The sequence below is a fragment of the Microbacterium sp. I2 genome (genome assembly GCF_051364985.1).
GTDB lineage: Bacteria > Actinomycetota > Actinomycetes > Actinomycetales > Microbacteriaceae > Microbacterium.
Window position 1 is genome coordinate 679843 of the sequence record NZ_JBLWIH010000001.1, and the last position, 56505, is coordinate 736347.

Below are 56505 nucleotides of genomic sequence, written 5' to 3' on the forward strand. Positions count from 1 at the left end.
GATGTCGTCGATCCCGACGATGGACAGCTGCTCGGGGACGTCGACGCCGACCTCGCGCAATCGCGACAGCAGGCCCAGCGCGACGAGGTCGTTGAAGGCGATCGCCGCGGTGGCCCCGGTCTCGAGCACCGCGTCCGCGGCGTCGTAGCCGGCCTCCATGCTCGAGCCCGCCGAGATGGTGAGGAACTCGAGATCCGGATGCTCGCGGGCGAGCTCGCCGAGCCCTTGAGCGCGCTGCTCGTTGGCGTAGCTGAGCGCGGGTCCCGCGACATAGGCGATCCGGCGGTGGCCGAAACCGCGCAGGTGAACGCCCAGCTCTTTGACGGCCGACACGTAGTCGACCGAGAGCTGCGCGGCCGGGCTGTCGTCGACGCGCCGGTTGACGACGACCACGGGCGTGGTCCGCTGGATGAGATCGCGGAGCTCAGGATCCGGCATCCGGGGTGACACCAGCACGAGCGCATCGCACTTGCTGCGCGCCTCGGTCGCGATCTCGGCCTCCACACCGACCGCCTCGGCGCTGTCGGCGACCAGGACGCGATAGCCGTCGCGTGCCGCGGCGACGGTCAGTCCTTTGAGGACGCCCTGGAAGAGGGGGTTCTCGAGGTCGGGCACCAGCAGCGCGATCGTGTGGCTGCTCCCGCGCACCAGGCTGCGGGCCGCCTCGCTCGGCGAGTAGTTCAGCGCCGCGACCGCGCGATTGACCTTCGCCACGATCGCGGGGTCCACCGTCGCGACGCCATTGAGGACGCGCGACACCGACGCCTGCGACACTCCGGCGTACTGCGCGACCTGCGCCATCGTGATCGGGCGCGAAGTGACCTCGCTCAACGCGACCTCCTCCTGGTCTCCATCATGGGCGTGCGGGGGCGCCATGCGGCGCATTCGCGTCGCATTGCGGGGCGCGCGGGGCCGGATCCCTCATCACTTCGATCCGGCCCCGCGCGGGTGTGAAAGGCCGCGCCTCGGGCGGGCGCGGCCGGGCATCGTCAGATCGCTGCGTCGTCCAGGGCGCGCTGCAGCTCCTCGATGAAGCTCGCCGCCGCATCCTCCGGAGTCAGCTCGCCGAACAGCACGCGCTGGGTGTGCTGATCGATGATCGTCTCGATCGCGCCGCCGCCGGGGGGCGTGGCCGGCGGCGCATCGCCGACGCGCGGGGCGATCTTGTCGAGGAAGTCGACGACCTCCTGGTTGACCTCGTCGAGCTTGGGCGTGATGTACTCGCGGATCTTGTCGTTCGCGGGCACCCCGCGCTCAGCCAGCAGCAGGTCAGCCGCATCCTCGCTGTTCGCGAGGAAGTCCAGGAAGAGCGCGACCTCTCCCGGGTGCTCGGTCTTCGCCGAGGCCGACCAGAACATCGACGGCTTGTAATAGGCCGCAGCGCTCTCGCCCTCGTCGGGGGTCGGCACCATGAGAGGCTCCAGGTTCTGACCACTCGCGTCGCGCAGCGCGGCGACCTGATTCGACCACCACGGGCCGAAGGCGGACTGGTTGGTCGCCGTGAACGACTCGGCGAGGCCGGCGGACTCTCGCTCGATGGTGGCCGACGGGTCGGGCGTCCCGCCCGCCTCGGTCACATCGAGCAGAACCTGCCACCACTCGGCGAGAGTCTCCTCGCTCGCGGTGACCTCAGGAGAGCCGTCCTCGGCGTAGAGCGACTCCCCGTGCTGGCGCAGCCAGTTGTTCAGCCCACCGTCCTCGAAGCCCCACGACTGCGAGCCGATCACGGCACCGCCGCTGGCGGTGGTGATCTCCTCGGCGAGCGCCGTGAAGTCCTCCCACGACCAGGTCTCGTCATCGGGCATCTCGATGCCCAGGCTCTCGAGCAGGTCGGCGTTGGCCATGTAGGTGTAGGTGTTGATGCCGACCGGGATTCCGTACTGCGTGCCGTCCAGCGCGCCCGTGCCCAGGACCGACTCGGGGAAGTCGTCGGTCGGCAGCGATTCGCCGAGCGTGCCGAGGTCGAGCAGGACGCCGTTGGCCGCATAGGTCGACAGCTGCTTCTCGTCCATCTGGATGATGTCGGGGGCATCGCCGGCGGCCACGGTGGTGGCCAGCTTGTCCCAGTAGCCCGCCCAGTCGGTGTACTGCGGCTCGATGGTGATGTTGTCGTGCTCCGCCTCGAAGGCGGCGATCAGTTCCTCGGTGATCCCGTGGCGGACGTCGTTGCCCCACCAGGTGAAGCTGAGCGTCACGGGCTCGTCGGACAGCGTCGGCCCGGTGGCAGGCGTCTCCGTCGTCCCCGCGCATGCCGTCAGCGTCAGCATCGTCGCTGCGCCGACGGAGGTCAGCAGCAACCAGCGCGGTGCGGTTGTGGTGCGTCGCATGTCTTGCATCCTTTCGACCGAAGTCGGTGAGTGGGTGTTGGTGCGTGTGATGAGGGTGGGCCGGGCGGCCCGCGAAGCAGTGCGTGACGTGTGCGTCACTTGATCCCGGTCGTCGCGATCCCCTTGATGAGGAACTTCTGGCCGAACAGGAAGATCAGGAAGATCGGGATGAGCGAGACCACGCTCATCGCGAACATCTGGGCGTAGTTGGTCGAACTCTGGGCGTCTTCGAACGACCGCAGCGCCAGCGGGACGGTGTACAGCTCGGGCTTGGTCAAGAAGATCAGCTGCGAGAAGAAGTCGTTCCACGTCCAGATGAACGTGAAGATGGCGGTCGTCGCGAGTGCCGGAACCATGAGCGGCAGGATGATCTGCAGGAAGATGCGCGGGTGGCCGGCGCCGTCGATCCGGGCCGCCTCGTCGAGCTCCTTCGGGATGCCGCGGATGAACTGCACCATCAGGAAGATGAAGAACGCATCCGTCGCCAGCAGCTTCGGCACGATGAGCGGCAGGAAGGTGTTCACCCAGCCCAGCTGAGCGAAGAGCACGTACTGCGGGACGATGATCACGTGGATGGGGAGCATGATGCTCAGCAGCATCACGGCGAACCAGAAGCGCTTGGCGGTGAAGGGCAGCCGGGCGAACGCGTAGGCGGCCATCGAGCAGGACACGAGGTTGCCGACGATGCATCCGATCACGATGATCGCCGAGTTCCACATGTAGACGTTGAAGGGGTACGCCAGCGCGTTCCAGCCGTCGGTGTAGTTCGAGACCTCGAAGCTGTCGGGGATGATCGTCGGGTCGCGGAAGATCTCGGCATTCGGCCGAAGCGAGCTGACCACCATCCAGATCACCGGATAGAGCATCACCAGCGCCAGCGCGATGAGCAGCGTGTGGCGCACCGCGCTCGCGACCGGTTTGCGGAACGGGTTGCGGCGGCGCGAGCGCTGCGGACGACCGGTCACGATCGTCTCGGTCGGGAGCGGGGCCGACGTGGCGGTGTCATCAATCTTGGTCATCGTAGAAAACCCAAAACCTCGAGGTCCAGAACATCAGGACGGTCAGAATGCCGATGATGATCAGCAGCAGCCACGCCATCGCCGAGGCGTAGCCCATGTTGTAGTTGGTGAAGCCCTGCTGGTACAGGTACAGCGTGTAGAAGAGCGTCGAGTCGATTGGGCCGCCGGTGCCGCCCGAGACGATGTAGGCCTGCGTGAACGACTGGAACGTGCCGATCAGCTGCAGCACCGCGTTGAAGAAGATGATCGGGGTGAGCAGCGGGATCGTGATCCCGAACAGCTGCTGCCGGCGGCTCGCCCCGTCGACGTCCGCTGCTTCGTAGTACATCGTCGGGATCTGGCGCAGGCCTGCGAGGAAGATCACCATCGGCGAGCCGAACGTCCACACATTGAGGATCATGAGCGTGCCCAGGGCCGTGTCGGGGCTCGAGATCCATCCCTGGCCCTCGATGCCGAAGAAGGCCAGCACCTGATTGACCAGTCCGTCGACGCCGAAGATCTGGCGCCACAAGATGGCGATGGCGACGCTCGCCCCGAGGAGCGACGGCAGGTAGAAGGCGGAGCGGTAGAACGCCAGGCCGCGCAGCCCGCGGTCCAGCACGATCGCGAGGAAGAGCGCGACGGCGAGCTGGAGCGGAAGTGATACGAAGACGTAGGTGAACGTCACCTGCAATGCGTTGTGGAGGCGCTCGTCCTCCCACATCCGGGCGAAGTTGTCGAACCCGATCCACTTCGGCGGGCTCAGCAGGTTGTACCGCGTGAACGAGAGCCCGAACGAGGCGACCATCGGCCCGATCGTGATCAGGATCAGGCCGACGAACCACGGAGCGAGGAAGAGGTAGGCCGCCTTGTTCTGCTTCTTGCCGTCGGACTTGGCCGACTTCAGCTTTCCGAGCTCGCTGATCGCGCTCATGCGGGTGCTCCGGGGTGCGTCTTCGCCACCGATGTCCTCCGGTCTCGTCGTCGAGCTGAGAATGCGCTTTCTGGAATGCGCTTTCTCAGTATGGACAGATCGGATGCCGCAGCGCAACCGTTCCCGTGAAATCAACAACAATCGGAGCCGATGGTCCGAGAATGGGATTTCAGAGGGTCGGCCTCCCGGAGCCCGCCCTGAATCCGCGAACCGTCGAGGATGGCCGCCCACGGCGGGGCGATGCGGCCACTTGCGACGGCTCGCGGTGCTCCGGTGGGCGGCGGTGGCGCCCGGGCATGACGAAGGCCCCGGATGCGCGGCATCCGGGGCCTTCGTGGATCGCTGCAGAAGCAGCGCGAGATTACTTGAGGGTAACCGTCGCGCCGGCCTCTTCGAGAGCGGCCTTCGCCTTGTCGGCGGTCTCCTTGTTGGCGCCCTCGAGGACGGCCTTGGGAGCACCGTCGACGACGGCCTTCGCCTCACCGAGGCCGAGCGAGGTGAGCTCGCGGACGACCTTGATGACCTGGATCTTCTTGTCGCCGGCGGCCTCGAGGACGACGTCGAACGAGTCCTTCTCCTCGACCTCTTCGGCGGGCGCGCCACCGGCCGGTGCGCCAGCGGCGGCAACGGCGACGGGAGCGGCAGCGGTGACCTCGAAGGTCTCCTCGAACGCCTTGACGAACTCCGACAGCTCGATGAGCGTGAGCTCCTTGAACGCGTCGAGCAGCTCTGCGGTGCTGAGCTTAGCCATGATGTTTCTCCTTGATTTGGGGATTTGCTATGCCGTGGCCCGTTGTCAGGCCGCGGACTCCTGCTTCTCACGCAGCGCGTCGACCGTACGGACGGCCTTCGACAGCGGAGCGTTGAACAGATAGGCGGCGCCGAACAGCGAGGCCTTCATCGCGCCGGCGAGCTTCGCCAGCAGGACTTCACGGCTCTCGAGGTCGGCGAGCTTGGTGACCTCATCCGCGGTCAGGGGGTTACCGTCGAAGTAACCGCCCTTGATCACGAGAAGAGGGTGTGCCTTGGCGAAGGCGCGCAGACCCTTCGCGACGGCGACAGGGTCGCCGTGCACGAACGCGATGGCCGACGGACCCTTGAGGTCGTCGTCCAGCGACGTGATCCCCGCGTTGTTCGCGGCGATCTTGGTCAGCGTGTTCTTCACCACGGCGTACTCCGCATCCTGACGAATGCTGTTGCGCAGCTCCTTGAGCTGGGCAACCGTCAGACCGCGGTACTCGGTCAGCAGAACGGCGGTCGAGTCCTCGAAATTCTTCGTGAGCTCGGCGACCGATGCTTCCTTCTGCGCCATGGCCACTCCTTGTGTGTACGAGACGCTCCACGATGGCGGGGCGTCGGCCTCGGCATCCGGTCATCGATCGGTTCACGGCAAAGAAAAAGCTCCGGCGCAAGCGCACGGAGCAATGAAGTTCGTACACCTGCGCGGGCCCCTGCGATGCAGAGCTTCGATCTTCGTGCACTTGCGCGCACGTCGATGACCGGCGGTCTTCGGCTTCCACCAGGGTACGTGATCCCGCGCCGTCGGCCAAATCGCGGCATCCAGCGCTGCAACGCGCCCCGTTGCGCAGCGGATGTTCTGGGTACAGGCTCGCATCGAGCCAACCACCACGACAGAGTCGCACGACGATGTCCGTCGCGCGGCGGAAGGGGACGACGATGTCTGGCAACAGAGCGGTGGCCTACCGGGGCCCGGGCGAGGTCGAGGTCATCGATACGGAGTACCCGGCGTTCGAGTTGAAGGATGGGCCGGGCGTGAATCCGGCCAACGTCGGCAGGAAGGTTCCGCACGGCGCGATCCTGCGCACCGTGTCCACGAACATCTGCGGGTCGGACCAGCACATGGTCCGCGGCCGCACCACGGCGCCGGCCGGTCTCGTGCTCGGTCACGAGATCACCGGCGAGGTCGTCGAGACCGGGCCGGACGTGGAGTTCGTCAAGGTCGGAGACATCGTGTCGGTGCCGTTCAACATCGCCTGCGGGCGGTGTCGCAACTGCAAGGAGGGCAAGACCGGCATCTGCCTCAACGTCAATCCGGACCGGCCCGGCAGCGCGTACGGCTACGTCGATATGGGCGGCTGGGTGGGCGGGCAGGCCGAGTACGTGCTCGTCCCCTACGCGGACTGGAATCTGCTGGTATTCCCTGACCGCGACCATGCCCTGGAGAAGATCCTCGATCTGACGATGCTCTCCGACATCTTCCCCACCGGGTTCCATGGCGCGTACACCGCGGGCGTCGGCCCCGGCTCCACGGTGTACATCGCCGGAGCCGGTCCGGTGGGACTGGCCGCGGCCGTCGGAGCCCAGCTGCTCGGCGCGGCAGTGGTGATCGTCGGCGACCTCAACGAGGAACGGCTCGCCCGGGCACGGTCGTTCGGGTGCGAGACCGTGAACGTGTCGCAGGGCGACCCGAAGGACCAGATCGAGCAGATCCTCGGCGTTCCCGAGGTCGATGCCGGCGTGGACGCGGTCGGCTTCGAAGCCCGCGGGCACGGCGCCGATGCGGGCCACGAGGCCCCCGCGACCGTGCTGAACTCCCTCATGGACCTCACCGCGGCCGGCGGTGCGCTCGGCATCCCCGGTCTCTATGTCACCGGCGACCCCGGCGGCGTCGACGAGGCCGCCAAGGTCGGATCGCTCTCGCTCCGCCTGGGACTCGGGTGGGCGAAGTCACTCTCGTTCACCACCGGCCAATGCCCCGTGATGCGCTACAACCGGCAGCTCATGATGGCAATACTGCACGACAAGGTCGCCATCGCCGACGCCGTCGGCGCCACCCCGATCGGGCTCGAGGACGCCCCGCGCGGCTACGCCGACTTCGACCAGGGCGCCGCCAAGAAGTACGTCCTCAACCCCAACGGCTACATCCAGACCGCCTGACAGACACCGGATGCCTCGGTCCGAGGCATCCGCCCACGAAAGGAACACCCCCATGTCCGTCACCCTCGAAGACGCTCGCCGCGTCATCGCCGCCGCCGAGAAGCGGGCCGACGAGATCGGCCAGCCCATGAACATCGCCGTCGTGGACGGCGGCGGCAACCTCGTCGCACATGTCCGCCAGGACGGCGCCTGGATCGGCAGCGTCAACATCTCCATCAACAAAGCGTGGACATCGAAAGCGTTCGACATCCAGACCAAGGACCTCGGCGACAACGCCCAGCCCAACCAGCAGTTCTACGGCATCCACGCCACCAACGGCGGCAAAGTCGCCATCTTCGCCGGCGGCGTCCCGCTGTCCCGCGACGGCGTCGTCGTCGGCGCGGTCGGCGTCAGCGGCGGCTCGGGCGAACAGGACCAGAGCGTCGCAGAAGCAGGCGCCACCGCCTTCTGAACGAGGATCAGGTCACCCGTTCGGCGGGGATGTCGAGCTCCCGCGCGGCATCCGAGATACGGGCCGCGAGCGCAGCATCCTTCACGGTCAGGCCGCCGGCGGAGTGCGTCATGAGCGTCACGCGCACCGATGCGTAGCGGATGTCGACATCGGGGTGGTGGTCGGCCTCCTCCGCGAGCTCTGCGATGGCAGCGAACAGCTGCGTCCCTGTCGCGAAGTTCCCGGTGCGGAACTGCCCGACGGCGCCGGCTTCGCCGGGAGCCCAGTCGTCGACACCCGGGTGCGCACGGAACTCTTCGCTCGTGATGGTGTCCATGGTTCGACGATGGCACGACACCGCGCGAAAGCAAGGGGGTTGCCGGGAGCGAGGGCATGTCGGGCATGCAAGGTCGCGGGTCGGGCGTACGCTCGAATCCGTGACACCCGAACTCGCCGCCCGCATCGTCGCGGACTCCCGCGACCGGGTGGCGTGGGTGCGCGCCAGGTCACGGGGCATCACGGCGACGGATGTCGCGGCCCTCACTTCGGAGCGAGCCATCGCCCGCGCCGCCGACGCCAAGCTGATGGGCTCGGGCTTCTCGGGCAACGCCTACACGGCCCACGGGCGCGCGCGCGAGCCCGAGATCGCCGCGTGGGTTGCGGCGACCCACGGCATCCAGCCCTCGTCGGCCCTCTTCCACGCCGTCATCGAGAAGCGGCATCTCGCGACGCCGGACGGCATCTCCGTCGACACCTCGGGGCGCGTGATCCTGGCCGAGATCAAGACGACCAACAAGTCGTGGCGCAGCATCCCTCGCTCCTACCTGCGCCAGGTGTGGTGGCAGCAGCACGTGCTGGGCGCCGAGCGGACGCTCGTCGCGTGGGAGCAGCACGACGGCTTCGTCCCCGTCGGCGACGAGCCGCGGTGCGCATGGGTCGACCGTGACGAAGCCGAGATCGACAAGCTGGTTCGGCTGGCCACGGCGCTGATCGACGAGCTCTACATGCGAACGACCCGATCGCGACGCGCGGAGCAGCGCATGCCGCAACCGCCGTCGGCACCCCGGCAGCCGTTCCGCGCCCTCGCTCTGGCCGACTGACTCTCGCAGCCCTCGCCCGGCCTCCGCCCAGGTTCCGAGGTCGCGTTCAGCGGAGAGTCGTCACGTGCTTGGCCGCCGAGTCCCACACGCGAAGCCCGACGACGGCGCCCCGCAGAGCCGGCATCGCGAGCGCACGAAGGGCCGATGCCACCTGATCCGAGTGCAGACGTCGGGCGAGAGTGATGTGCGGCGACCAACGGTCGCGAGCGGTGTTCTCATAGCGCGCCTGGGGGGCGCCGACCGCATGTGCCACGGCTCGGTGGAACTCGAGGAGCTGCTCCGTGGCGACCACCGCGCGGGCGAGGACGAATCGCTCCCCTCGGCCGAACAGCAAGGCGCCCCCCAGTTCCACAGGGATCGGAAGCAGGGACGCGAGAGGTGCCACTGCGTCCGCGTCGACCTGGTCGCGTACCGCCACCGTGACATGGGGATGATTCGTCTGAGCGGCGTGCAAACCGGCGCTCGGCAGGCCGGCGTCCAGGAGGCGACGCCATTCCTCGCGCACGGCGGCCTCCACCTGGCCGTCGGGCAGCAGTTCCACGCTGAACACGAGTCCATCTTGGTGCAAGACATAGTTGACACATATCAACCACTTGTATATAGTTGACTTCTCTCAACTGTTGACTCCAGTCAAAGACTTTGTGCGTTCTCGCACTCGTACCCGCTGTTCGAAGGATTCCCATGGCAACCTCCGCCGCCGTCAAATCGGTTCCCTCCGCCGAGGACCAGCGCCGGCACCGTCGCGTGCTGCAGGCACTGACCGGCCTGCTGCTCGGCATGTTCGTGTCGATGCTCGCGTCGACCGTCGTCTCGACCTCGCTCCCCGTCATCGTCCACGACCTCGGCGGCGACCAGGCCGCGTTCACATGGGTCGTCACGGCGACACTCCTGACCACCGCGATCTCGACGCCGATCTGGGGCAAGCTGGCCGATCTGTTCAACCGCAAGCTGCTCATCCAGATCGCGATCGTGATCTTCGTGCTGGCGACCGCCGCGGCCGGATTCTCACAGGACCCCGGCACGCTGATCGCTTTCCGCGCCGTGCAGGGCATCGGCGCCGGCGGACTGGCGGCGCTCAGCCAGGTCATCATGGCCGACATCATCAGCCCGCGCGAGCGCGGCCGCTACATGGGCCTGTTCGGCGCGGTGATGGCCGTCGCGACCGTCGGCGGCCCGCTCCTGGGCGGCTTCATCACCGACACCATCGACTGGCGCTGGAACTTCTTCATCGCCCTGCCGTTCGCCGTCGCCGCGCTCATCATGATGCAGCGCACGCTGCATCTGCCCGTCCGTCCGAAGCAGAAGGCGCGCATCGACTACTTCGGCATCGTGCTGCTGTCCACGGCGGTCTCGCTGCTGCTCGTCTGGGTCACGAACGCCGGCACGGACTACGACTGGTGGAGCACGCAGACGATCCTCATGGTCGGTGGTGCCCTGCTCGCCGCGGTTGTGTTCGTGATCGTCGAACTGCGCTCGAAGGAGCCGCTCGTCCCCCTCACGATGTTCCGCAACCGCACCTTCACGCTCGCCGTGATCGCGTCGATCTCCATCGGCATCGCGATGTTCGGCACGTCGGTGTTCCTCAGCCAGTACATGCAGATGGCACGCGGCGCGACCCCGACCGAGGCGGGGCTCATGACCATCCCGATGATCGCCGGCCTGCTCATCGCGTCGATCGTGATCGGCGGGCTCGTCACCAGGCACGGACACTGGAAGCCTTACCTCATCGTCGGCGGCGTCCTGCTCATCGCCGGTTCGTATCTGCTGTCGACGATCCACTACGACACGAACTTCGTGCTTGTCTCGCTGTACATGTTCCTGCTCGGTGCGGGCGTCGGCATGACGATGCAGAACCTCGTGCTCATTGTTCAGAACACGGCGAAGCCGACCGAGATCGGTGTCGCGAGCTCGGGCGTGACGTTCTTCCGCAGCCTCGGCGGCACGATCGGCGTGTCCGTGATGGGCGCAGCACTCGCGAGCTCGGCCACCAACCTCGTCGCCGCCCGCACGGACGACATCACCGCGGCAGTCATGTCACTTGGCGAGAAGGGCGCATCGGTCGCCGAGCAGCTGCAGTCCGGCGCCATCCCGAACGTCGCGCAACTGCCCGAGGCCGTCCGCGTCATCTTCGAGGACATCTATGCGCAGGCCATTGCGAACTCGTTCCTCATCGCGGTCCCGCTCGCGGTGATCAGCCTCATCGCGATCGTCTTCCTCCCCAACAACCCGCTCACACGCATGACGACGAGCGAGCGCGTCTCAGCGAGCGAGGCGGACCTCGCGACGGTCTCGACGGCTGAGGGCATGGAGGCGCTCACCGCGACCGGTTCCGAGCCCGCCTCAGCGCCCTCCCCCGCCGCCGCCGAGACCCCCGAGGTCACGCGAGCCACAGGGACGGGATCCTCCCGCTAATGTCGAGCACGATGACCGCCGCCGAGACGACCCGAGAGGCGCGCACCGAGGCGGTGCGCGCGCTCGAGGCCGAGTTCGGCGAGCTGATCAACCGCTTCCGCCGCATCATCACCGAGAACGCCAACAGGGTCAGCCCGGGCATGCTGCCCGGTGCCTACAAGGTGTTCACGACGATCGTGCGGCGCGAGTCGATCACGCTCTCAGCGCTGGCCGAGAGCCTCGTGGCCGACAAGGGGCAGATCAGCCGGACGGTCCGCGAGCTCGAGCAGCTCGGCCTGATCCAGCGCACACCTGACCCCGACGACGGCCGCTCGAGCCTGCTCTCGCCCACGGCCGAGGGGCTGGAGCGTCTGACGGCCGCGCGCGCACCGCAGGAGAACGCGCTCGTCGATGCGCTCGAGGAATGGCCGCTCGACGACATCCGAAACCTGACTCGGCTTCTGCACGCACTCACCGCGGGCGAGGCGCCCGCAGTCTGAGCCCCGCCGCCGGGTGGACAGCAAGAGGTGCCCGCGGCGTGATCGCCGCGGGCACCTCTCGTGCACTGGTCGCGTGCTACTTGTTCGAGAACGCGGCGTCGAACGCCGCGGCCGACGGCTCGTACGTCGACAGCCGGCGCACGAACTCGAGCGCCTCGGGCGCTCCGACGAGGCGGTCCATGCCGGCATCCTCCCACTCGACTGACAGCGGGCCGTCGTAGCCGATCGCGTTGAGCATGCGGAAGGCGTCCTCCCACGGCACATCGCCGTGGCCGGTCGAGATGAAGTCCCAGCCGCGGCGGGGGTCAGCCCACGGCAGGTGCGACGACAGCCGCCCGTTGCGGCCGTTGCCGGTCCGCTTCTTCGTGTCCTTGCAGTGCACGTGGTAGATCCGGTCCTGGAAGTCCCACAGGAACCCGACGGGGTCGAGGTCCTGCCACACCATGTGCGACGGATCCCAGTTGAGGCCGAACGCCTCGCGGTGGCCGATCGCCTCGAGCGTGCGCTTGGTCGTCCAGTAGTCGTAGGCGATCTCGGACGGGTGGACCTCGTGCGCGAAGCGCACACCCACCTCGTCGAACACATCCAGGATCGGGTGGAACCGGTCGGCGAAGTCCCGGTAGCCGGCCTCGACGAACTCGTCGGAGGCGGGCGGGAACATCGCGACGGCCTTCCAGATCGACGACCCGGTGAAGCCGGTCACCGTCTTGACGCCGAGGGCCGCGGCCATCCTCGCCGTGAGCTTGAGCTCCTCGGCTGCGCGCTGGCGCACGCCTTCCGGATCACCGTCGCCCCACACCCGGTCGTTCAGGATGTCGCGGTGCCGCTGGTCGATCGGGTCGTCGCACACTCCCTGTCCGGCGAGGTGGTTCGAGATCGTGAAGACCTTGAGCCCGTTGCGCTCGAGGATGTCGAGCCGGGACTGCACATATGCGTCGTCATCCCAGCGCGACACGTCGAGGTGGTCGCCCCACGAGGCGATCTCGAGTCCGTCGTAACCCCATTCGCCGGCGAGGCGCGCCACCTCCTCGAACGGCAGGTCGGCCCATTGGCCCGTGAACAGAGTGACCGGTCGCGTCATCGCGTTGCACCTTTCATAGAGGGATGCCGGAGCTCAGCCGGCGATGGGGGTCCAGACGCTGCCCGCGGCCGAGCTGCGCTCCACGCTGTCGAGCACGCACTGCACGTGCAGTCCGTCGGCGAACGACGGACGGGGTGCCGAGCCCTCGTCGATGGCGGTGACGAAGTCCCGGACCTGATGTGAGAACCCGTGTTCGTAGCCGAGCATATGCCCGGTCGGCCACCACGGGGCGAGGTAGGGGTGATCGTGCTCGGTGACCAGGATGCGGCGGAATCCGAGCTCCAGTCCGGGCTGCGTGGCGTCGTAGAACTCGAGCTCGTTCATGCGCTCGAGGTCGAATGCGATCGCTCCGGTAGAACCGGCGATCTCGATGCGCAGGGCGTTCTTGCGCCCGGTGCGGAATCGCGTCGCCTCGAACGAGGCGAGCGCGCCCGATTCGAGCCGGCCGGTGAACAGCGCGATGTCGTCGACGGTGACCTCACCGCGCTCGTCGGACGCGGTGCCCGAGAGCCCGACCCCTTCGCCGAGCAGGGGACGCTCCTTGACAAGGGTCTCGATGATGCCCGACACGGAGGTGAGGTGCTGGCCGGTGATGAATTCGGTGAGGTCCACGGCGTGGGCCCCGATGTCGCCGAGCGCGCCGGATCCGGCGTGCTCCTTCTTCAGGCGCCACGTGAGCGGGGCCTCGGCATCCATCAGCCAGTCCTGCAGGTACTCCGCGCGCACCTGGCGGACCTCGCCGATGCGCCCTGCCGCGACCAGATCGCGCGCGAAGGTCGCGGCGGGAACGCGCCGGTAGGTGAAGCCGACCATGGAGCGCACACCGCGCTCGGCGGCAGAGGTCGCCGCCTCGTTCATCGCCTGAGCCTCGGCGACGGTGTTGGCCAGCGGCTTCTCGCACAGGACGTGCTTGCCGGCCTCGAGCGCGGCGATCGCGATCTCGGCGTGCGTGTCGCCGGGAGTGACGATGTCGACGACATCGATGTCGTCCCGGCCCACCACCTCGCGCCAGTCGGTGGCGCTCTCGGTCCAGCCCCACTTGCGGGCGGATGCCTCGATGCCGGCGGCGCTGCGGCCCACGACGACGGCCATCTCCGGCTCTAGCGGGAGGTCGAAGAATCGGGGGGCGACGCGCCACCCCTGGGAATGTGCGGCGCCCATGAAGCCGTGGCCGATCATGGCGACGCGAAGCGTGTCGGTCATCGCGTGTCCTCTCTCTCGGGAGTCAAGGAACGGGGCGCCCGCCGTGCCGGCGGACGCCCCGCTCGTCTTCCAGGTTTACTCGAACGAGAGGTCGATGTACTGGTCGACGTTGTCTTTCGTCACGACCGGGGCGTCGAGGACGATCCGGTTCGGGATGCCAGGGGTGATCAAGTCGCCCATGGTCTTGCCCTGCGCGATCAGGCGTGCAAGCGCGACGCCGTCAGCGGCCTGGGTCGACGGGTAGATGATCGTCGCCTTGAGCACCGAATCGTCGGCCTCGATCGCTTCCATGGCGCTGCGGCTACCGGCGCCGCCGACCATGAAGAACTCGTCGCGGCCCGCGGAGTCGATCGCCGCGAGGACGCCGATGCCCTGGTCGTCGTCGTGGTTCCAGATGGCGTCGATCTGCGGGTTGGCGGCCAGCAGCTGGGAGGCCGCGGACTCACCGCCGGCGACGGTGAAGTCGGCGGCCACGCGGGCCGAGACCTCCAGGCCGCAGTCCTCGAGTGCGTCGGCGAAGCCCTGCGAGCGGTCCTGCGTCAGCGGCAGCGAGTCGATGCCGGCGATCTCGGCGACGACCGCGTCCGAGTTGCCGTCGAGCTGCTCGCAGATGTACGTGCCGGCGCTGACGCCCATGCCGTAGTTGTCGCCGAGCACGGTCGCGCGGGCGGCGAACGGGCTCGAGAACTCGCGGTCGACGTTGATGACCGGGATGCCGGCCTCCATCGCTTCGATGGCGATCTCGGTCAGAGCCGCACCGTCCGAGGGCAGCAGCACGATCGCGTCGACGCCCTCGTTGATGAAGGTCTCGACGGCCGCGATCTGCGCGATCGCGTCGTTGGTGCCCTCGGCGACACGCAGCTCGACGTCGTCGAAGCTGTCGGCAGCAGCCTGTGCCCCCGAGTTGATGGCGCCGAGCCAGCCGTGGTCGGCCGCGGGGCCCGAGAAGCCGATGACGACCGTGTCGCCCGACTCCGCGTTCTCCTCGGTCGTGGTGCCCTGGTCGACGACGTCGCCTTCGTCGGCGCCTCCGCCCGTACATCCGGCGAGAAGTCCGATGGCGGCGACGACGGCGGTGCCGGTGAGCACCAGTCGCGTGCGCGCCTTCAGGTGTGAGCGCATTGTTTCCTCCTTGAAATGTGATGCAGCTGTGACAACGCGCCGTCCCAGGACAGGGATGCTGTATGCCGGCACTCGAGGTCCACGCTGACGGGACCACCGTAGCAGAAGTGATGCGGCATCCGTCATCTTTTGTTTTTCCTCCGGCATAAGTCCGATCGGGCCGACGTCTCCGCCAGCTGAGTCTCCTCGCAGCTTCCTTAGGCGGCCAATCGCGTCCGCCGAGGGCACGATGGGATGCTCGGCGCACACGCCTCAGGCGTGTTATGTTCGTCGCGTGATCAAAGTTGACCATCCATCGGCATTACTCGACGTCCGAGGTGTGACGAAGTCCTTCGCGGGCGTCCACGCCTTGCGCGGAGTCGACCTGCAGGTGCTTCCCGGCGAGGTCCATTGCGTCCTGGGCCAGAACGGCGCCGGCAAGTCGACGTTGATCAAGACCCTCGCAGGAGTCCACCGCCCCGACAGCGGCGAGATCTCGTGGCTCGGCGAGCCGGTCGAGATCCCGACGCCCGAGGCGGCGATCGAACTGGGCATCGCGACCATGTATCAGGAGCTCGACGTCGTCGACGGGCTCACGATCGCCGAGAACATCTTCCTCGGCCATGAAGTCGCGCGCGGAGGATTCACCAAGCGATCCGAGGCGGCCAGGCAGACTCGCGAGCTGCTGCGCCGGCTGGGCCACGAAGGCCTGTCCCCGCACGCCGAGGTGGGGTCGCTCAGCGCCGCGAACAAGCAGATCGTGAGCATGGCGCGCGCGCTCTCGCACGACATCAAGCTCATCATCATGGACGAGCCGTCTGCGGTGCTCGACGGCGAAGAGGTCAAGAACCTCTTCCATGTGGTGCGCGAGCTGACTTCGGCGGGCATCGCCGTGATCTACATCACCCACCGCCTGGAGGAGATCCGCCAGATCGGCGACCGGATCACCGTCCTCAAGGACGGCCGCTCGATGGCCAGCGGCCTGTCGGTCGCGGACACGCCCACACCGGATCTGATCCGTCTGATGACCGGGCGGTCCGTCGAGAACGTGTTCCCTCCTGCCGTGCCGGTGCCCGGCGACGCCCCCGCTGTCCTGGAGGTCGAAGGTCTTTCGGTGGCGGGCGTGTTCGAGGACGTCTCGTTCTCTGTACGCGCGGGTGAGGTCATCGGCCTTGCCGGCCTCGTCGGTTCCGGTCGTTCCGAGATCCTCGAGACGGTGTACGGCGCGCGGCGCTCCACCAGCGGCTCGGTGAAGGTCGCAGGCAAGAAACTGCGCCGCGGCTCCGTCGTCCACGCCGTCGCCGCCGGAATCGGATTGTCACCCGAGGAGCGCAAGAGTCAGGGCCTCGTCCTGGACGAGCCCATCTACGTCAACGTCACGCTGTCGTCGATGTCCCGGTTCGCCAAGGCCGGCTTCCTCAACGAGCGCGCCGAGCGCAAGATCACCAGCGAGCAGATCGACGCCCTCGAGCTGCGTCCCGCCGACCCGGACCGCCCTGCCATGACGCTCTCGGGCGGCAACCAGCAGAAGATCCTCCTGGCCCGCTGGCTGGTCCACGGGACGCGCGTACTCCTCCTCGATGAACCCACCCGCGGCGTGGACGTCGGCGCCCGCGCCGAGATCTACGCCCTGATCCGCCGACTGGCGGCTGCGGGTAACGCCGTGGTCATCGTCTCCAGCGAGATCGAAGAAGTGCTCGGCCTGGCAGACACCGTCCTCGTCGTCTCCGACGGCCGCGTGCTTCGCACTCTTCCCGCGTCCCAGATCGATGAGCACGGTGTGCTCGATCTCGTCATGAAAGGAACCGCCGCGTGAGCGAGCAGACCACCGGGACCGCAGGGGTCCCCACCGCCGGCGAGGCGCCGTCGCCCACCGGCCCGGCGCCAGCGAACGGCTCCGGCAAGTCCGGATTCCAGCGCTTCATGTCCGGCTCCGTCGGTAGAAACCTCGGTCTCGTCGTCGCACTTCTGGTGCTCGTGGTCGTCGGCGCCGTCACCGCGCCCGACACGTTCACGAGCGTGAGCAACATTCTGACGATTCTCCGCCAGGCATCGATCATCGGCGTCATCTCCATCGGGATGACCCTGGTCATCATCGCGGGCGGGATCGACCTGTCCGTCGGGTCCGTCATGGGGCTGGCGTCGGTCGTTGCGGCTCTCGCGGCCATTCAGGACCTGGCCGACCAGCTGCACTGGATCGTCATGGTCGTCATCGCGCTCGCGGTCGGCATCGGCGCAGGCCTGATCAACGGCATCGTCATCGCGTACGGCAAGGTGGTGGCGTTCATGGCCACGCTCGCGATGCTGGTCGCGGCGCGCGGTCTCGCCGAGATCCTCGCCAACCGTCGAACGCTTCAGGTCGGCGATCGCGACTTCATCACCTTCATGAACCTCGACATCATCGGCGTCGACATGCTCATCTGGATCTTCGCGATCGTCGCCGCGCTCGGCTGGGTGATCCTGAACCGCACCACCTTCGGACGGCGCACGGTCGCCATCGGCGGCAATCGTGAGGCCGCACGTCTCGCCGGCATCAACGTCAAGCGCCACACGATGTGGCTGTACGCGATCTCGGGCCTGTGCGCCGGTATCGCCGGCGTGATGATCCTCGGCCGCACCACGGCCGGCAGCTCGACCAACGGCACGCTGTACGAGCTCGACGCGATTGCGGCGGTCGTCGTCGGCGGCACACTGCTGATCGGAGGCCGAGGCACGATCACGGGCACGGTCTTCGGCGTGCTGATCTTCGCGACGCTCACGAACGTGTTCGTGCAGAACAACCTCAGCTCGTCGGTCCAGGCGGTCGTCAAGGGCGTCATCATCGTCGTGGCCGTGCTGCTGCAGCAGCGGTTCGCGAAGCCCACGGGTCGCGAGACATGATCGGATGCCGCGGCCCGGTCGAGCGGACCCCTGCATGGTTCGCCCGGCCGGGCTGCGGCCCGTTGTCAGCCGTTCCCGCGAACGTCGGCGTCCTGCGCCGCGGCAATCCTGAGATGTGACGAATATGGGCAGCGAAACGACGACGAACGCGACCGGCGTGAGCCAGTTGTTCCAGCTCCTGCGAGACGGGGTGCCGCGCACCCGCGCGGAACTGGCCAAGTCCACCGGTCTCGCGCGATCGACGATCGCCGCCCGCGTCGACGAGCTCATGCGCATGGGTCTGATCACACCGGTCGCCGAGGCGGTGTCGACGGGCGGTCGCCCGCCCTCGCAGTTCGCACTGAACCCGGCGGCGAAGGTCGTGATCGCAGCCGACATCGGCGCCTCGCACGCGACGGTCGCCGTCACCGACCTGACCGGGAGCGTGCTCGCGGAGCATTCCGAATCGCTCGACGTCGCTCTCGGCCCCGTCCCCGTGCTCTCGTGGCTCGTCGAAGGGGCGACGACGCTGCTCGAGCGGGTGGGACGCGACCACTCCCACGTCGCCGCCATAGGGATCGGCGTCCCGGGGCCTGTCGAGCACTCGACCGGCCAGCCGGTCAATCCGCCGATCATGCCCGGTTGGGATCGGTTCGACATCCCCGGGTGGCTCCACCAGCATCTCGAGGTGCCGGTGCTCGTCGACAACGACGTGAACATCATGGCGCTCGGCGAGCGCTCCGTCGCGTGGCCCGGAGTAGAGCACCTCATGTTCGTCAAGATCGCCACCGGCATCGGCGCGGGCCTGATCTCGGGTTCGGCGCTGCAGCGCGGGGCGCAGGGCGTCGCCGGCGACATCGGACACGTGCAGGTCGCCCGCGGCGCCGGCGTGCCCTGCCGCTGCGGCAACCGAGGCTGCCTCGAGGCGCTCGCCTCCGGCCCGGCGATCGCCCGGAGCCTGCGCGAGCACGGCGTCGAGGCGCAGACCGGGTCGGACGTCATCGACCTCGTCAAGCGCGGCAACATCGAGGCGATCCAGGCTGTCCGGCAAGCGGGCCGCGACATCGGCGAGGTGCTCACCACGTGTGTGAGCCTGGTCAACCCGTCGGTGATCACGATCGGCGGGTCCATGGCCCGCGTCGGCGAACACCTCATCGCCGGCGTTCGCGAGGTCGTGTACACCCGATCGACGCCCCTGGCGACCGAGCACCTGGCCATCGTGCAGTCGGTCACCGCCGAGCGCGCCGCCATCCTCGGCGCCAGCATGCTGGCCGTGGAGCATGCCCTCTCGCCCGAGGCGCTGGCAGTCGGATTCGCCTGACCTTCGCCACGCTTCGCCCAGTGGTAGCAGCGACGTAACACCGGCGAGACATTCGCGCGGTTGACTGGCTTCACCACGACCTGTGCTGTCGCCGACGACACGCACGCGGAAGGAGCACCCCAATGAGATTCCGACCGCTGCGATCGGCCCCCGCTCCGGTGACCGATGACGGTGCCGTGACCGATCCGCCGGATCGGATGCGTGCCATGGTCGTGGAGACCCCGGGTGACGCGGAGGCGCTGCGCGCGGCATCCGTCCCCGTCCCCTCCCCCGTGATGAGTGAACTGCTCGTGCGCGTCATCGCCGCCGGCGTGAACCCGATCGATGCCAAGACCCGCGGCGGTCGCGGCGTGTGGGGCGGTGTCGACCACCGGCCGGCGGTGCTCGGCTACGACTTCAGCGGCGTGGTGGTCAAGAGTCCGTACGAGGCGCACCCGCTCGCCCCGGGCACGCCCGTCTTCGGCATGGCGCCGTTCCCGCGGTCGGGTGGAACGTACGCGGAGTACACCGTGGTGCCCTCACTGTCCGTCGCCCGCAAGCCGCAGGCGCTGTCGCACGTCGAGGCCGCAGGCGTTCCCCTGGCCGCACTGACCGCGTGGGGCCTCGTGGTCGAGACGGCACACGCCCACGAAGGTCAGCGCATCCTCATCCACGCGGGCAGTGGCGGCGTCGGGCACTTCGCCGTGCAATTCGCCGCCTACTTCGGCGCCCACGTGACGGCGACGGCATCGGGCCGCAACGCGGCGTGGCTGCGCGAGCTCGGCGCGGCCGTCGTGATCGACTACACCACCACGCGCTTCGACGAAGTGGTCGCCGAGGTCGACGTCGTGATCGATCTGGTCGGCAACGTGGACGGCGATACCGGCACCCGGTCCCTGAGGGTGCTGCGGCCCGGCGGCCTGTACATCGTCGTGCCCACCGGATCCTGGCCGGGCTACGCCGAGGCGGCGGCCGCAGTCGGCGCGCGGGCGACGTCGTTCAAGGTCACCCCGGACGGCGGCGCACTGGCGACGATCGCACGTCTGCTGGACTCGGGCTCCGTACAGGTCTACGTCGACGCGGTCTTCGACCTCTCCGACGTCGCCGCCGCGCACCGCCGGATCGAGGAGGGCCACACTCGCGGCAAGCTCGTGCTGCGGGTGAGCGACGACTGATCCTCTACACGGGCGCGAGGATGCGGCGGCCCTCCGCGACGATCTCGTCCGCGATCGCGTCGAGCAACGGCGAGCGCAGGTTCCACTGCTGCCAGTGGAGTGCGACGTCCACCGGTGCCCCGCCGAGCAGCACGAGTTCGCCGCGTTCGGTCGCGTCCGCCGACTGAAGCCGGGGCAGCAAGGCCCACCCCAGGCCGAGCCGGACGGCGGTGGCGAAGTCGTTGGATGCCGGCACGTAGTGCCGTGGCGGCCGCTCCGGGTCCACGCCCTCCCCCACCAGCCATGTCTTCTGCAAGTCATCGCGCCGGTCGAAGTCCACCAGCGGCGCTTCGGCGAGAGCGGCGGCGCGGTCCCCTCGCAGCCAGTGATCGACGTAAGCGGGCGTCGCGACAGCCTCGTACCTCATCGCCCCCAGCGTGGCGACACGGCATCCCGCCACCGGCGCAGAGCGCGAGGTCACGGCACCCATGACCGTACCCGACTCGAGCAGTCCGGCGGTGAAATCCTGATCGTCGCGATGCAGGTCGAACACGACAGGATGCTGCTGCGACAGCCGTGCGAGAGGTGCGAGGAACCACGTCGCGAGGGAATCGGCGTTCACCGCGAGTGGCACGCTCGTGCGCGATTGGTCTGCGGGATCGGCGCCGAGCTCGGCGAGTGTGTCGTGTTCGAGGAGCGCGGCCTGACGCGCCAGGCGGATGATCGCACGGCCGGCGTCCGTCGCCCGCACGGGTTTGGAGCGCACCAGCACGAGGCGGCCGAGCTGCTCCTCGAGGGACTTGATGCGCTGACTCACCGCCGAAGGCGTGACGTGCAGACGCCGGGCGGCGGCATCCAGCGTGCCCTCATCGACGACGGCCGCGACTGTTTCTGTCAGCTCGAACGAGATCTTCATCAGTTCGGCTAATGCTACTGAAGAATCATGAGCTGGACTACAGCCACCGTGATCCGTAGCGTCGAGACGTGCCCACCTCCGTGCTCGCCGGCCTCGGCCTCGGCTTCTCGCTGATCATCGCGATCGGCGCTCAGAACCTCTTCGTCCTGCGGCAGGGTCTGCGTCGTGAGCACGTGTTCGCCGTCGCGGCGATCTGCGCGGCATCCGATGCGGTCCTCATCCTGCTGGGTGTCTCGGGCATCGGACTGGTTCTGCAGGCGGTGCCGTGGCTCGTCGACGTGGTGCGCTGGGCGGGCGCGATCTTCCTCGTCGCCTACGGCGTGCTGGCTGCCCGACGCGCCTGGCGGCCGACCGGCGAGGCCTTGACCGCGGACGGCATCCCGGGCGCCACCGGCGACGAGGCTGCCGGGCGGCTCGAGGCCACGGACGATCGGGGCGGCAGCATCCGCACCGCCGCACCTGCGGCGATCCGGACCCGACTCCTCCCCGTCGTGCTCACGTGCCTCGCGTTGACGTGGCTCAACCCGCACGTCTACCTCGACACGGTGTTCCTGCTCGGCTCGATCGCCAACACGCACGGCGACATGCGCTGGCTGTTCGCCGTCGGAGCGATGGTCTCGAGCGTCGTCTGGTTCTTCGGGCTCGCCTACGGAGCCCGACTGCTGGGACGGTGGCTCTCCACCCCGCGAGCCTGGCGGATTCTCGATGCCGTCATCGCGGTCGTCATGGTCGGGCTCGGCATCTCGCTCGTGCTGCCGCACTGAGCGTTCGCCGCGCCGGCGCTCGCCGCACCGTTGTGGCGCCTGTCAGCTCTTGCGCAGCGACGGATCCTGGATCTCGGCGACGCGCGCCGATACGATCGCGCGGATGGTGTCGTCGGCCAACGGCCGGTCGGGCTGGAAGCGGATCGTCCCCTTGTCGTGATCGAACGCCGCGCGTGCGTCTTCGGGCAGACCGTCGGCGACGACCTCGGGCACGCGACCGCTGAACGGGTAGACCCCGATGTGCTTCCTCGTGCGCATGACGGCGAGGAGCGCCTTGCCGCGATACATCAGGGCCGGCATGCCGTAACTCGTCCCCTGCTCTAGGTCGGGCGCAGTCGCGCGCGCGACGTCGAAGACGTGCGAGATCGGCTCGCGGTCGGCTGGGGCGAGGCTCTCGAGGTAGTCGTCGACGGTTCCCATCCCGGCATCCTTGCACCCCGCCCTCGCGGGCGATACCCCGGGCACGGCACGATGGAGGTATGCGGCGGGTCCACGTGGTGGTGCAGGGCGAGGTGCAGGGCGTCGGCTTTCGCTACACGATGCGCATGGTCGCCCGCGAAGCCGGCGTGGTCGGCTGGGTGCGCAACCGGCGCGACGGGAGCGTCGAGGCCGAGATCGAGGGCGAGTCCGGCCGGGTCGACGAGGTGCTCGCGTGGATGGCCGAGGGACCGCCCGGGTCGCGCGTCGAGTCCGCGACAGTGTCTGATGCGGCACCCGCCGGAGGAAGCGGCTTCGAGGTGCTCCCGACAGCGTAACCCGGTGGCGCGATGCTCCGCGCGGGCCGCGTCAGCCGGGAAGGCCGGCGGCGAGCTCGGCGAAGACGTCGGCGGCATCGTCGCGGGTCGCGAGGCCCGCCGCCTGACCGGCCCACAGCGACACGAGCTCGCCGTCGCCGCGGCGTCCGGCCTCGGCGCGGAACTGGCCCGTGAGCCAGTTCTGGGCGGGGAACGGCGCAATGACGCCGCCTGTCTCGATCCTCCGCATCGCTCGATTCGGGATGCCGCGCGCCAGTCGCCCGCTCATCGCCCGTGTGAGCACGGTGCCGGTGTCGGGCGCCTCCGCGATCGCCCGGCGGTGCGCCTCCGTCGCGGCCGACTGGCGGGTCCGCAGGAACGCGGTGCCGACCTGCACGCCGACGGCCCCGAGCGCGAACGCGGCAGCGACGCCACGCCGGTCGGCGATGCCCCCCGCCGCGATCACGGGCAGGTCGACGGCATCGACCACCTGTGGCACGAGCGCCAACGTGCCGACGAGCGAATCCTCGGGCGAGGCGAGGAACGACACCCGATGACCCGCGGCCTCCGCGCCGCTCGCGACGACGGCATCCGCTCCGCTCTCTGCCAGCGCCACCGCCTCGGCGACCGTCGTCGCGGTGCCGATGATCCGGATGCCGCGGCTGTGCGCCGCCGCCACGACTCGCTCGGACGGCACACCGTAGACAACGCTGAGCACGGCCGGCGCCGCGTCCATGATGGCGGTCAGCTGCGCGTCGATGTCGGGGACGAACTCGGCCGGCGGGCTCGGGTGCGGCAGGCCCAGTTCGTCGAACAGTGGCGCGAGCGCCTCGATCACAGGCGCGAGGTCGACGTCCGCCGGCGTGACCTCGTCGCCGGTCGGCAGCCAGACGTTCACCGCGAACGGGCGGTCGGTCGCCGAGCGCAGCGCTGCGATCGTGTCGCTGATCCGGTCGGCGGAGTACCCGTAGAGACCGTACGACCCGAGCCCGCCGGCACTGCTCACCGCCGCCGTCAGCTCGACCGACGACAGTCCACCGAAGGGGCCGAGCACGATCGGCGCGTCGATTCCGAACAGGTCCGTGAGTGTCGCCGCCATGACTCCGACGCTACTCCCGAACTCGCTGACGCCGCCGTCGTGTGACGCCGTCGCGCCTCGCGAACGACGAAGCCCCGCCGCTCGGGGAGCGGCGGGGCTTCGTGCGAGAGCGAACTCAGGCGATCGCGTTGACGTCCAGCGGGATGCCGGGGCCGAACGTGGTCGACACGGCGCCCTTCTGGATGTAACGGCCCTTCGAGCTCGACGGCTTCAGCCGCACGATCTCTTCGAGGGCGGCCTTGATGTTCTCGTCGAGCTGCTCGGCCGAGAACGACGCCTTGCCGACGACGAAGTGCACGTTGGCGTGCTTGTCGACGCGGAACTCGATCTTTCCGCCCTTGATCTCCTCCACGGCCTTGGCCGGGTTGGGGGTCACGGTGCCGGTCTTGGGGTTGGGCATGAGGCCACGGGGACCCAGCACCTTACCCAGGCGACCGACCTGGCCCATCAGCTCGGGCGTCGAGACGGCCGCGTCGAACGCGGTCCAGCCACCGGCGACGCGCTCGATGAGCTCGGCGCCGCCGACCTCGTCGGCGCCTGCGGCGATCGCGGCCTCAGCGGCCGGACCCGTCGCGAACACGATGACGCGGGCGGTCTTGCCCGTGCCGTGCGGAAGGATGACGGTGCCGCGCACCATCTGGTCGGCCTTGCGGGGGTCGACGGCGAGCTTCAGCGCGACCTCGACGGTCGAGTCGAACTTCGCCGAACCGGTCTGCTTCGCCAGCGCGACGGCCTCGGTGGGGGTGTAGAACTTGTCCGCCTCGATCTTGGCGGCAGCGGCCTGGAAGGCCTTGGACTTGGTTGCCATGATTCCTATCCCCCTCAGTCCTCGACCGTGATGCCCATGGAACGGGCGGTGCCGGCGATGATCTTCGAGGCGGCCTCGATGTCGTTCGCGTTCAGGTCGGGCTGCTTCGTCTCGGCGATCTGGCGCACCTGCTCCTTGGTGAGCTTGCCCACCTTGGTCGTGTGCGGGGTCTGCGAGCCCTTCTGCACGCCGGCGGCCTTCTTGATGAGCTCGGCGGCGGGCGGGGTCTTCAGGATGAAGGTGAAGCTGCGGTCCTCGTAGACAGTGATCTCCACGGGGATGACGTTGCCGCGCTGCGACTCGGTCGCGGCGTTGTACGCCTTGCAGAACTCCATGATGTTGACGCCATGCTGACCGAGCGCGGGCCCGATCGGCGGCGCCGGGTTGGCGGCACCGGCATTGATCTGAAGCTTGATCAGGCCGGTCACCTTCTTCTTCGGTGCCATTCTTGTTTTCCTTTCGTGCGAACCGGATGCCGGGGCATCCTGTTCTCCCGCAGTTCCGGCCTTTCCAGACCGCGGTGGTCGTTGGGCGCTCTCGCGCTACAGCTTGGTGACCTGGTCGAACGACAGCTCGACCGGGGTCTCGCGCTCGAAGAGGGAGACGAGCACGGTGAGCTTGCCGCTCTCGGGCTTGATCTCGCTGATCGTGCCGGGAAGACCCGCGAACGAGCCTTCCTTGATCGTGATGGTCTCGCCGACCTCGAAGTCGACCTCGGCGGGGATGGCGCGGGCCGTGGCGGCCTGGCCCTTCTTGACCGCACCGCCCTTGGTCGTGGCGACCTCCTTGACCTCGACGAGGCTCTTCAGCATGTTGAAGGCCTCTTCGAAGCGCAGCGGGGTCGGGTTGTGCGCGTTGCCCACGAAGCCGGTGACGCCCGGCGTGTGGCGCACGACCGACCAGGTGTCTTCGTTGAGCTCCATGCGAACGAGCACGTAGCCGGGGATCCGGACGCGCGTGACCATCTTGCGCTGCCCGTTCTTGATCTCGACGACGTCCTCCATCGGGACCTCGATCTGGTAGATCTCCTCCTCGACCTCGAGCGTCGACTTGCGCTGCTCGATGTTGGCCTTGACCTTGCGCTCGAAGCCGGCGTAGGAGTGGATGACGTACCACTTGCCCGGGAGGCTGCGCAGCTCGGCGCGGAACGCCTCGTACGGGTCCTCATCTTCGTCATCCTCGTCGTCGGACTCGTCCGAGTCGGACTCGTCCAAGTCCGATGCCTCGTCCTCGTCGCCGTTCACGTCGGGACCGTCGTACGGGGCGATCTCGTCGGCGGCCTCGGCCTCGAGGTCCGCGACCTCCTCCGCGATGGAGTCGTTGATCACTTCGGCGGCGGCCTCGGTCTCGGCCGCCTCGTCCAGGTTCAGTGCGTCGTTCACGATCGCGTCGGCCTCCGGGTCGTCGATGTCGATGTCGTCCGTGTCGGCGTCGCCTTCGTCGTTGTCGTCCACGATGTGGATCGCGACGTGCTCGGCCGCCTCGACCGACCGCTCTTCAGCGGCCAGCACATTGCCCTCCTGGGCTTCGTCGTCCTCCGAGGACTGCTCGGCGGCGGTCGCCCAATCGGCGTCGTCGACATATCTTTCAGTCACGTGAATTCTCTTCCGTTCCATCCGCGCTCGGACCCGCGGTCCGTCCGCGACGCGCTCCTCGATGCACTCAGGGACCGCTCGGCGATCAGGCGCCCGGCACTCCGAAGACGTACGACGTGAGCCACACGAACAGCACGTCCAGGCCGTAGACGACCGCCATCATCACGACGACGAATCCGAGCACCACCGCCGTGTACTTCAGCAGCTCCTGGCGCGTCGGAGTGACGACCTTGCGGAGCTCGGCGAAGACCTGGCGAATGAACAGGGCGATGCGCGCGAAGACGTTCGGCTTCTTCTCGCGGGGAGCGGTCGTTCCGTTAGCGGGGACGACCTCGCCCTTCGGCTCGTCCTGAACCATCGATGCCACCTGATTACCTTCCGTGAGTCGACGTGGGCCGACACACTGTGTTGTCAACCACCGGCATGTCGCCGGCGTTGCGCTGACGCGCAGGGCGGACAGGAATCGAACCTGCAACCTGCGGTTTTGGAGACCGCTGCTCTGCCAATTGAGCTACCGCCCTAGAGACCCGGAGGTCTCGGGAAGCCCGCACTCTTCCCCTTCACCTGAGCGAGAGGGGCCTACCCGAACGACGGGCACGGCGAAAGAATGCAGACTTCAACTGCACGATCCAGTGTACGGCATGCCCGCAGACCCCGCGAACTGGGCCGCCCGCTCGGACCGCCTCGCGCAGATCGCCCCGAGCCGTCGCAAACGGCCGCCGCGCGCGAGCGCGAGCGGCCATTCGCGACGGTTCGGCATGGAGTGAACACGCTACTGCGCGATACGGATGAGCTTCTTGTTCACGAACTCGTCGGCCGCGAGCAGACCCATCTCGCGCGAGGTGCCGGAGCGCTTCACACCGCCGAACGGCAGCCCGGGCTCGTCGGCCAGCACCACGTTGACGTAGACCATGCCGGCGTCGATCTTGTCGGCGACGCGCGCAGCCTGCTCCTCGTCGGTGGTGAAGACGTAAGAGCCCAGGCCGTAACTGGTGTCGTTCGCGAGCCTCACGGCCTCGTCTTCATCGGCGACCTTGTAGACCACCCCCACCGGCCCGAAGAACTCCTCGCGATATGCATCCATATCGGGTGTCACGCCGGTGAGGACCGTGCCGGGATAGTAGGCGCCGTCACGAGTGCCGCCGGTGACCAGCTTCGCCCCTTGCGCAACCGCGTTGTCGACCTGCTCAGAGAGCCGCTCCGCGGCCGTCAGCGATGACAGCGGCCCGAGCACGGTGTCTTCGGCGAACGGGTCGCCGACCTTCGCCTCGCTCATCTTCGCGGTGAACTTGTCGAGGAACGCGTCGTACAGGTCGTCGACGACGATGAAGCGCTTCGCGGCATTGCAGGACTGGCCGGTGTTGTCCAGGCGGGCATCGACCGCCGCCTGCACGGCGGCATCGAGATCGTCCGTGGACAGCAGGATGAACGGGTCCGAGCCGCCCAGCTCGAGCGCCACCTTCTTGAGGTTGCGTCCGGCGATCTCGGCCACAGCGGCACCGGCGCGCTCCGACCCGGTCACCGACACGCCCTGCACCCTGCGGTCGGCGATCACGGATGCCGCCTGATCGTTCGTGGCGTAGATGTTCGTGTACACGCCCGCCAGCCCGGCGTCCGCGTACATCTTCTCGATGGCCGCCGCCGACTCAGGGCACTGGGGCGCGTGCTTGAGCAGGATGCTGTTGCCGATGACGATGTTGGGCGCGGCGAAGCGGGCGACCTGGTAGTAGGGGAAGTTCCAGGGCATGATCCCCAGGAGCACTCCCAGCGGCGAACGGCGGATGACCGCGGTGCCCTCGCCGTCGATGTCGATCGGCTGGTCGCCGGTGATCTTCTCCGCGTGCTCCGCGTAGTACTCGGTGATGTCGGCGGCGAAGTCCACCTCGCCGAGCGCCGCCTCCAGCGGCTTGCCCATCTCGCGCACGATGATCGCGGCGAGCTCGTCGCGACGCTCGCGGTGCAGCTCGGCGACCTTGCGGATGCGTGCGGCCCGCTCGGCGACCGGCACATCGCGCCACGTGCGGAAGGCGGCATCCGCTCCGGCGATCACGCCCTCGAGCGCGTCGTCGGCGATGGTCGGGTACGTGGCCAGGGTCTCGCCCGTTGCGGGGTTGACGACGGCGTAGTCGCTCATGGTGTTGTCTCCGATCGGGGGTGGGTGTTCACGGTCTGCCGCTCAGCCAGTCTGCTCCTCAGGAGCGCCGGCGTCGAAGGCTTTCGGGGGCGTCCATACCGAGTGTCTCGCCGCGGAAGAACGCCGGACGCTTGATCGCCTGCCAGATCATGATCACCACGCCGACGAGGATCACGGTCACCCCGAGGATGAACACGAGTCCGATGCCGCCGATGCTCGACCCACTGCCGTAGGCGGGGTCCATCGAATCGATCAAGGTGGTCACGAAGAGCACGGCGAGGATGGCGCCGCCGACGAGGGGACTCAGGAACGTGAGCAGGAACGAGCGCACCGAGTCGAACCACTGCTTGCGGAAGTACCAGACGCATGCGAACGCGGTGAGGCCGTAGTAGAAGCAGATCATCATGCCGAGCGAGATGATCGTGTCGGTGAGCACGTTCTCGCTGATCAGCCGCATCACCGCGTAGAACACCGAAGCCACGACCGCCGCCACGACCGTGGCGTAGCCGGGCGTGAAGAATCGGGGACTCACCGACGCGAACTTCGGCGGCAGCGCTCCGTAGTGGCCCATCGCAAGAAGCGTCCGTGCCGGGCCGACCGCTGTGGACTGCAGGGACGCGGCCGAGCTGGACAGCACCGCGAGCGATACCAGGAACGCCAGCGGCCCCAGCACGGGATCGGAGAGCGCGAAGAACACGTTTGCCGAGATGTCTTCGTTGCCCAGGCCGTACTCGCCCGTGCCGACGCCGGCGAACATGATGAGCCCGATCGAGATCATGAGGTACAGGCACACGATCAGCGCGATCGTCACCGTCGCGGCGCGGCCCGGGGTCTTCTCGGGGTTCTTGGTCTCCTCGTTCATCGTGAGGACGACGTCCCAGCCCCAGAAGATGAAGATCGACAGCGACAGGCCCGCCGCGAAGGACGAGAACGAATCCACCGCGAAGGGGTTCAGCCACGCCCAGTCGAAAGCGGTCGGCTCGATCGCCTCACCGTTCACGGCCTTGACGATCGCCGTCACCGAGAACAGCACGAGCACGATCACCTGGAATCCCACGAGCACGTACTGGAACTTCTGGGTCGTCTGCATGTCGCGATACGACACGAGCGTCGCGCCCAGCATGAACAGCAGGCACACCGCGACGTTGATGAAGGGGTTGAACGCCAGGTCGGCGATCTCGGGCTGCCGCGTGAGCTGGGCGATGAGCAGGAAGAGGAACTCGACCGCGATACCGGCGAGATTGGAGAGCACGATGACGGTCGCCGCGACGAGGCCCCACCCCGTCATCCAGCCGATCCAGGGTCCGAACGCGCGCACGCCCCAGGTGAAGGATGTGCCGGAGTCGGGCATCGCGCGGTTGAGCTCGCGGTAGCCGAGCGCGACGAGCAGCATCGGGATGAACCCGACGAGGATGATCGCCGGCACCTGCACGCCCACAGCCGACACCGTCGGACCCAGGGATGCCGTGAGCGTGTACGCGGGCGCGATGGTCGAGATGCCGATCACCACGGCGCCGATCATGCCGACGGTCCCGGCGCTCAGTCCCTTCTTCGACAGTTCACCGGCGTGGCTGCCGGTGTCGGTGGCGATCGACGTCGCCGCACTCTGAGGAGCGCTCATGCGCGCCCTCCTTCCGTGTTCGCAGTTGCGGCCGCGTGATCGCGCGTGCGGGGCACGACGACCATCGGGACCGGCAGCTCGTGCAGCATCTTCGCCGCTGTCGAGCCGAGGAAGAGCCGCCGCGGCTGTGCCAGGCGGCTGGATCCCACCACAGCGAGCTCACCCGGTTCCCAGCCGAGATGGGCGACCGCGTCCTCGATGCTGTCGCCGCGCGCGACGACGACCTCCGCCTGGATGCCGTCCGGCAGCGCGTCGAGCGCCCTCGTGAGCACATCGTCGGCATGAGCGGCGCCGGCGATGCGGATCACGCCGGTGTCGACGCTCGCGGGCAGGTCGACCGAGACGAGCGACAGCAGGCGCAGCTCGGCGCCGGTGGCCACGGCGAGCGCGATGCTCTCCTGCAGCAGCGCGTCGGCGCCGGGGCGTGTGCCGACAGCCGCGGTGACGCGGGTCACCCCGGTGGCCGTGGTCCGGCGAGAGCCCTCGGGTGCGAGGACGACGGGGACGTCGGACGAGTGCAGCAGCTCGTTCGCGACGGTGCCCAGGCGGTGCCGGCCGCGCAGCCCCCCGTTGGCGGCCCCGACGACGATGTGCGACGCGCCCAGCTCGTCGGCGAGCGCGATCAGCCCCTCCGCGAACGAGTCGGCGAACCGGATGTGAAGAGTGCGAGCCGTGGCATCCGGAATCCCCTTCGCGGCATCCGCCAGCCACGACTGCGCCTGCTGCTGCAGGTAGCGGTCGTAGCTCGCATCGGGCGGGGTGATCACGCTGCGCTGGTCCGAGGGGAGCACCACGACGAGGTCGACGGCGGATCCGGATGCCGCGGCCAGGCGAGCGCCGACGGCCACGGCATCGGCGCCCGCGTCGGTCGCGGTGTAGCCGACGACGATGCGGCCGGTCATCGGTGGGCTGCTTCCACGATGTTGGCAGCCACGAGGCGGCCCATGCGGATGGCGCCGTCGACGTGCTGGTAGCCGGCGCCCGCCATGTCGCTGCACGCGAAGTGGATCGGGCCGACGGGCGTGCGCAGGTCGGCGCCGTAGCGGGCGAGCCCGCCGAGGTCGAAGCTCGCAGCGTACGCACCGCGCGTCCACTCTTCGGCGCCCCAGTCGCTCTCGAAGTACACAAGCGGGTTGAGCGCCTCGGGGCCGTAGTAGTGAGACAGCGACTCGAGGATGCGCGCCTTGCGCTCCTCGGCCGACACGCGGAACAGGTCGTCGGCGTCGCGGTCCGACACGAACCCGACGAGGGTGCCCCTCTCGTCGCCGTGGTTGGTGTTGTCATAGGCCTCGTGCGAGATCTCGTACGGGCTGAAGGCGGTGCCCGACAGACCCTGCTCGCGCCAGAACGGCCGGTCGTAGACGGCGTGCACCTTGATCACGAAGCCCATCGAGATGTGCTGGTGCATCTGCTGCTTCAGGCGCGGCAGGGCCGGTGTGAAGTCGATCCACGGGTACAGGATCGGCGCGTGCGCGAGGATCGCGAAGCGCGCACGGACGGTCAGGCCGCCGTCGGTGAGCACCGTCACGCCGTCTTCGCTCCACCGGATCGTGTGCACCGGCTGCTCGAGCATCACGTCGTCGCCCAGGCGCTCGGCCAGCAGCAGCGGAACCTGCTGCAAGCCACCGACCACGCGCTCGTCGAGGATGTAATCCGCGTCGACCAGATGCGTGAAGCTGCCCGCGCTCGCAGCCATCAGCAGCGCCTGCAGAGCCGAGAACGCGTACGCGGGCTTGGTGAGCATCGCGCCGGCGATGAAGAGGGCGATGTTGTCACGCGCCTCCTGGTCTTCGGTCTGCTCCTCGAGCCACGCCTCGAACGAGATGCGGTCGAGCGCCTCCGCGTCCGGGTGCTCCCACGGCTTGTCGGGGTCGACCCGGGCGACCATGTCGTCCAGCACGTCGATGAGCCGCACGATCTCCTGCTCGGTCTCGGGCGCGACCGGGAAGATCTCGCCGGTGAACCGCCGGCGCTCGCCGTCGCGGCCGATATAGACGGAGTCGCCCTCGCGGTAGCGGCGGTAGGTCTCGAGCCCGAGCTCGGAGATCGTCTCTTTGAGCGCCTCCTGGTCGGGCGAGACCCACTGGCCGCCGATCTCGAGCATGGCGCCGTCGACGACGTCGGTCCACAGCCGTCCGCCGACGCGGTCACGCGCCTCGAGAACGACGACCGACAGTCCCGCCTTCTTCAGCTCGTTGGCCGCGGTCGTGCCGGCGGCGCCTGCACCGACGATGACGACGTCACGGGTGATCTCCGCCAATTTCAACTCCTTCGGTGATGCGCGTGCCCGCTCATGCGGGACTGTGCAGATCATGTGCTCTCGCCCAGGTGACACGCTCCGCGGAGGCGCGTCGTGCTCCCGGCGAATCGTGCGGTCTGGATGGCAGACGGATGCCGCGGCCTACGCCGCGGCGAGCGCTGCGGCCACGACGTCCAGGCCCTCGTGGAGCAGGTCGTCGGGGATGCTCAGCGGCGGCAGGAAGCGGATCACGTTCCCGTAGGTGCCGCAGGTCAGGACGATGACGCCCTGTGCGATGCAGGCTTTGGCCACCGCGGCGGTGAGCGCGGCATCCGGTTCCCCCGTCGCGGGGTCGACGAACTCGGCGGCGATCATCGCGCCGTGTCCGCGCACGTCCCCGATGCGCGGATCGGTCGCCTGCAGCGCGCCGAGCCGCTCGGTGAGGATGGCGCCGATCTCGCGGGCGCGCTCGATCATGCCGTCGTTCTCGAACACGTCGATCGCCGCGAGCGCTGCCGCACACGCGATCGGGTTGCCGCCGTAGGTGCCGCCGAGGCCGCCCGCGTGCGCGGCATCCATGATCTCGGCTCGTCCGGTGACCGCTGCCAGCGGCAGGCCGCCGGCGATGCCCTTCGCGGTCGTGATGAGGTCGGGCACGACGCCGAAGACCTCGCTCGCGAACATCTCGCCGGTGCGGGCGAAGCCGGTCTGGATCTCGTCGGCGATGAAGACGACGCCGTTGGCCCGGCACCACTCCGCGATCGCCGGAAGGAAGCCGTCTGCCGGGACGATGAAGCCGCCCTCGCCCTGGATAGGCTCGATGATGACGGCAGCGAGGTTGTCGGCGCCCACCTGCTTCTCGATGACCGAGATCGCCTTCTTCGCGGCCATGACGCCGTCGAGGCGGTCACGGAACGGGTACGACAGCGGCGCACGGTAGATCTCCGACGCGAACGGGCCGAAGCCGCTCTTGTACGGCATCGACTTGGCCGTGAGCGCCATCGTGAGGTTCGTGCGGCCGTGGTAACCGTGATCGAACGCGACGACGGCCTGCTTGCCGGTGAACTTGCGGGCGATCTTGACCGCGTTCTCGACCGCTTCGGCGCCGGAGTTGAACAGCACGCTCTTCTTGGCGTGGTCACCCGGCGTGATGCGATTGAGCGCTTCGGCGACGGCGACATACGACTCGTACGGCGCGATCATGAAGCACGTGTGCGTGAATTGCGCCACCTGCTCCTGCACGGCTGCGACGACCTTCGGGTGCGCGTTGCCGATCGTGGTGACGGCGATGCCCGAGCCGAGGTCGATGAGCGAGTTGCCGTCGGCGTCGACGATCACCCCTCCGCCGGCGGCGACGGCGTGCACCGGTGCGGTGTGGCCGACGCCTGCCGCGACGGCCGCGGCCTTGCGATCCACGAGCTGCTGCGAGCGGGGACCGGGGATGCTGGTGACCAGGCGCCGCTCCTGCGGCAGGGCCGGTCCGCCCCGTGTCGGTCCGGCCAGTGGCGTGTCGGCCCGGTTCTCGGCGGGGACGGCGGTGTCGGTGGCGGTCATGACGGCGAGCGTATGTGGACCGTGCGGACGGTCGCACCTTCCTGCTTGTACATTCTCTGTAGCCCGCTATACGAGACGTACACCGAGGACCGAGGGACAATGGACGCCGCCGACTCCCCCACGCTGCGCGCACTGCTCACCCGCCGCGACCTGGGGCTCACCCTCGCCGATGAGCACGACCTCGAGCCCGGCGCCCTGGATCGGCCCATCCGCTGGGTGCACAGCACCGACCTCGCCGACCCGACGCCGTTCCTCTCGGAGGGCCTCGTCCTGTTGACCACCGGCACGCAGTTCCCACCCGGCGTCGAGGGCGACGAACCCGAGACCTACCGCGCGTACGTGCACCGGCTCGCCTCACGCGGTGTGGTCGGACTCGGCTTCGGCACCGAGGTCGCCCGCACGGGCATGCCGCCTTCCCTCGCGGCGGCGTGCCGGGACGAACGGATGCCGCTGTTCGAGGTGCCCTACCGCACGCCCTTCATCGCCGTCGCGCGGGCCAACGCCGAGGCGATCGCGGCCGAGACCTACGCGCGGCGCAGCTGGGCTCTCGCGGCGCAGCGCGCGATCGCCCTTGCGGCCCTGCGGCCGGACGGGCTGGGCGCGACCGTCGCCGAGCTCGCGCGGCAGCTCGACGCCTGGGTGGGCATGTTCGACGCGGCGGGCGAGCTGTCGCGAGAGCATCCCGTCGGCGCTCTGGATCCCGGCACTGCCGACGCCCTGCAGCGTGAGGTGACGGGGGTGCTGCACCGCGGGGCGCGCGCCGGTTCCTCGCTGCGCCTTGGTGACACTCCTTTCACCCTGCAGACCCTGGGCCGCGGCGGACACCTCCGCGGCGTCATCGCCATCGCCGCCGGCGACCTCGACCAGGAGGGCCGCGGGGTCGTGACCGCCGTCATCGCAATGGCCGGCCTCGCGCTCGAACAGCAGCAGGGGCTCAGCCGGGCGCGCGGCGCCCTGCGTTCGGGGCTGCTGCAGACGCTGCTGACCGGTGACCCGGCCCTGGCCCGCCGTATCTCGCGCGACCTGTGGGGACCGCTGCCGGCCGCGCCGGTGACGGTGGCGGTGACGGATGCCGCGGCGGCCAGGGCCGACGCGATCACCGAACTGCTCGAGCTGCGGGTGGAGGAGAACCGCGGTGGACTGTTCTTCGGCCGCGGCGACGACGGGCTCGTGCTCATCGTCCCTGCCGGGCAGCTCGGCGTCGTGCGCGAGCTCGCCGAGCGCTTCGACGTGCACATCGGGCTCTCGGACCCCGCCGGATATGACGACATCGCCGGGGCGCTGGGCCAGGCGCGCGTCGCGCGCGACCGTGGCAGCGAGCCGGTCTCGGCGTTCGCGGAGGTGTCGCGCATCGGCGTGCTCTCGGCGCTCGGCGAGGACGCCCGCACGCTGGCCCGCGCCGACCTCGCGCCGCTCCTCGAGCACGACGCCGCCAACGGCACGCGCCTGCTCGAGACGCTGCGCGTGTGGCTCGACGAGGACTGCTCGCACGAGGCATCCGCTCAGTCCCTCGGCGTGCACCGGCACACCGTGCGCACGCGGCTCGCGCTCGTCGAGCGGGTGCTCGGGCGCGACCTGTCGTCGTTCGCGACGCGCGCCGAGCTGTGGGCCGCGCTGCGCGCGCTCGAGACCCCCGCCTGACTCTGCACGCCCCGTCACCACGCGCTTCGTTGTTCGCTCGCCACATGTGTACGCGTTTTCGCCGTATCGGCGTACACATGTGACGAACGAAGCGCGGGAACGGGACGGATCGACGGATGCTGCGCGCACGCGTCGAACGAGGGTGCGGGCAGGATGGGCGGCATGAACGCGACACGCATCGACACCGCCGCCGTGCCGAACGGCGATGTGTCGTGGTGGTGGCGCGACCTCGGGGGCGTCCCGGCTCAGCGGGCCCCGCTCGCGGGCGATCTCGACGCCGACGTCGCGATCGTCGGCGCCGGCTACACCGGGTTGTGGACGGCGTACTACCTCAAGCGTGCGCAGCCCGACCTGCGGGTGGTCATGCTCGAGCAGCGGTTCGCCGGCTTCGGGGCATCCGGCCGCAACGGCGGCTGGCTCACCAACACGGTGACCGGCGGACGCGAGCGATACGCCGAGAGCCACGGCCGTGACGCCGCGACCGCACAGCAGCGCGCCCTCAATGACACCGTCGACGAGGTCATCGCGGTGGCCGCGAGAGAGGGCATCGACGCCGACATCGCGAAGGGCGGCGAGCTCGGGGTGGCGCGGACCGCCGCCCAGCTCGCGCGGCTTCAGGCCGCTGTCGCCGCCGAGCAGTCCTGGCCGCACACCGACGTGGAACTGCTGGATGCCGGGGCGACAGCATCCCGCATCCGCATCGACGGCGCGCTCGGCGGCGCATGGCATCCGCACTGCGCGCGCGTGCATCCCGCGAAGCTCGTGCGGGGACTCGCGGCGGCCGTCGAGCGGCTCGGTGTGCGGATCCTCGAGCAGACCAAGGTGCGCGAGATCGCGCCGGGACGAGCCGTCACCGATCGCGGGGCCGTCCGGGCGACGCACGTGCTGCGGGCGACCGAGGGCTTCACGGCCGACCTCGCAGGTCAGCACCGCACGTGGCTGCCGATGAACTCGTCGATGATCGTCACCGAGCCGCTTCCGCGTGCCTTCTGGGACGGCGTCGGCTGGGGAGACCGCGCGACGCTCGGCGATTTCGCCCACGTCTACATGTACGCGCAGCGCACCGCCGACGATCGCATCGCGTTCGGCGGACGCGGTGTGCCCTACCGCTACGGCTCGCGCGTCGACACCGACGGCACGACGCAGCAGCGCACCGTCGCCTCTCTCGCGGCGCTGCTGCACGACTTCTTCCCGGCCGCCGCCGACGTGCCCATCGCGCACGCCTGGGCCGGAGTGCTCGGCGTGCCACGGGACTGGGCCGCGACGGTCGGCCACGACCGGGGCACCGGTCTCGGCTGGGCCGGCGGCTACGTGGGCACCGGCGTGACGGCGACGAACCTCGCCGGGCGCACGCTCGCCGACCTCGTGCTCGAACGCGACACCGAGCTCGTGCGACTGCCGTGGGTGGGGCACCGCGCGAAGCGCTGGGAACCCGAGCCGCTGCGGTGGGTCGCCGTGAACGCGATCTACACCGCGTATCGGATGGCCGACCGGGCCGAGGCATCCGGTTCATCCTCGCGCACCGCGTGGCCCGCGCACATCGCCGACGTCGTGGCCGGCCGCCACTGACGCCGACCGGCCACGCCCCGCCTCCCGGCCGCCGTATCCGTCGCCGCATCCGTCACCGAATCAGGTGATTTCACCGGCGTAGGAAGATTCGCGCCGAATCGTCCTACGCCGGCCGCATCACCTGACCTCGCGACACGGCAGGACGGCACGACCCCGGAGCGGGCGACGGGCGACGGATGCCGGCACCGAAGGGGTCTTCCGGGCACGGGTCGCGACTTGCGACATCACATGAGGCGTTTCTCATGCGCTAATACCTTTCGGGTGTTAGGTTTTTGGCTTACACTCGTGCACACGGCGCCCCGTGCGCCGATCACAGCCGAGGCAAGGACGCCGCGCAGACGCGGCGACGACCGATGGAGGCGTCAGACCGATGACACGAGCAATTGCACGTCAGACCTCACGCAGGGCATCGCGCTGGGCGGCCGCCGGAGCGACCGCACTCGTCGGCGCCCTCGTCCTCGCCGGATGCGGGCGCACCGACGGCCCGACCGGCGGAGGCGACAACGGCGGGGGCGAGGCGATCGACGACTCCCCCGCGTCGGGCACCGTCCAGGTGTGGGCGATGGGGAACGAGGGCGAAGTGCTCGACGAGCTCGCCGCCCAGTTCGAGGAGGAGAACCCCGACGTCACGATCGAGGTCACGGCGGTGCCGTGGGAGAGCGCGCACGACCGCATCGCCACCGCCATCGCGGGCGGCGAGACCCCCGACGTCACGATGCTCGGCACGACATGGGTGGGCGAGTTCGCCGCCACCGGCGCGTTCGAGCCGACGCCCGACGGGCTCGTGGACGAGTCGTCGTTCTTCGAGGGCTCGTGGGACACCACCGTCGTGGACGACGTCGCGTACGGCGTGCCCTGGTACGTCGACACGCGCGTGCTCTACTACCGCACCGACCTCGCCGAGCAGGCCGGCGTCGAGCCGCCGGCCACATGGGACGAGTACAAGTCCTTCACGCAGGCACTGCAGTCGGCCGGCGCGCAGTGGGGCGTCTCGCTGCCGCCCGGCGGCTTCGACTCGTGGCAGTACGTCACCCCGCTCGCATGGCAGCAGGGCGGCGACATCCTGAACGAGGACGGCGCCGAGTTCACCTTCGACACCCCCGAGTGGGAAGAGGCCTTCTCGTTCTACACGAGCTTCTTCGAGGAGGGCATCGCCGAACCGCGCCGCCTCGAGGGCGGCGAGATCGAGCAGGCGTTCATCAACGGCGAGGTCGGTGCGTTCTACAGCGGACCGTTCCACGTGAACCTGCTGCTCGAACAGGGCGGCGAGGAGTTCGCCGACAAGTTCGGAGTGGCCATGGTCCCCGGTGCCGACAGTCGCACGAGCTTCACCGGCGGCGGCAACCTCGCGGTGTTCGAAGACACCGACAACCGCGATGCCTCGTGGAAGTTCGTCCGCTGGCTCAGCCAGCCCGAGACCCAGATCCAGTGGTACGACATCTCCACCGACCTGCCGAGCGTGCAGGCGGCATGGGACGACCCGACCTTCGCCGAGGACCCGTACCTCAGCGTCTTCGCCGATCAGCTGCAGGACTCCAAGGCCCCGCCGGCGATCCCCACGTGGGCGCAGGTGTCGGCCGTGATCGACCAGGAGCTCGAGAAGGCCACGCGGGGTGAGACGACGCCCGCCGACGCGGTCGCGACCATCCAGCAGCAGGCGACGTCGATCGGCACCGGTCAGTAGGACCGCGACCCATGTCCACGCTCTCGACACCGGCGGCGCCGGCATCGGCACCTCCTGCATCGGCCCCGTCGCGCGGCCGCACCCCTCGGGTGCGCGCCTCGCGGCGGAGCCGGCGAATGACGCTCACGGCGTGGCTGTTCTCGCTGCCGTTCGTCGTGCTGTTCCTCGTGTTCATGGCGGGACCCATCGTGGCCTCGCTGGGCATGAGCTTCACCGACATGACCACGCGCGACCTCGAGACGCCGTTCCAGGTGAACCTCGTCGGCTTCGACAACTACGTGCGCCTGTTCCAGGATCCGCGATTCCTGCGATCGCTCCTGAACACGTTCGTGTTCGTCATCGTCGCGGTTCCCCTCACGATGGCGCTGGCCCTGGCCGTCGCGCTGGCCCTCGACAAGGGGATCCGCCGGTTCCGCACGGTGTTCCGCGTGGGATATTACGCACCTGTCGTCACCAGCATCGTCGCGATCGCGATCGTGTGGCGGTTCATCCTGCAGCCCGATGGTCTGCTGAACGGCTTCCTGTCGTGGTTCGGCATCCAGGGTCCGGACTGGCTGCAGAGCACGGCGTGGGCCCTGCCGTCGCTGATCATGATGGCCGTCTGGCGGAACATCGGCACGCTCATGGTGATCTTCCTCGCCGCGCTCCAGGGCGTGCCGCGCGAGCACCATGAGGCCGCGATGGTCGACGGCGCCAACGTCTGGCAGCGGTTCACGAACATCACGATCCCCGCGATGCGGCCGGCGCTGCTGTTCGCGGCGGTCATCACCGGGATCGGCTTCCTGCAGTTCTTCGAGGAGCCGTACGTCATGACCCAGGGCGGCCCGCTCGACGCGACCCTCTCGACCGCGATGTACACGTACGACCAGTTCGGCTTCGGCAACTACGCCTACGCCTCGGCGGCCAGCTACGTGCTGTTCATCGCGATCGTGATCCTCTCGCTCATCCAGTTCCGTTTCCTCGGAAAGAAGGACTGACATGGTCCCCACGCCTCCTCCACGCGCCGCTGGCGCGTCGCGCGGAGCCTCGCGGCGCGTGGGCCCAACCGTCGCCCCAACCGCCGTGTCGACGCCACCCGACACCGGCCCCCGCCCCGCCGGCACGCGCCGTCGCGGCACGACGCGGTGGTGGCTCTACGTCGTCCTGTTCCTGGGCCTCGTCGCGATGGTGATGCCGTTCATCTGGATGATCCTCGGATCCTTCAAGACGGATGCTGAGATCCGGCAGTACCCGACCGAGTTCCTGCCGCGCGAGCCCACCGCCGAGAACTACGAGACCCTGTTCGGACGCCTGGACTTCACGACGTTCTTCATCAACAGCATCGTCGTGGCGGTGTTCGTGACCCTCGGCAACATCGTTTTCTGCTCGATGGTCGGGTACGCGCTGGCGAAGCTGGAGTTCCGCGGCAAGAAGCTCCTGTTCGCTCTCGTGCTGGGCACCCTCATGGTGCCGGGCGTGGTGACGTTCGTGCCGCTCTTCGTCCTCACGGCCAACCTCGGGCTCGTCAACTCGTACCCGGGCCTGATCCTGCCGTTCCTCATCTCGCCGCTCGGGGTGTTCCTCATGCGGCAGTTCATGCTGAGCCTCCCCGACGAGCTCATCGAGGCGGCGCGCATCGACGGAGCGAGCGAATGGCGCATCTTCCTGCGCGTCATCATGCCGATGTGCGGCCCGGCCGTCGCGACACTCGCCATCCTCACGTTCCTGGCGAGCTGGAACAACTTCCTGTGGCCTCTCGTCGTCGCCACCACCGAGGACATGTACACGCTGCCCGTCGCGCTCGCCCTCTATTCGGTGGGTCAGAATGCCGCACGCTACGGCCTCATGATGGCGGGCGCCGTGGTCGTGGTCGTGCCCGTGCTCGCGGTCTTCGTGATCCTGCAGCGGTACTTCGTACAGGGCATCGCGCTCACCGGCATCAAATGAAGCAGAGACCGGATGCCGCAGCATCCGTCCCTCGAAACGAAAGGACCATCGCCACGATGAGCTTCCCCGAAGGGTTCCTGTGGGGCGCGTCGACCGCCGCGCACCAGATCGAAGGCGGCAACGTCAACTCCGACTGGTGGCAGCGAGAGTGGGGGAACCTGCCCGGTGCGCCGGTCGAGGCGCCATCGGGCGACGCGGCCGACAGCTACCACCGCTACCCCGAGGACATGGCGCTCCTGGCCGACGCGGGCCTCGCGGCCTACCGCTTCAGCATCGAGTGGGCGCGGATCGAGCCGGAGCGGGGTTGGTTCTCACGCGCCGCGATCGATCACTACCGGCGGATGGTGCACACGGCACGGGATGCCGGGCTGCAGCCGGTGGTGACGCTGCACCACTTCACGAATCCGATCTGGCTCGCCCGTGACGGCGGATGGCTGACGGATGCCGCGGTCGACGCGTTCCGTCGCTACGTCGAGGCGGCGCTGCCCGTGATCGAGGACGTGTCGCTGGTGTGCACGATCAATGAGCCGAACATGGTGTCGGTGCTCGCCGACCCCGACGTGGGCTTCCCATCGATCGGGCTGCCTCCGGGCGTGCCGGCGGTGACGGACCGGCTCATCGCTGCCCACCGCGGAGCCGTCGAGCTGGTGCGCTCGGCGGGAGCGGCCGCCGGCTGGTCGGTCGCGACACAGGCGTACCAGCCCCAGCCGGGTGCCGAGGCGGTCGCTGCCGAGTACGGGGCATCCCGCGAAGACGTCTTCCTCGATGCCGCCGAAGGCGACGACTGGATCGGCGTGCAGGCGTACACCCGCACGAAGATCGGGCCGGACGGACCGCTGCCGATCCCGGAGGATGCCGAGCGAACCCTCACCGGATGGGAGTACTACCCGCCCGCGGTCGGCGAGGGCATCCGCAATGCGTGGCATCGGGCGAAGGCGCCGGTCTACGTCACCGAGAACGGCATCGCCACCGCCGACGACCGGCGCCGCATCGACTACACGACCGGCGCCCTGGAGGCCGTGCTCTCGTGCATCGCCGACGGCGTCGACGTACGCGGCTACCTTCACTGGAGCGCTCTCGACAATTACGAGTGGGGCAGCTTCCGGCCGACGTTCGGCCTCATCGGCTGGGACCCGGAGACCTTCGAACGGCACCCCAAGCCGAGCCTGGAGTGGTTCGGGCGGGTGGCCCGTGCGAACGCGCTCCCCGGCTAACGCCCGTCCGGGGGGAGGAGATAGCCGCGCACGAACTCCTCGAACAGCGGCACCATGTCGACCTGTTCGTCGAGCAGCCACTGCAGCTGGATGCCGTCCATCACGGCGCTGATCAGGCGTGCGGCCAACGCGGGGTCGATGTCGGAGCGGACCTCGCCTGCCTCCTGGCCGGAACGCAGGAGCGCCTCGGCGCTCCTGGCGCTCGTCCGGTAGCGCTCGGCGAAGTCGGTATGGGACGGATGCTCCGAATCGGTCGCCTCGGCGGACACGATCGCGTACAGCGAAGTCAGGCCGCGGGTGGTCTGGTTGTACGCGACGACCTTCTCGGCCTGCTGCACGAGCGTGTGCTCGGCGGGATCCCCCGCAGCCTGCCGCACCTTCTCGTCGCGCTGGCGGAGGACCTCGACGAAGAGCTCCTCCTTGTCGGCGAAGTGGTGCATGAGGCCCGCGGGGGTGAGCCCGACGCGCTTCGCGATCTCGCGCAGCGACCCGCTGTGGAAGCCCGTGCGCGAGAAGACCGCGAGCGCCTCATCGACGATCGCCTGCCGGCGCGCCTGGCCCTTGGCATAGCTGCCGCGGGGTCCGCGCGGCGTCCCGGTTGCCGGCGCAGGCGCCGCTGCCGCGCTCTCTTCCGCGTTCACCGCTTCCTCCCGTCCGCGCCGGGGGCGCCGTCCGCTCACTCGTCGCCGTGTGCCGGTCCGCGCCAGGACGATCCGAAGTCCTGCTGACGCATCGCGGGCCGCAGGCGCTCCTCCATGTCACGGTCGACGAAGTAGTCCTTCAGCGTATCCCCGGTCAGCGCGTTGCCGATCGCGGCCATGATCATCGACTGGTCGAGCGACAGGTACCGCTCGGCGATCGTCCCGCTGCGGACGGCCACCGAGTCATAGAACCCACCGGGCCCGTACGCGCCGAGCTCGTCCTCGATGCGGCTCAGGTTGCCCAGCGCACCCTCCCGGTCGTACGGCAGCGCGAGGAATGCCGCGTGCGGCGTCACCACACCGTCGCCGAACTCGGGTTCGGGGTTCGCGCCCGTGCTGCAGCCGGCGTGGTCGATGTCGACGTCGGTGTGCTCGGCATCCGAGAAGTAGCCGTCCGAGCGCATGCCTGCGATGTCCACGCCGTATTCGGAGTACCCGCCGAACGGGTTGCTGGCGGGCGAGAAGCCCCAGTAGCCGTAGCCCGCGTCATCGAGGCCGTGGTGCTTGTGCACGGCGACCGTGATCGGGTGGTTGAGGCGCCACGACCGCGGGCCCCACTTCTCCTCCGGCACCAGCAGGTCGGGCATGAGCGCCTCGAACATGCTGCCTCCCCATGCCGGCACGAACGACATGCCGGCGTAGGCATACACGCCTTCCCACACCTCGAAGCCGTCATATGTGCGGTACTCACCGGTCGGCACCTGCTCCTGCCAGTCCCAGTCGCAGCCCGGGGGCATCGTCCGGTGCGTGCCGTACAGCGCCGTCGCCGGGATCTGGCCGTTGGCGATGCCGAGGTAGGTGGCGATGCGGCTCTCGCTGACCGTCGTGTCGTAGTGGTGGCACGTGTAGTGCACGGTCTCGCCCGACCCGTTGTACATCGGCGCGGCCGTGCTGCAGTCCGGCGGCGGAGCCTCCCAGAACCCTCCGCGGTTGGTGCCTGCGGGCAACCCCGGTGCGCCCTCGGGGTTGAAGAACGCCGAGAAGTCCATCGAATCGTAGAACGTTTCTGCCTGCCCGGCCAGCGACGGCTCCGCCTCGCGGACGATGCGCAGCGCCGCGGCGAGCCAGCCGTTGTCGACGGTGCTGAGGAACGGGTACACGGGATCGCCCGACTCCGGCCACGTCGTCAGCTTGGCGCCGGTGGCCGGGTCGTACCAGTTGTAGAACATGCCGCTGGCGTCGTTGCGCTCGAGCGTCCCGAGCGTCGCGAGCGTGGTCGCCATGCGGTCTCGGGCCTCGTCGGCAGACAGGATGCCGAGGTCACGGGCCGTGACGGTCGACCACAGGTATCCGCCGATGTTGGTCGGCGACGTGTAGGCGCCCGCCGTCTCGAGATCACCCGTGATGTTGTCGGATGGAAGCCCGGTCTCCTCGTCGGTCATGGCGTCCAGCGAGGTCCACGTGTCGATCGCCCACCCCTCGAGCAGGTCGTCGCCGGGTCTGCCGTGCGCGCTCCCCGTTGCCGACGCAGACCCCGCCCATGTCAGTCCCGCGGCGATCATCCCCACCGCCGCCACCGTGCTCACCCATCGCTTCATCGCGCTCTCCTCGTCGAAAGCGGCTCCGCGCGGCGGAACCGTCGGTGCGCAAAACCTAACACTCGGCAGGTATTGGCGGAAGGAGTGGCATCCGCACTCTCACGGTCTTCTCACGCGCGCCGCTCTCGTCGGCGCCTAGGTCCCCGCTACAGGCCCGAGCCGGTACGCGTCGCCCGGCGACACGCGCCCGGGCATCACGACGTCGGCATAGACGGCGACGGACAGGTCACGCTCCTCGCCCAGCGGCTTGAGCCAGCCGGCACCCGCGGTGGCGTCATCCTGGTCGAGGTCGATCGTGCGGCATCGCTCGATCCGTCTGACCACGCGCAGCCGCGCCGTCCCCGCGTCGAGCACCTGCCCGATCCACGACTCCTCCTCGAACGGCTCGCTCGTCTCGAGGACGAAGTTCACGCGCAGCCTGCGTGCGTCTGGGCTGCCGCCGAACCGGTGGGCGCACCAGGCCAGCGTCGCGGTGCCGACGAGCGAGATCGCGCCCGCATCCTGGTGCGCAATGCTTGCCTCGGCGGCGACGCGCACGGGGGTGCGGAAGGAGCGGGTCAGCTCCTCGTCCAGCTCAGGACTGCCGACCGGCCAGGTTCCGCCGCGTCCGGACACCGTGACACGCCCGTCCGCGCGGGTCGCCGCGCGGTAGCCGAAGATCTCGTCGTGGCGTCGCATGCGCCGCGTGTTCTTGCCCGAGGCCAGCCTCCCCTCGTCGTCCACGACGGCAAACCAGCGGTCGCCCGTCACGCCCCGCGCGTCGAGCTGGACGACAGCGGGCGACTCACCCCCCATCGCCTTGACGGGATACCTGCGCACCGACACGACGGAGGCGGACATCCCGCCACCCTAGGACATTCGCGTACGAGGGGTCCGGCACGTGAGGCGCTGACCCTGGCCGGCCGGCGCCCCTCCTTCCGCCGTGCCGGCCTGACGGCGGCGGCGTCGTTACAGCGGGGCGTGGGCCTCGAGGAACTCGTAGACGTCCGTGGTGTCGACACCGGGGAAGGCACCGGTGGGGAGGGTCGCCAGCAGCGTGCGGGGCGTGCGCACGTTCGGCCACGAGTTCTCACGCCACGCAGCCTCGAGGTCGGCGGGCGCGCGTCGGCAGCACACTTCGACGGAGTGCTTCGACACCCCGCGGTTCGGGGTGTCGCGCCCGAGGAACCACTTCGTGTCGTCGAACCGAACCCCGACCGACACCGAGTGCGCGCCCTCGCTCGACAGCTCGACGCGGGCCGTGCACCAGTAGGTGCCGTTTCCGGTGTCGGTGTACTGGTAGTAGGGGTTGAAGTGGTCGTCGACGTCGAACACGACGCGCGAGGTCCACCGGCGGCAGCACATCTGTCCCTCGATCGAGCCGAGCCGGTCGGTCGGGAAGTTCACGTCGTCGTTCTCGTATGCCTTCGTGATCGTTCCGGATTCATGCACCTTGAGGAAGTGAACCGGGATGCCGAGGTGCACGGTCGCGAGATTGGTGAAGCGGTGCGCGGCGGTCTCGTACGAGACCGAGTACGCGTCGCGCAGGTCCTCGATCGAGATGGCGCGATCCTTCTTCGCCTCCTGCAGGAACGGCACGGCGTGCGACTCGGGGATGAGCAGCGCACCCGTGAGGTAGTTCGTCTCCACGCGCTGGCGCAGGAACTCCGCGTACGACGTCGGCTCGCGATGCCCCAGGATACGGCTCGACAGTGCCTGCAGCACCGCCGTGCGCGGATCCCCCTTCGACGCGAGGCGGCTGGAGAGGTAGAGCCTGCCGTTCTTGATGTCGGCGACTGACCGGGTGGTCTGCGGCAGATCGGGCACATAGTGCAAGGTGAACCCCAGATGCGCGGCGATATCGGATGCCGTGCGCTGAGTCAGCGGCCCACCGGGGTGGTCGACGGCCTCGAGCAGGGCGCGGGCCTGGTCCTCGAGTTCGGCGAAGTAGTTGTTCTGGGTACGCATGAGCCGGCGCAGGGCGACGTTCGCGCGCCGGGCCTCCTCGGGTGTGGCCGCCCGCTCGTCGCGCAGCCGCTCGATCTCGCCCTGCAGCGCGAGCATCGCCTTCAGTGCCTCGGTCGGCATCGTCTTGCCGATGCGGAACGGCGGGATGCCGAGCGCCTGGAAGGTCTGGCCGCGCATCGCGCGCTCGAGCGAGATCTCGAGCGTCGCGCGCTCGTCGAGCGGTTCGGACTCCAGCAGCGCGTCGATCGGTGTTCCGAGTGCGCGCGCGATGGCCTGCAGCAGCGTGAGCTTGGGCTCGCGCCGACCGTTCTCGATCATGGACAGCTGGCTCGGAGCGCGGTCGACGGCTGCGGCGAGCTCTTCGAGCCGCATGCCGCGATCGCTGCGCAGCTGCCGGATGCGCCGGCCGATCGTGAGGGCGTCCACACCCTCATCGTCGGGGAGTTCTGCCGCGGGCCGACCGGTGAACGTCGTCGTCATGGCCCGATTCTGTCACGAAAGCAGAACTTTCATGAAACTTCACACCACAATCTGTCGCGTTCGGTCGGAATCTTCACCGGATAGTGGGAACACGATGAACCGCCCATTGATCCAGACGCGGATCAAGGGACGCCTCCCCCCGGTGCACACGCCGGGACACGGCATCCCCCGACACTCGAGCACTGGTCAAAGGAAGACAGAGAAATGACACCCGCAACCGCCAGCCCGATGCGTACACGCACCGGTCCGATCCTGACGCAGGCCCACGAACCGTCGATCGAGGTCTCGGGGCGCCTCGGCCCCCGCTACGACGAGATCCTCACCCCCGAGGCGCTCGCGTTTCTCACCGAGCTGCACCACCGCTTCGGCGCCCGCCGCCACGACCGGCTCGCCGACCGCATGCGCCGCCGGTTCGAGATCGGCAACGGCCACGATCCGCAGTTCCGCGACGACACCCGTCACATCCGCGAGGACGACGAGTGGAAGGTCGCCGGAGCCGGCCCGGGTCTCGAGGACCGCCGCGTCGAGATCACCGGTCCGACCGACCCGAAGATGACGATCAACGCGCTGAACTCGGGCGCCAAGGTCTGGCTGGCCGATCAGGAGGACGCGACCAGCCCGACCTGGAGGAACGTCATCGAGGGCCAGCTGAGCCTGCGTGACGCGATCCGCGGCGAGCTCTCGTTCACGAGCCCCGAGGGGAAGCGCTACGAGGTCACGGCGACCGAGACGCCGACGATCGTGATGCGGCCGCGCGGGTGGCACCTGCCCGAGCAGCACATCGGCTTCACCGACCGAGCCGGCCGCACGATGGCCGCGTCGGGGTCGCTCGTGGACTTCGGCCTGTACTTCTTCCACAACGCTCGGCAGCTGATCGCGAACGGACGCGGACCCTACTTCTACATCGCCAAGCTCGAGTCCAGCGAAGAGGCGAAGCTGTGGGACGACGTGTTCACCTTCAGCGAGCGTTACATCGGCATTCCGCATGGCACCATCCGCGCCACCGTCCTGATCGAGACACTTCCCGCCGCCTTCGAGATGGAGGAGATCCTGTTCGAGCTGCGGGATCACTGCGCGGGCCTGAACGCCGGACGCTGGGACTACATCTTCTCCATCATCAAGAACTACCGCGGCCGGGGCGCGCGTTTCGTGCTGCCCGACCGCAGCGAGGTGACGATGACGGTGCCGTTCATGCGCGCCTACACCGAGCTGCTCGTGAAGACGTGCCACAAGCGCGGGGCTTTCGCGATCGGCGGGATGAGCGCCTTCATCCCGAACCGCCGCGACCCCGAGGTGACGCAGCGGGCCTTCGAGAAGGTCGCCGCCGACAAGAAGCGGGAAGCCGGCGACGGGTTCGACGGCACGTGGGTGGCACACCCCGACCTCATCCCCGTGGCGCGTGCCGAGTTCGACGCGGTGCTCGGCGAGCGCCCGAACCAGCTCGACCGCCAGCGCCCCGAGGTCGAGGTGGGGGCAGCCGACCTCATCGACGTGCACATCGGCCGCCCGATCACGGCAGCCGGCGTCCACGGCAACGTGTCGGTCGGCATCCGATACGTCGAGGCGTGGTTGCGGGGCCTGGGAGCCGTCGCCATCGACAACCTCATGGAGGATGCCGCCACCGCCGAGATCTCGCGGTCGCAGGTGTGGCAGTGGATCCACCAGGACCGCACCACCGAGGACGGAACGCCGATCACCCGCGAGTACGTCGAAGGACTGATCGCGCAGGTGCTGAGTGAGGTGGATCGCCGGGACGGGGACCGCTTCGACGACGCCGCCGCGGTGTTCCGCGACGTGGCGCTGGGGAACGACTTCCCGGCGTTCCTGACGCTCTCGGCGTACTCGCGCCACCTGACCGAGACCCCGTGACCAGCTCCAAGGAAGATGACATGACTGCGTACCAAGACGACATCGAAGCCATCCGTGCCCTCCGGGAACACCGCGGCTCCGGCTGGGCCGGCATCAATCCCGAGTCCGCGGCCCGCATGCGCGCGCAGAACCGGTTCCGGACGGGACTGGAGATCGCCCAGTACACGGCCGACATCATGCGCCGCGACATGGCGGAGTACGACGCGGACGCGTCGGTCTACACCCAGTCGCTCGGAGTCTGGCACGGCTTCATCGGGCAGCAGAAGCTGATCTCGATCAAGAAGCACCTCAAGAGCACCGACAAGCGCTACCTCTACCTGTCGGGGTGGATGGTCGCCGCGCTCCGCTCGGAGTTCGGGCCTCTGCCCGACCAGTCCATGCACGAGAAGACGTCGGTGCCCGCTCTCATCGCGGAGCTGTACACGTTCCTCCGCCAGGCCGACGCCCGCGAGCTCGACCTGCTGTTCACGCAGCTCGATCAGGCCCGCGCGGCCGGCGACGAGACCGCGGTCGAGTTCGTCCAGTCCCAGATCGACAACTACGAGACCCACGTGGTGCCGATCATCGCCGACATCGATGCGGGCTTCGGAAATCCCGAGGCCACGTATCTTCTCGCCAAGAAGATGATCGAGGCCGGGGCGTGCGCCATCCAGATCGAGAACCAGGTCTCGGACGAGAAGCAGTGCGGCCACCAGGACGGCAAGGTCACCGTCCCTCACGAGGACTTCCTCGCGAAGATCAACGCGGTGCGGTACGCGTTCCTCGAGCTCGGCATCGACAACGGCATCATCGTCGCCCGGACCGACTCGCTCGGGGCCGGACTCACCCAGAAGCTCGCCGTCTCGAACGAGCCCGGCGACCTCGGCGACCAGTACAACGCGTTCCTGGACGTCGAGGAGATCTCCGAGTCGGAGCTGAAGGACGGCGACGTGGTGATCCGCCGCGAGGGCAAGCTGCTGCGCCCGCGGCGTCTGGCCAGCAACCTGTACCAGTTCCGTCCCGGCACCGGCGAGGATCGGGTGGTGCTCGACTGCATCACGTCGCTGCAGAACGGCGCCGATCTGCTGTGGATCGAGACCGAGAAGCCGCATGTCGAGCAGATCGCCGGCATGGTCGATCGCATCCGCGAGGTCATCCCGAACGCGAAGCTCGTCTACAACAACAGCCCGTCGTTCAATTGGACCCTCAACTTCCGTCAGCAGGCGTACGACCTGCTCGTGGAGCAGGGCGAGGACGTCTCGGCGTACGACCGGAGCGATCTGATGAGCATCGAGTACGACGACACCGAGCTGGCCCGGCTGGCCGACGAGAAGATCCGCACGTTCCAGCGCGACGGTTCGGCGCGGGCGGGCATCTTCCACCACCTCATCACGCTGCCGACTTACCACACGGCGGCCCTGTCGACCGATGACCTCGCGAAGGGCTACTTCGGCGACGAGGGCATGCTGGCGTACGTCAAGGGCGTCCAGCGCCGCGAGATCCGCGGCGGCATCGCGACGGTCAAGCACCAGAACATGGCCGGCAGCGACCTCGGCGACAACCACAAGGAGTACTTCGCCGGAGACGCGGCCCTCAAGGCCGGCGGCAAGCACAACACGATGAACCAGTTCGGCTGAGACCGAGAGAACGGATGCCTCGGGCCCGCGCTTCGTCGCAGGCGCGAGGCATCCGTCCGTCACGGCAGCAGGCCGCGCTCCATCGCGAGGGTGACGGCGCGCGTGCGGTCGGCGACGCCGAGCTTCTCGAACACCTTCAGCAGGTGCGTCTTGACCGTGGACTCGCCGATACCGAGGGCCGTGGCCACCTGCTTGTTCGAATGGCCGGTGGCGACGAGGCGCAGCACGTCGGTCTCGCGGGCAGTGAGGACGACGGATGCCTCAGGCCGCCGCATCCGCTCCACGAGACGCACCGCGACCTGCGGTGACAGCGCGGACTGTCCGGCGGCGACCGACCGGATGCCGGCGACGATCTCGGCCTGCGGTGCGGCCTTGAGGAGGTATCCCGAGGCGCCGGCCTCGATGGCCGCGAGGATCTGGTCGTCCGTCTCGTAGGTGGTGAGGATCAGCACGCGCGGCGGCGGGTCACCGGCTTCGCCGCCGGCGATGCGGGCCGTCGCGGCGACCCCGTCGACGACGGGCATCCGGAGGTCCATCAGCACGACGTCGGGGCGGGTCGCCGCCGCGAGTCGCACGGCTTCATCGCCGTCGGATGCCTCGGCCACCACCTCGAAGCCCGGTTCGTCCGACAGCATCCCGGCAAGACCGGCTCGCACGACGGGATGATCGTCAGCGATGAGCAGCCGGATCATGCGGCACCTCCCGGGAGCAGCGGCTCGATACGATCGATCGCCGTCGTGGCGGGAAGCCGCACCTCGAGCGTGGTCCCCGCCCCCGGCGTCGATACGACCGCGAACTCACCGCCGGCGAGCGACACCCGTTCGCGCATCCCGTCGAGCCCGAAGCCGCGGCCCGGCTGCGCGAGGTCGAATCCGCGGCCGTCGTCGGTCACCGAGAGCTCGGCGGCGCCTTCGGCCGCGACGGCCACGCGAACGCCCACGCGACGGGCGCCGGCGTGCTTCATGGCGTTCGACAGCGCCTCCTGCAGGCATCGCAGCAGCACGACCTGCGCCTCCCGGTCGAGATCGCCGACGAGGCCGGTCGCATCGAGGTCGATCCGGGTCGCCCCGTGCGCGCGGAAGCGATCGACGAGCCGCTCGATCGCCGCCCCGAAGGCCGGTTCGCTCGGCACCGAGGCAGTCCGCGCCACGAGTGCACGCGCCTCGGCGAGCGCATCGCGCGCGACCTGCTCGACCGTCGCGATCGTCGTGGCAGCGGCATCCGTCTGCCCTTCCCGGGACTGCCGGCCCGCGCGCTCCGCGAAGATCACCAGGCCCGCCAGCGTCTGCGCCAGAGTGTCATGGATGTCGCGGGCCAGGCGCTCGCGCTCGGCCGCCGCGCCCCGCTCGCGACTGAGCGCCTCGACCTGGTGCTGGGCAGCGGTGAGGTCGGCGAGCAGCCGCTCGCGTTCCTCGCCCCATTCGGCGATCGAGGCGATCCACAGGCCGATCGCGATCGCGAAGACGAGCGAGAACACACCCGTCGCCCCACCGGCGAGCGCGGAGTCGGCATCGGCGCCGTGCCCCAGCCACGTGCCCGTGAACACGCATGCGGCGATCACGGCGGAACCCGCGATCCCGCGCCGGCGGGTGTCGCCGACCACCCACACCAACGGGTAGGCGAGGGTCTGCAGCATCGCCATGAACGGCACGGCCGCGGCCCCGACGCCGACCGCGACGGCCGAGACCGCGAGGAAGACGGGAAAGCGCCACGCGGCGACGGGCCCGATGCCGACGCCGTCGCCCCCGCCGAAGCCGCTGCCCGCCGCGAGATCGACCAGAGCCACATGCCCGATCGCCGGCCGGCCAGCCACGGCGTAGCCGACCACGAACAACGCGACGGCCGCAACGGCGACCACCATGCGCGTCATGTCGTCCGAGCGGAACGGAAGCAGCAGCCCTGCCAGGATGACCAGCGAGCCGAGCGCGACGACCGCGTCCCATCGGCGCCTGCTGAGCATGTCTCCTCCTTCGCGCCGTCCCCGCCAGGGTATGCGGCCCGGCGCCGGGCGAGCTACGCCGAGCGCCGGATCCAGCGGAACGTGAGCCGCGAGAGCAGGAGCCCGACCACGAGCCAGATGCCCAGCGCGATCGCTACGCCGGCGAGGTCCCACTCGCCGTTCTGCTCCAGCACAGCGAACTCGTCGGGCAGGAACACGGCACGCATCCCCTGCGCCATCCACTTGAGCGGAAAGAGCCCTGCGACATTCTGCAGCCATTCCGGCAGCTGCGAGAACGTGAGATAGACGCCCGAGATGAACTGCAGAGCGAGGGCGATGGGCACGACGACCGCGGTCGCGCTCTTGGCCGAACGCGGCACCGACGACAGAGCGACCCCCAGCAGAGCCGAGGTCGTGATTCCCAGGACGAACACCCACGCGAACGTCGTCCATGCGGCAGGGTCGGTCGGCAACGGTACTGCCAGCACCGTGGCGGCGAAGACCAGCAGGACCGCAGCCTGCAGGGTGCCGGTGACGGCGACTTGCCCGATCTTGCCCAGGAAGTAACTGACGGGAGACAGTGGCGTGCCGCCGAGCCGCTTGAGCACGCCCTCGGACCGGTCCACGGCGATGTCCATCGCCAGGTTCTGGAAGCCCGAGAGCAGCATGCCGGCAGCGACCATCCCCGGCAGGAACACCTGAGCCATCAGGACGGCGGGCACATCGGGGGCGATCTGCACCTCACCGTCCGCCCCGAAGGCGACGCTGAACAGGCCGAGCATGAAGATCGGGAAGAGGAACGTGAAGAACAGTGTGTCGCCCGAGCGGAAGTACTGCAGCAGCTCGAAGCGGGCTCGCCACGCTCCGACCGCGACGGCGTTGCGTCGGCGCGGGTTCGGTGCCGCGGTTCGTGTTTCGCTTCCGCCCAGTACGCGCGGGTCGGTGATGCTCATCGTGCTGCTCCTTCGGTGACGACGCCGGCCTCGGGCCGGCTGACCAGGTCGAGGTAGACGTCCTCGAGGCTCGGGCGCACGATCTCGAGATCGGCGGGTGCGCCGCCCAGGCGCGTCGCGAGGGCCGTGGCGAACGCGAACGGATCCGTCGCACGCTCGTGCCGCGGCATCCCGTCCTCGGTCCACCTCACAACCGGCACGCGCGCGGCCTCGCCTCCGAACCCCTCGATCGGGCCGATCGCACGCAGCCGCCCGGCCGCGATGACGGCGACGCGGTCGGCGAGCTGCGCGGCCTCGTCGAGGTAGTGCGTCGTGAGAAGGATGGTCGTGCCCTCGGCCTTGAGGCGCCGGATGAGGTCCCAGAACTCCCGTCGCGCCTGCGGATCGAACCCGGTGGTGGGCTCGTCGAGGAACAGCAGCCCGGGGCGGCCGATGATGCCCAACGCGACGTCGACCCTCCGCTGCTGCCCGCCCGAGAGCTTCGAGACCCGCGTCTTCGCTTGCGAGTCGAGCCCGACCGAGGCGATCACCTCGTCGACGTCGCGCGGGTTCGGGTAGAACCCCGCGAACTGGCGCAGCTGCTCGCGCACCGTCACCGGCCCGGCCTCGCCTGTGGACTGCAGCACGATGCCGATCCGCGCCTTGTGGTCGAGTCCCGCGATCGCGGGATCCACCCCCAGCACCTCGACGTCTCCGCCGGTACGGCGGCGGTATCCCTCGAGGATCTCCACGGTCGTGGACTTGCCCGCACCGTTGGGGCCGAGGAGCGCGAACGTCTCACCGCGCTCGATGTCGAAGCTCACTCCGTCCACGACCGCCCGGTCGCCGTACATCTTGCGCAGGTTCTGCACCCGCACCGCCTGTGTCTGCATGCCTCCAGCCTCGGCGTGCCGGGCGTCGGCGCCCAGCCGTCGTCCGCACGAGGCGGCATCCCCCATTCGGTGGATGCCGGGGTCGACCGATCCGTTCGCACACCGCGACCACGCGCCCCGGATCGGCATGCCCGCGCCGCCCCGCGCCCGGACTACGCTCGAAGGCGTGACCGAACGCGCACCGCTCTCCCGTAAGTTGTCCGCCATCGCGGAGTCGGCGACCCTCAAGGTCGACGCCAAGGCCAAGGCGCTGCAGGCCGCCGGCCGCCCCGTCATCTCTTATGCGGCCGGCGAGCCCGACTTCGCGACGCCGTCGTTCATCGTGGATGCCGCCGCCGAGGCGCTGCGCGATCCCGCCAACTTCCGCTACACGCCGGCCGCCGGGCTCCCGGTGCTGCGTGAGGCGATCGCAGCCAAGACGCTCCGCGACTCGGGGCTCGAGATCGACCCGTCGCAGGTCATCGTCACCAACGGCGGCAAGCAGGCCGTCTACCAGGCGTTCCAGGCCGTGGTGAACCCGGGCGACGAGGTGCTGCTGCCGGCGCCGTACTGGACGACCTATCCCGAGGCGATCGCATTGGCCGACGGCATCCCCGTCGAGGTGTTCGCCGGTGCCGACCAGGACTACAAGGTGACCGTCGAGCAGCTCGAGGCGGCGCGCACCGACAAGACGACCGCTCTTGTGTTCGTGTCGCCCTCCAACCCGACCGGCTCGGTGTACACCGCGCAAGAGACGCGCGCGATCGGCGAGTGGGCCGTCGAGCACGGCATCTGGATCATCTCCGACGAGATCTACCAGAACCTCGTCTACGAAGGCGCGCGCGCCGTCTCGATCGTGGAGGCGGTCCCGGATGCCGCAGCCCAGACGATCCTCGTCAACGGCGTCGCCAAGACCTACGCCATGACCGGCTGGCGGCTGGGCTGGATGGCGGGGCCGAAGGACGCGATCAAGATCGCCGGCAACCTGCAGTCGCACCTGTGCTCGAACGTCAACAACATCGCGCAGCGTGCGGCGCTGGCCGCACTCACCGGTCCGCAGGACGAGGCCGAGCAGATGCGGCTCGCCTTCGATCGGCGGCGTCGCATCATCGTGGAGGAGCTGTCCAAGATCGACGGTGTCACGGTGCCGACGCCACTGGGCGCGTTCTACGCGTATCCCGATGTGCAGGGCCTCCTCGGCCGGGAGTGGGCCGGGGTCACGCCGACGACGTCGCTCGAGCTCGCCGACCTGATCCTCGAGAAGGCGGAGGTCGCCGTCGTGCCCGGTGAGGCCTTCGGTCCGTCCGGCTACCTGCGCCTGTCGTACGCCCTGGGCGACGACGCCCTCCTGGAAGGCGTGCAGCGCCTGCAGCGCCTCTTCTCCTGACCGCCGGTCAGCGGTACACGGCCTTGATCTTCACGTAGTTGGTGAGGGCTTCGGGGCCGTGTTCCCTTCCGAGCCCGGAGGCCCGGTATCCGCCGAACGGCGAGCCGATGTCGGGCCGGTACCCGTTGATGCCGATCGTTCCGGTCTCGATCTTCCGCGCGATGCCCAGTGCCCTCTCATCGTCACCGCTGAACACGGCACCGCCGAGGCCGTAGATCGTGTCGTTGGCCAGATCGATGGCTTCCTGGTCGGAGCCGTAACCCGAGACGGTCACGACCGGGCCGAAGACCTCCTCCTGCGCGAGCGGGTCACGTGGATCCACGCCAGTGATGACCGTCGGCTCGAAGAAGTAGCCGTCCAGGTCGGGCACGTCGCGTCCGCCGGTGACGATCCGGGCGCCGGCGGCCGCTCCCGCGTCGACCATAGAGCGCACGCGCGAGCGGATGCGCTCGGAGACCAGCGGTCCCTGCTGCGTGACCTCCTGGAGCGGGTCGCCCAGCACGAGTCCGCGTGCCACTTCGGCAAGGCCCTCGGTGAACTCGTCCAGTCGCGCGTGCGGCACGAGCACGCGTGAGAGGAGGAAGCAGGTCTGTCCGCTGTTCATGAACGACAGGCTCTGCAATTGAGTGAGGGTATGCGCGACATCGGCGTCGTCGAGCACGATCGCCGCCGATTTGCCGCCCAGCTCGAGCGTCACCGGTATGAGCCGTGCACCGCAGCGCGCGGCGATCGCCCGGCCCGCCGCCGTCGACCCGGTGAAGGCGATCTTGTCGACGCCGGGATGATCCACGAGGGCACGCCCGGTGTCGCGGCCGCCGGTCACGATGTTGATCACACCCGGCGGCATGCCGATGGCGTCGGCCGCGTCGGCCAGTGCCCGCGCGTCCAGTGGCGTTTCGCCCGCCGGTTTCACGACCACCGTGCAGCCGACTGCCAGGGCAGGGGCGAGCTTGGCCGAGAGCAGCGACTGCGGATAGTTCCACGGCACGATGAGCCCGCACACGCCCACGGGCTCGCGGCGCACGACCGTGCTGCCGGGGAACGAGACGTTCGCGCGGATCTCCTCCGCTTCGTGCTCCCGGACGAGACCGGCGTAGTACCGCAGGTGCGCCGCGGGCACGATGCCGCTCAGCACGCGGGACATCCCGATCGGCTGACCGTTCTGCGCGGTCACGAGTGCGGCGGTCTCGGCACCTCGTCGCTCGAGCTCGTCGGCGAGCCTCTCCAGCCACGTCGCACGCTCGGCTGGACTGAACCGCGGCCACGGCCCGTGGTCGAAAGCGGAGCGTGCGGCGCTCACCGCGGCGTCGACGTCAGCCGCCGACCCGTCCGGGACGCTGCCGACGAGACTGAGGTCGTAAGGGTTCCGCACGTCGATCCGATCCGCGGCGGTGGACGGTATCCACTCGCCGCCGACGTAGACAGAGTCCGCACTCACGACCGCGGCGAT

The 56505-nt window shown here is 69.1% G+C and carries 52 protein-coding genes and 1 tRNA gene (2 of these 53 cut by a window edge); 20 read left to right on the plus strand and 33 right to left on the minus strand.

Annotation, left to right across the window (positions count from 1 at the left end; all coding sequences use genetic code 11):
* From ACLKM7_RS03195 to rplJ, 6 genes are all read right to left on the minus strand, one after another.
* On the minus strand, positions 1-831 hold the 5' portion of the coding sequence (locus tag ACLKM7_RS03195; RefSeq protein WP_436445627.1) for a DUF6807 family protein. The gene continues 1026 nt to the left of window position 1, outside the view; the window shows 831 of its 1857 coding nt (coding positions 1-831); the start codon lies at positions 829-831; its stop codon lies beyond the left edge, outside the window.
* A 158-nt stretch (positions 832-989) separates the two neighbouring features.
* A complete protein-coding gene (locus tag ACLKM7_RS03200; RefSeq protein ID WP_436445629.1) occupies positions 990-2327 on the minus strand; it encodes an ABC transporter substrate-binding protein in 1338 nt (445 codons plus the stop codon).
* A gap of 95 nt (positions 2328-2422) precedes the next feature.
* Complete coding sequence (locus tag ACLKM7_RS03205; protein WP_436445780.1) at positions 2423-3193, minus strand: carbohydrate ABC transporter permease; 771 nt, start codon at positions 3191-3193, stop codon at positions 2423-2425.
* A 139-nt stretch (positions 3194-3332) separates the two neighbouring features.
* Complete coding sequence (locus ACLKM7_RS03210) at positions 3333-4259, minus strand: carbohydrate ABC transporter permease (RefSeq protein WP_436445631.1); 927 nt, start codon at positions 4257-4259, stop codon at positions 3333-3335.
* Positions 4260-4620: 361 nt separating this feature from the next.
* Positions 4621-5010 (minus strand): 50S ribosomal protein L7/L12, encoded by a 390-nt coding sequence (rplL, locus tag ACLKM7_RS03215; RefSeq protein WP_168911381.1) that lies wholly within the window; start codon positions 5008-5010, stop codon positions 4621-4623.
* A 45-nt stretch (positions 5011-5055) separates the two neighbouring features.
* Positions 5056-5571 carry a 50S ribosomal protein L10 gene (gene rplJ / locus ACLKM7_RS03220; protein ID WP_168911382.1) on the minus strand — a complete coding sequence of 172 codons (516 nt, stop codon included), beginning with the start codon at positions 5569-5571 and terminating at the stop codon, positions 5056-5058.
* Positions 5572-5936: 365 nt separating this feature from the next.
* Between rplJ and fdhA the strand changes: the two genes are divergently transcribed.
* Positions 5937-7157: a formaldehyde dehydrogenase, glutathione-independent gene (fdhA, locus tag ACLKM7_RS03225; RefSeq protein ID WP_436445634.1), complete on the plus strand. Its 1221-nt coding sequence runs from the start codon at positions 5937-5939 to the stop codon at positions 7155-7157.
* Between the two features lie 52 nt (positions 7158-7209).
* On the plus strand, positions 7210-7608 hold the full coding sequence (locus ACLKM7_RS03230) for a GlcG/HbpS family heme-binding protein (protein WP_436445637.1): 399 nt from the start codon (positions 7210-7212) through the stop codon (positions 7606-7608).
* Between the two features lie 7 nt (positions 7609-7615).
* On the opposite strand, the gene ACLKM7_RS03235 is transcribed toward ACLKM7_RS03230, so the two are convergent.
* On the minus strand, positions 7616-7924 hold the full coding sequence (locus tag ACLKM7_RS03235; protein ID WP_436445640.1) for a 4a-hydroxytetrahydrobiopterin dehydratase: 309 nt from the start codon (positions 7922-7924) through the stop codon (positions 7616-7618).
* Positions 7925-8024: 100 nt separating this feature from the next.
* On the opposite strand from ACLKM7_RS03235, the gene ACLKM7_RS03240 reads away from it, so the two are divergent.
* Positions 8025-8687, plus strand: coding sequence for a YqaJ viral recombinase family protein (locus tag ACLKM7_RS03240; protein WP_436445642.1), 663 nt, complete (start codon positions 8025-8027; stop codon positions 8685-8687).
* 46 nt (positions 8688-8733) lie between these two features.
* Here ACLKM7_RS03240 and ACLKM7_RS03245 read toward each other — a convergent pair whose 3' ends face one another.
* Positions 8734-9237 carry a 2'-5' RNA ligase family protein gene (locus tag ACLKM7_RS03245; RefSeq protein ID WP_436445644.1) on the minus strand — a complete coding sequence of 168 codons (504 nt, stop codon included), beginning with the start codon at positions 9235-9237 and terminating at the stop codon, positions 8734-8736.
* A gap of 131 nt (positions 9238-9368) precedes the next feature.
* On the opposite strand from ACLKM7_RS03245, the gene ACLKM7_RS03250 reads away from it, so the two are divergent.
* Positions 9369-11099: an MDR family MFS transporter gene (locus tag ACLKM7_RS03250; protein WP_436445646.1), complete on the plus strand. Its 1731-nt coding sequence runs from the start codon at positions 9369-9371 to the stop codon at positions 11097-11099.
* Positions 11099-11578 (plus strand): MarR family winged helix-turn-helix transcriptional regulator, encoded by a 480-nt coding sequence (locus ACLKM7_RS03255; protein WP_436445648.1) that lies wholly within the window; start codon positions 11099-11101, stop codon positions 11576-11578. Before ACLKM7_RS03250 ends, ACLKM7_RS03255 begins: the two co-directional genes overlap by 1 nt.
* 76 nt (positions 11579-11654) lie before the next feature.
* Here the strand turns inward: ACLKM7_RS03255 and ACLKM7_RS03260 are convergent, their stop codons facing one another.
* The 3 genes from ACLKM7_RS03260 to ACLKM7_RS03270 all read right to left on the minus strand — a co-directional run bounded on the left by ACLKM7_RS03260 (position 11655) and on the right by ACLKM7_RS03270 (position 14984).
* Positions 11655-12659: a sugar phosphate isomerase/epimerase family protein gene (locus ACLKM7_RS03260; protein WP_436445650.1), complete on the minus strand. Its 1005-nt coding sequence runs from the start codon at positions 12657-12659 to the stop codon at positions 11655-11657.
* 33 nt (positions 12660-12692) lie between these two features.
* Entirely contained in the window at positions 12693-13862 is a 1170-nt protein-coding gene (locus ACLKM7_RS03265; protein ID WP_436445652.1) for a Gfo/Idh/MocA family protein, read from the minus strand.
* A gap of 75 nt (positions 13863-13937) precedes the next feature.
* A complete protein-coding gene (locus ACLKM7_RS03270; RefSeq protein WP_436445654.1) occupies positions 13938-14984 on the minus strand; it encodes a substrate-binding domain-containing protein in 1047 nt (348 codons plus the stop codon).
* Positions 14985-15303: 319 nt separating this feature from the next.
* On the opposite strand from ACLKM7_RS03270, the gene ACLKM7_RS03275 reads away from it, so the two are divergent.
* From ACLKM7_RS03275 to ACLKM7_RS03290, 4 genes are all read left to right on the plus strand, one after another.
* Positions 15304-16779, plus strand: coding sequence for a sugar ABC transporter ATP-binding protein (locus ACLKM7_RS03275; RefSeq protein ID WP_436445781.1), 1476 nt, complete (start codon positions 15304-15306; stop codon positions 16777-16779).
* A complete protein-coding gene (locus ACLKM7_RS03280) occupies positions 16776-17843 on the plus strand; it encodes an ABC transporter permease (RefSeq protein ID WP_436445656.1) in 1068 nt (355 codons plus the stop codon). The genes ACLKM7_RS03275 and ACLKM7_RS03280 overlap by 4 nt, the downstream gene beginning before the upstream one ends.
* 124 nt (positions 17844-17967) lie before the next feature.
* On the plus strand, positions 17968-19143 hold the full coding sequence (locus tag ACLKM7_RS03285; RefSeq protein WP_436445658.1) for an ROK family transcriptional regulator: 1176 nt from the start codon (positions 17968-17970) through the stop codon (positions 19141-19143).
* Positions 19144-19265: 122 nt separating this feature from the next.
* Positions 19266-20297 (plus strand): NADP-dependent oxidoreductase, encoded by a 1032-nt coding sequence (locus ACLKM7_RS03290; protein ID WP_436445660.1) that lies wholly within the window; start codon positions 19266-19268, stop codon positions 20295-20297.
* Between the two features lie 4 nt (positions 20298-20301).
* Here the strand turns inward: ACLKM7_RS03290 and ACLKM7_RS03295 are convergent, their stop codons facing one another.
* Positions 20302-21192, minus strand: coding sequence for a LysR family transcriptional regulator ArgP (locus ACLKM7_RS03295; protein ID WP_436445662.1), 891 nt, complete (start codon positions 21190-21192; stop codon positions 20302-20304).
* 68 nt (positions 21193-21260) lie between these two features.
* Between ACLKM7_RS03295 and ACLKM7_RS03300 the strand changes: the two genes are divergently transcribed.
* On the plus strand, positions 21261-21956 hold the full coding sequence (locus ACLKM7_RS03300) for a LysE/ArgO family amino acid transporter (protein WP_436445664.1): 696 nt from the start codon (positions 21261-21263) through the stop codon (positions 21954-21956).
* 42 nt (positions 21957-21998) lie between these two features.
* On the opposite strand, the gene ACLKM7_RS03305 is transcribed toward ACLKM7_RS03300, so the two are convergent.
* Positions 21999-22376, minus strand: coding sequence for an iron chaperone (locus ACLKM7_RS03305; protein ID WP_436445666.1), 378 nt, complete (start codon positions 22374-22376; stop codon positions 21999-22001).
* 59 nt (positions 22377-22435) lie between these two features.
* Here ACLKM7_RS03305 and ACLKM7_RS03310 point away from each other — a divergent pair, with 59 nt between their 5' ends.
* The gene (locus ACLKM7_RS03310; RefSeq protein ID WP_436445668.1) at positions 22436-22711 is read left to right on the plus strand and encodes an acylphosphatase; all 276 of its coding nucleotides are present in this window, start codon (positions 22436-22438) and stop codon (positions 22709-22711) included.
* Between the two features lie 31 nt (positions 22712-22742).
* On the opposite strand, the gene ACLKM7_RS03315 is transcribed toward ACLKM7_RS03310, so the two are convergent.
* The 11 genes from ACLKM7_RS03315 to gabT all read right to left on the minus strand — a co-directional run bounded on the left by ACLKM7_RS03315 (position 22743) and on the right by gabT (position 33740).
* Positions 22743-23789, minus strand: coding sequence for an NAD(P)H-dependent flavin oxidoreductase (locus ACLKM7_RS03315; protein WP_436445670.1), 1047 nt, complete (start codon positions 23787-23789; stop codon positions 22743-22745).
* 115 nt (positions 23790-23904) lie between these two features.
* Positions 23905-24597, minus strand: coding sequence for a 50S ribosomal protein L1 (gene rplA, locus ACLKM7_RS03320; RefSeq protein ID WP_168911400.1), 693 nt, complete (start codon positions 24595-24597; stop codon positions 23905-23907).
* Between the two features lie 14 nt (positions 24598-24611).
* Positions 24612-25043, minus strand: coding sequence for a 50S ribosomal protein L11 (gene rplK, locus ACLKM7_RS03325; protein ID WP_168911401.1), 432 nt, complete (start codon positions 25041-25043; stop codon positions 24612-24614).
* Positions 25044-25139: 96 nt separating this feature from the next.
* Positions 25140-26192, minus strand: a complete 1053-nt coding sequence (nusG, locus tag ACLKM7_RS03330; protein WP_436445673.1) for a transcription termination/antitermination protein NusG — start codon at positions 26190-26192, stop codon at positions 25140-25142.
* An 85-nt stretch (positions 26193-26277) separates the two neighbouring features.
* Positions 26278-26550 carry a preprotein translocase subunit SecE gene (gene secE, locus ACLKM7_RS03335; RefSeq protein WP_436445675.1) on the minus strand — a complete coding sequence of 91 codons (273 nt, stop codon included), beginning with the start codon at positions 26548-26550 and terminating at the stop codon, positions 26278-26280.
* A gap of 90 nt (positions 26551-26640) precedes the next feature.
* Positions 26641-26713 (minus strand) — tRNA-Trp (locus ACLKM7_RS03340).
* A 251-nt stretch (positions 26714-26964) separates the two neighbouring features.
* The gene (locus tag ACLKM7_RS03345; protein WP_436445677.1) at positions 26965-28326 is read right to left on the minus strand and encodes an NAD-dependent succinate-semialdehyde dehydrogenase; all 1362 of its coding nucleotides are present in this window, start codon (positions 28324-28326) and stop codon (positions 26965-26967) included.
* 58 nt (positions 28327-28384) lie between these two features.
* A complete protein-coding gene (locus ACLKM7_RS03350) occupies positions 28385-29947 on the minus strand; it encodes an APC family permease (protein ID WP_436445679.1) in 1563 nt (520 codons plus the stop codon).
* On the minus strand, positions 29944-30849 hold the full coding sequence (locus ACLKM7_RS03355; protein ID WP_436445682.1) for a universal stress protein: 906 nt from the start codon (positions 30847-30849) through the stop codon (positions 29944-29946). Before ACLKM7_RS03355 ends, ACLKM7_RS03350 begins: the two co-directional genes overlap by 4 nt.
* Complete coding sequence (locus ACLKM7_RS03360; protein ID WP_436445684.1) at positions 30846-32207, minus strand: flavin monoamine oxidase family protein; 1362 nt, start codon at positions 32205-32207, stop codon at positions 30846-30848. The genes ACLKM7_RS03355 and ACLKM7_RS03360 overlap by 4 nt, the downstream gene beginning before the upstream one ends.
* A gap of 141 nt (positions 32208-32348) precedes the next feature.
* Positions 32349-33740: a 4-aminobutyrate--2-oxoglutarate transaminase gene (gene gabT / locus ACLKM7_RS03365; protein WP_436445686.1), complete on the minus strand. Its 1392-nt coding sequence runs from the start codon at positions 33738-33740 to the stop codon at positions 32349-32351.
* A gap of 99 nt (positions 33741-33839) precedes the next feature.
* Between gabT and ACLKM7_RS03370 the strand changes: the two genes are divergently transcribed.
* From ACLKM7_RS03370 to ACLKM7_RS03395, 6 genes are all read left to right on the plus strand, one after another.
* Positions 33840-35381 (plus strand): PucR family transcriptional regulator, encoded by a 1542-nt coding sequence (locus ACLKM7_RS03370; RefSeq protein WP_436445688.1) that lies wholly within the window; start codon positions 33840-33842, stop codon positions 35379-35381.
* A 162-nt stretch (positions 35382-35543) separates the two neighbouring features.
* A complete protein-coding gene (locus ACLKM7_RS03375; RefSeq protein WP_436445690.1) occupies positions 35544-36950 on the plus strand; it encodes an NAD(P)/FAD-dependent oxidoreductase in 1407 nt (468 codons plus the stop codon).
* A 370-nt stretch (positions 36951-37320) separates the two neighbouring features.
* Complete coding sequence (locus ACLKM7_RS03380; protein WP_436445692.1) at positions 37321-38634, plus strand: sugar ABC transporter substrate-binding protein; 1314 nt, start codon at positions 37321-37323, stop codon at positions 38632-38634.
* 11 nt (positions 38635-38645) lie between these two features.
* A complete protein-coding gene (locus ACLKM7_RS03385) occupies positions 38646-39611 on the plus strand; it encodes a carbohydrate ABC transporter permease (protein WP_436445694.1) in 966 nt (321 codons plus the stop codon).
* A gap of 58 nt (positions 39612-39669) precedes the next feature.
* On the plus strand, positions 39670-40560 hold the full coding sequence (locus ACLKM7_RS03390; protein WP_436445695.1) for a carbohydrate ABC transporter permease: 891 nt from the start codon (positions 39670-39672) through the stop codon (positions 40558-40560).
* Between the two features lie 56 nt (positions 40561-40616).
* The gene (locus tag ACLKM7_RS03395; protein ID WP_436445696.1) at positions 40617-41774 is read left to right on the plus strand and encodes a glycoside hydrolase family 1 protein; all 1158 of its coding nucleotides are present in this window, start codon (positions 40617-40619) and stop codon (positions 41772-41774) included.
* Here the strand turns inward: ACLKM7_RS03395 and ACLKM7_RS03400 are convergent.
* The 4 genes from ACLKM7_RS03400 to ACLKM7_RS03415 all read right to left on the minus strand — a co-directional run bounded on the left by ACLKM7_RS03400 (position 41771) and on the right by ACLKM7_RS03415 (position 46440).
* Positions 41771-42415 (minus strand): TetR/AcrR family transcriptional regulator, encoded by a 645-nt coding sequence (locus ACLKM7_RS03400; RefSeq protein ID WP_436445697.1) that lies wholly within the window; start codon positions 42413-42415, stop codon positions 41771-41773. The genes ACLKM7_RS03395 and ACLKM7_RS03400 overlap by 4 nt on opposite strands.
* 35 nt (positions 42416-42450) lie before the next feature.
* Positions 42451-44013, minus strand: coding sequence for a glucoamylase family protein (locus ACLKM7_RS03405; RefSeq protein ID WP_436445698.1), 1563 nt, complete (start codon positions 44011-44013; stop codon positions 42451-42453).
* Between the two features lie 135 nt (positions 44014-44148).
* A complete protein-coding gene (locus ACLKM7_RS03410) occupies positions 44149-44853 on the minus strand; it encodes an MOSC domain-containing protein (protein ID WP_436445699.1) in 705 nt (234 codons plus the stop codon).
* 108 nt (positions 44854-44961) lie between these two features.
* Entirely contained in the window at positions 44962-46440 is a 1479-nt protein-coding gene (locus ACLKM7_RS03415; protein WP_436445700.1) for a helix-turn-helix domain-containing protein, read from the minus strand.
* A gap of 228 nt (positions 46441-46668) precedes the next feature.
* Here ACLKM7_RS03415 and aceB point away from each other — a divergent pair, with 228 nt between their 5' ends.
* Together aceB and ACLKM7_RS03425 are read left to right on the plus strand one after the other, a co-directional pair.
* A complete protein-coding gene (aceB, locus tag ACLKM7_RS03420) occupies positions 46669-48309 on the plus strand; it encodes a malate synthase A (RefSeq protein ID WP_436445782.1) in 1641 nt (546 codons plus the stop codon).
* Between the two features lie 20 nt (positions 48310-48329).
* A complete protein-coding gene (locus ACLKM7_RS03425; RefSeq protein ID WP_436445701.1) occupies positions 48330-49925 on the plus strand; it encodes an isocitrate lyase in 1596 nt (531 codons plus the stop codon).
* Positions 49926-49984: 59 nt separating this feature from the next.
* On the opposite strand, the gene ACLKM7_RS03430 is transcribed toward ACLKM7_RS03425, so the two are convergent.
* Genes ACLKM7_RS03430 through ACLKM7_RS03445 form a run of 4 tightly spaced genes read right to left on the minus strand, consistent with a single transcriptional unit; the run spans position 49985 to position 53689 of the window.
* Positions 49985-50617 carry a response regulator transcription factor gene (locus ACLKM7_RS03430; RefSeq protein WP_436445702.1) on the minus strand — a complete coding sequence of 211 codons (633 nt, stop codon included), beginning with the start codon at positions 50615-50617 and terminating at the stop codon, positions 49985-49987.
* Entirely contained in the window at positions 50614-51885 is a 1272-nt protein-coding gene (locus ACLKM7_RS03435) for a sensor histidine kinase (protein ID WP_436445703.1), read from the minus strand. The genes ACLKM7_RS03430 and ACLKM7_RS03435 overlap by 4 nt, the downstream gene beginning before the upstream one ends.
* 53 nt (positions 51886-51938) lie before the next feature.
* Positions 51939-52817 (minus strand): ABC transporter permease, encoded by an 879-nt coding sequence (locus tag ACLKM7_RS03440; protein WP_436445704.1) that lies wholly within the window; start codon positions 52815-52817, stop codon positions 51939-51941.
* Positions 52814-53689 (minus strand): ABC transporter ATP-binding protein, encoded by an 876-nt coding sequence (locus ACLKM7_RS03445; RefSeq protein ID WP_436445705.1) that lies wholly within the window; start codon positions 53687-53689, stop codon positions 52814-52816. Before ACLKM7_RS03445 ends, ACLKM7_RS03440 begins: the two co-directional genes overlap by 4 nt.
* Positions 53690-53855: 166 nt before the next feature.
* Between ACLKM7_RS03445 and ACLKM7_RS03450 the strand changes: the two genes are divergently transcribed.
* On the plus strand, positions 53856-55055 hold the full coding sequence (locus ACLKM7_RS03450; RefSeq protein ID WP_436445706.1) for a pyridoxal phosphate-dependent aminotransferase: 1200 nt from the start codon (positions 53856-53858) through the stop codon (positions 55053-55055).
* A gap of 7 nt (positions 55056-55062) precedes the next feature.
* Here the strand turns inward: ACLKM7_RS03450 and ACLKM7_RS03455 are convergent, their stop codons facing one another.
* Positions 55063-56505: the 3' portion of an aldehyde dehydrogenase gene (locus tag ACLKM7_RS03455; protein WP_436445707.1), read on the minus strand. It continues 12 nt past the right edge of the window; only the last 1443 of its 1455 coding nucleotides appear in the window; its start codon lies beyond the right edge, outside the window — the gene reads right to left on this strand; it ends in the stop codon at positions 55063-55065.

Bases quoted from the DNA above. Each gene is read 5' to 3' on its own strand.
- ACLKM7_RS03200 (WP_436445629.1), bottom strand. From the start codon at position 2,327: ATGCGACGCACCACAACCGCACCGCGCTGGTTGCTGCTGACCTCCGTC.
- ACLKM7_RS03205 (WP_436445780.1), bottom strand. From the start codon at position 3,193: ATGCTCTATCCGGTGATCTGGATGGTGGTCAGCTCGCTTCGGCCGAAT.
- ACLKM7_RS03210 (WP_436445631.1), bottom strand. From the start codon at position 4,259: ATGAGCGCGATCAGCGAGCTCGGAAAGCTGAAGTCGGCCAAGTCCGAC.
- rplL (WP_168911381.1), bottom strand. From the start codon at position 5,010: ATGGCTAAGCTCAGCACCGCAGAGCTGCTCGACGCGTTCAAGGAGCTC.
- rplJ (WP_168911382.1), bottom strand. From the start codon at position 5,571: ATGGCGCAGAAGGAAGCATCGGTCGCCGAGCTCACGAAGAATTTCGAG.
- fdhA (WP_436445634.1), top strand. From the start codon at position 5,937: ATGTCTGGCAACAGAGCGGTGGCCTACCGGGGCCCGGGCGAGGTCGAG.
- ACLKM7_RS03230 (WP_436445637.1), top strand. From the start codon at position 7,210: ATGTCCGTCACCCTCGAAGACGCTCGCCGCGTCATCGCCGCCGCCGAG.
- ACLKM7_RS03235 (WP_436445640.1), bottom strand. From the start codon at position 7,924: ATGGACACCATCACGAGCGAAGAGTTCCGTGCGCACCCGGGTGTCGAC.
- ACLKM7_RS03250 (WP_436445646.1), top strand. From the start codon at position 9,369: ATGGCAACCTCCGCCGCCGTCAAATCGGTTCCCTCCGCCGAGGACCAG.
- ACLKM7_RS03255 (WP_436445648.1), top strand. From the start codon at position 11,099: ATGTCGAGCACGATGACCGCCGCCGAGACGACCCGAGAGGCGCGCACC.
- ACLKM7_RS03260 (WP_436445650.1), bottom strand. From the start codon at position 12,659: ATGACGCGACCGGTCACTCTGTTCACGGGCCAATGGGCCGACCTGCCG.
- ACLKM7_RS03265 (WP_436445652.1), bottom strand. From the start codon at position 13,862: ATGACCGACACGCTTCGCGTCGCCATGATCGGCCACGGCTTCATGGGC.
- ACLKM7_RS03270 (WP_436445654.1), bottom strand. From the start codon at position 14,984: ATGCGCTCACACCTGAAGGCGCGCACGCGACTGGTGCTCACCGGCACC.
- ACLKM7_RS03285 (WP_436445658.1), top strand. From the start codon at position 17,968: ATGGGCAGCGAAACGACGACGAACGCGACCGGCGTGAGCCAGTTGTTC.
- ACLKM7_RS03290 (WP_436445660.1), top strand. From the start codon at position 19,266: ATGAGATTCCGACCGCTGCGATCGGCCCCCGCTCCGGTGACCGATGAC.
- ACLKM7_RS03295 (WP_436445662.1), bottom strand. From the start codon at position 21,192: ATGAAGATCTCGTTCGAGCTGACAGAAACAGTCGCGGCCGTCGTCGAT.
- ACLKM7_RS03305 (WP_436445666.1), bottom strand. From the start codon at position 22,376: ATGGGAACCGTCGACGACTACCTCGAGAGCCTCGCCCCAGCCGACCGC.
- ACLKM7_RS03310 (WP_436445668.1), top strand. From the start codon at position 22,436: ATGCGGCGGGTCCACGTGGTGGTGCAGGGCGAGGTGCAGGGCGTCGGC.
- ACLKM7_RS03315 (WP_436445670.1), bottom strand. From the start codon at position 23,789: ATGGCGGCGACACTCACGGACCTGTTCGGAATCGACGCGCCGATCGTG.
- rplA (WP_168911400.1), bottom strand. From the start codon at position 24,597: ATGGCAACCAAGTCCAAGGCCTTCCAGGCCGCTGCCGCCAAGATCGAG.
- rplK (WP_168911401.1), bottom strand. From the start codon at position 25,043: ATGGCACCGAAGAAGAAGGTGACCGGCCTGATCAAGCTTCAGATCAAT.
- secE (WP_436445675.1), bottom strand. From the start codon at position 26,550: ATGGTTCAGGACGAGCCGAAGGGCGAGGTCGTCCCCGCTAACGGAACG.
- ACLKM7_RS03345 (WP_436445677.1), bottom strand. From the start codon at position 28,326: ATGAGCGACTACGCCGTCGTCAACCCCGCAACGGGCGAGACCCTGGCC.
- ACLKM7_RS03350 (WP_436445679.1), bottom strand. From the start codon at position 29,947: ATGAGCGCTCCTCAGAGTGCGGCGACGTCGATCGCCACCGACACCGGC.
- ACLKM7_RS03355 (WP_436445682.1), bottom strand. From the start codon at position 30,849: ATGACCGGCCGCATCGTCGTCGGCTACACCGCGACCGACGCGGGCGCC.
- gabT (WP_436445686.1), bottom strand. From the start codon at position 33,740: ATGACCGCCACCGACACCGCCGTCCCCGCCGAGAACCGGGCCGACACG.
- ACLKM7_RS03370 (WP_436445688.1), top strand. From the start codon at position 33,840: ATGGACGCCGCCGACTCCCCCACGCTGCGCGCACTGCTCACCCGCCGC.
- ACLKM7_RS03375 (WP_436445690.1), top strand. From the start codon at position 35,544: ATGAACGCGACACGCATCGACACCGCCGCCGTGCCGAACGGCGATGTG.
- ACLKM7_RS03380 (WP_436445692.1), top strand. From the start codon at position 37,321: ATGACACGAGCAATTGCACGTCAGACCTCACGCAGGGCATCGCGCTGG.
- ACLKM7_RS03385 (WP_436445694.1), top strand. From the start codon at position 38,646: ATGTCCACGCTCTCGACACCGGCGGCGCCGGCATCGGCACCTCCTGCA.
- ACLKM7_RS03395 (WP_436445696.1), top strand. From the start codon at position 40,617: ATGAGCTTCCCCGAAGGGTTCCTGTGGGGCGCGTCGACCGCCGCGCAC.
- ACLKM7_RS03405 (WP_436445698.1), bottom strand. From the start codon at position 44,013: ATGAAGCGATGGGTGAGCACGGTGGCGGCGGTGGGGATGATCGCCGCG.
- ACLKM7_RS03410 (WP_436445699.1), bottom strand. From the start codon at position 44,853: ATGTCCGCCTCCGTCGTGTCGGTGCGCAGGTATCCCGTCAAGGCGATG.
- ACLKM7_RS03415 (WP_436445700.1), bottom strand. From the start codon at position 46,440: ATGACGACGACGTTCACCGGTCGGCCCGCGGCAGAACTCCCCGACGAT.
- aceB (WP_436445782.1), top strand. From the start codon at position 46,669: ATGCGTACACGCACCGGTCCGATCCTGACGCAGGCCCACGAACCGTCG.
- ACLKM7_RS03425 (WP_436445701.1), top strand. From the start codon at position 48,330: ATGACTGCGTACCAAGACGACATCGAAGCCATCCGTGCCCTCCGGGAA.
- ACLKM7_RS03430 (WP_436445702.1), bottom strand. From the start codon at position 50,617: ATGATCCGGCTGCTCATCGCTGACGATCATCCCGTCGTGCGAGCCGGT.
- ACLKM7_RS03435 (WP_436445703.1), bottom strand. From the start codon at position 51,885: ATGCTCAGCAGGCGCCGATGGGACGCGGTCGTCGCGCTCGGCTCGCTG.
- ACLKM7_RS03440 (WP_436445704.1), bottom strand. From the start codon at position 52,817: ATGAGCATCACCGACCCGCGCGTACTGGGCGGAAGCGAAACACGAACC.
- ACLKM7_RS03445 (WP_436445705.1), bottom strand. From the start codon at position 53,689: ATGCAGACACAGGCGGTGCGGGTGCAGAACCTGCGCAAGATGTACGGC.